The organism is Rhizobium sp. PP-CC-3G-465, assembly GCF_004343445.1.
Taxonomy (GTDB): Bacteria; Pseudomonadota; Alphaproteobacteria; order Rhizobiales; family Rhizobiaceae; genus Ferranicluibacter; species Ferranicluibacter rubi.
Map to the genome: position 1 here is coordinate 1 of NZ_SLYH01000015.1, position 48,559 is coordinate 48,559.

The 48,559-nt window shown below is 53.8% G+C and carries 38 protein-coding genes and 8 pseudogenes; 18 read left to right on the forward strand and 28 right to left on the reverse strand.

Annotation, left to right across the window (positions count from 1 at the left end; all coding sequences use genetic code 11):
• Nucleotides 1–136 precede the first annotated feature (136 nt).
• The 3 genes and pseudogenes from tnpA to C8J33_RS23850 form a co-directional block, all read left to right on the forward strand.
• Entirely contained in the window at nucleotides 137–508 is a 372-nt protein-coding gene (gene tnpA / locus C8J33_RS23840) for an IS66-like element accessory protein TnpA (protein ID WP_132665589.1), read from the forward strand.
• Nucleotides 505–858, forward strand: coding sequence for an IS66 family insertion sequence element accessory protein TnpB (gene tnpB / locus C8J33_RS23845; protein ID WP_422039006.1), 354 nt, complete (start codon nucleotides 505–507; stop codon nucleotides 856–858). Before tnpA ends, tnpB begins: the two co-directional genes overlap by 4 nt.
• A 45-nt stretch (nucleotides 859–903) precedes the next feature.
• A pseudogene (locus C8J33_RS23850) lies at nucleotides 904–1,554 on the forward strand (IS66 family transposase zinc-finger binding domain-containing protein); the annotation flags it as partial.
• On the opposite strand, the pseudogene C8J33_RS23855 reads toward C8J33_RS23850, so the two are convergent.
• From C8J33_RS23855 to C8J33_RS23930, 16 genes and pseudogenes are all read right to left on the reverse strand, one after another.
• A pseudogene (locus tag C8J33_RS23855) lies at nucleotides 1,552–1,689 on the reverse strand (transposase); the annotation flags it as partial. The pseudogenes C8J33_RS23850 and C8J33_RS23855 overlap by 3 nt on opposite strands.
• Before the next feature lie 201 nt (nucleotides 1,690–1,890).
• Nucleotides 1,891–2,214, reverse strand: coding sequence for an immunity 53 family protein (locus tag C8J33_RS23860; protein WP_132665590.1), 324 nt, complete (start codon nucleotides 2,212–2,214; stop codon nucleotides 1,891–1,893).
• Complete coding sequence (locus C8J33_RS23865) at nucleotides 2,211–8,414, reverse strand: RHS repeat-associated core domain-containing protein (protein WP_132665591.1); 6,204 nt, start codon at nucleotides 8,412–8,414, stop codon at nucleotides 2,211–2,213. The genes C8J33_RS23860 and C8J33_RS23865 overlap by 4 nt, the downstream gene beginning before the upstream one ends.
• Nucleotides 8,415–8,635: 221 nt before the next feature.
• A complete protein-coding gene (locus C8J33_RS23870) occupies nucleotides 8,636–9,301 on the reverse strand; it encodes a prepilin-type N-terminal cleavage/methylation domain-containing protein (RefSeq protein WP_132665592.1) in 666 nt (221 codons plus the stop codon).
• Nucleotides 9,291–9,686 (reverse strand): type II secretion system protein, encoded by a 396-nt coding sequence (locus C8J33_RS27965; protein WP_132665593.1) that lies wholly within the window; start codon nucleotides 9,684–9,686, stop codon nucleotides 9,291–9,293. Before C8J33_RS27965 ends, C8J33_RS23870 begins: the two co-directional genes overlap by 11 nt.
• Nucleotides 9,658–10,146 carry a prepilin-type N-terminal cleavage/methylation domain-containing protein gene (locus C8J33_RS23880; protein WP_132665594.1) on the reverse strand — a complete coding sequence of 163 codons (489 nt, stop codon included), beginning with the start codon at nucleotides 10,144–10,146 and terminating at the stop codon, nucleotides 9,658–9,660. Before C8J33_RS23880 ends, C8J33_RS27965 begins: the two co-directional genes overlap by 29 nt.
• Complete coding sequence (locus C8J33_RS23885) at nucleotides 10,143–11,342, reverse strand: type II secretion system F family protein (RefSeq protein WP_132665595.1); 1,200 nt, start codon at nucleotides 11,340–11,342, stop codon at nucleotides 10,143–10,145. Before C8J33_RS23885 ends, C8J33_RS23880 begins: the two co-directional genes overlap by 4 nt.
• Nucleotides 11,339–12,964, reverse strand: coding sequence for a GspE/PulE family protein (locus tag C8J33_RS23890; RefSeq protein WP_132665596.1), 1,626 nt, complete (start codon nucleotides 12,962–12,964; stop codon nucleotides 11,339–11,341). Before C8J33_RS23890 ends, C8J33_RS23885 begins: the two co-directional genes overlap by 4 nt.
• Entirely contained in the window at nucleotides 12,964–13,866 is a 903-nt protein-coding gene (locus tag C8J33_RS23895) for a hypothetical protein (RefSeq protein ID WP_165929875.1), read from the reverse strand. The genes C8J33_RS23890 and C8J33_RS23895 overlap by 1 nt, the downstream gene beginning before the upstream one ends.
• A complete protein-coding gene (locus C8J33_RS23900; RefSeq protein WP_132665598.1) occupies nucleotides 13,820–14,347 on the reverse strand; it encodes a hypothetical protein in 528 nt (175 codons plus the stop codon). Before C8J33_RS23900 ends, C8J33_RS23895 begins: the two co-directional genes overlap by 47 nt.
• On the reverse strand, nucleotides 14,344–14,919 hold the full coding sequence (gene gspM / locus C8J33_RS23905; protein WP_165929876.1) for a type II secretion system protein GspM: 576 nt from the start codon (nucleotides 14,917–14,919) through the stop codon (nucleotides 14,344–14,346). Before gspM ends, C8J33_RS23900 begins: the two co-directional genes overlap by 4 nt.
• A gap of 14 nt (nucleotides 14,920–14,933) precedes the next feature.
• Nucleotides 14,934–15,986 carry a PilN domain-containing protein gene (locus C8J33_RS23910; protein WP_422039019.1) on the reverse strand — a complete coding sequence of 351 codons (1,053 nt, stop codon included), beginning with the start codon at nucleotides 15,984–15,986 and terminating at the stop codon, nucleotides 14,934–14,936.
• Entirely contained in the window at nucleotides 15,943–16,395 is a 453-nt protein-coding gene (gspG, locus tag C8J33_RS23915; protein ID WP_132665601.1) for a type II secretion system major pseudopilin GspG, read from the reverse strand. The genes C8J33_RS23910 and gspG overlap by 44 nt, the downstream gene beginning before the upstream one ends.
• 1 nt (nucleotide 16,396) lies before the next feature.
• Complete coding sequence (locus tag C8J33_RS23920; protein WP_132665602.1) at nucleotides 16,397–16,882, reverse strand: prepilin peptidase; 486 nt, start codon at nucleotides 16,880–16,882, stop codon at nucleotides 16,397–16,399.
• Nucleotides 16,883–16,885: 3 nt separating this feature from the next.
• Nucleotides 16,886–19,003, reverse strand: coding sequence for a type II secretion system secretin GspD (gspD, locus tag C8J33_RS23925; protein WP_165929877.1), 2,118 nt, complete (start codon nucleotides 19,001–19,003; stop codon nucleotides 16,886–16,888).
• A 438-nt stretch (nucleotides 19,004–19,441) separates the two neighbouring features.
• Nucleotides 19,442–20,016: pseudogene (locus C8J33_RS23930) on the reverse strand (recombinase family protein).
• Between the two features lie 240 nt (nucleotides 20,017–20,256).
• On the opposite strand from C8J33_RS23930, the gene C8J33_RS23935 reads away from it, so the two are divergent.
• The 3 genes from C8J33_RS23935 to C8J33_RS23945 all read left to right on the forward strand — a co-directional run bounded on the left by C8J33_RS23935 (nucleotide 20,257) and on the right by C8J33_RS23945 (nucleotide 22,368).
• Nucleotides 20,257–21,243, forward strand: coding sequence for a transglutaminase-like domain-containing protein (locus C8J33_RS23935; RefSeq protein WP_245507272.1), 987 nt, complete (start codon nucleotides 20,257–20,259; stop codon nucleotides 21,241–21,243).
• Between the two features lie 27 nt (nucleotides 21,244–21,270).
• Nucleotides 21,271–21,795 (forward strand): hypothetical protein, encoded by a 525-nt coding sequence (locus C8J33_RS23940; RefSeq protein WP_132665603.1) that lies wholly within the window; start codon nucleotides 21,271–21,273, stop codon nucleotides 21,793–21,795.
• Between the two features lie 276 nt (nucleotides 21,796–22,071).
• Nucleotides 22,072–22,368, forward strand: coding sequence for a hypothetical protein (locus C8J33_RS23945; RefSeq protein WP_132665604.1), 297 nt, complete (start codon nucleotides 22,072–22,074; stop codon nucleotides 22,366–22,368).
• A gap of 356 nt (nucleotides 22,369–22,724) precedes the next feature.
• Here the strand turns inward: C8J33_RS23945 and istB are convergent, their stop codons facing one another.
• Nucleotides 22,725–23,606: an IS21-like element ISRel3 family helper ATPase IstB gene (istB, locus tag C8J33_RS23950; RefSeq protein ID WP_132665605.1), complete on the reverse strand. Its 882-nt coding sequence runs from the start codon at nucleotides 23,604–23,606 to the stop codon at nucleotides 22,725–22,727.
• A gap of 153 nt (nucleotides 23,607–23,759) precedes the next feature.
• On the opposite strand from istB, the pseudogene C8J33_RS23960 reads away from it, so the two are divergent.
• From C8J33_RS23960 to C8J33_RS23975, 4 genes and pseudogenes are all read left to right on the forward strand, one after another.
• A pseudogene (locus tag C8J33_RS23960) lies at nucleotides 23,760–23,942 on the forward strand (transposase); the annotation flags it as partial.
• 200 nt (nucleotides 23,943–24,142) lie between these two features.
• Nucleotides 24,143–24,502, forward strand: coding sequence for an Imm8 family immunity protein (locus C8J33_RS23965; RefSeq protein ID WP_132665606.1), 360 nt, complete (start codon nucleotides 24,143–24,145; stop codon nucleotides 24,500–24,502).
• Between the two features lie 142 nt (nucleotides 24,503–24,644).
• On the forward strand, nucleotides 24,645–25,061 hold the full coding sequence (locus tag C8J33_RS23970) for a hypothetical protein (RefSeq protein WP_132665607.1): 417 nt from the start codon (nucleotides 24,645–24,647) through the stop codon (nucleotides 25,059–25,061).
• Between the two features lie 94 nt (nucleotides 25,062–25,155).
• Nucleotides 25,156–25,605, forward strand: coding sequence for a hypothetical protein (locus C8J33_RS23975; protein WP_132665608.1), 450 nt, complete (start codon nucleotides 25,156–25,158; stop codon nucleotides 25,603–25,605).
• 99 nt (nucleotides 25,606–25,704) lie between these two features.
• On the opposite strand, the gene C8J33_RS27175 is transcribed toward C8J33_RS23975, so the two are convergent.
• Nucleotides 25,705–25,860, reverse strand: coding sequence for a hypothetical protein (locus tag C8J33_RS27175; RefSeq protein WP_165929878.1), 156 nt, complete (start codon nucleotides 25,858–25,860; stop codon nucleotides 25,705–25,707).
• A gap of 8 nt (nucleotides 25,861–25,868) precedes the next feature.
• Nucleotides 25,869–28,604, reverse strand: coding sequence for an HD domain-containing protein (locus C8J33_RS23980; RefSeq protein WP_132665609.1), 2,736 nt, complete (start codon nucleotides 28,602–28,604; stop codon nucleotides 25,869–25,871).
• A 386-nt stretch (nucleotides 28,605–28,990) separates the two neighbouring features.
• Between C8J33_RS23980 and C8J33_RS23985 the strand changes: the two genes are divergently transcribed.
• Nucleotides 28,991–30,124, forward strand: a complete 1,134-nt coding sequence (locus C8J33_RS23985) for a site-specific integrase (RefSeq protein WP_132665610.1) — start codon at nucleotides 28,991–28,993, stop codon at nucleotides 30,122–30,124.
• 74 nt (nucleotides 30,125–30,198) lie between these two features.
• Here C8J33_RS23985 and C8J33_RS23990 read toward each other — a convergent pair whose 3' ends face one another.
• The gene (locus C8J33_RS23990; RefSeq protein WP_165929879.1) at nucleotides 30,199–31,650 is read right to left on the reverse strand and encodes a RelA/SpoT domain-containing protein; all 1,452 of its coding nucleotides are present in this window, start codon (nucleotides 31,648–31,650) and stop codon (nucleotides 30,199–30,201) included.
• Nucleotides 31,651–32,483: 833 nt separating this feature from the next.
• Here C8J33_RS23990 and C8J33_RS23995 point away from each other — a divergent pair.
• Together C8J33_RS23995 and C8J33_RS24000 are read left to right on the forward strand one after the other, a co-directional pair.
• Nucleotides 32,484–33,474 (forward strand): annotated as a pseudogene (locus C8J33_RS23995) (site-specific integrase).
• A gap of 833 nt (nucleotides 33,475–34,307) precedes the next feature.
• Nucleotides 34,308–35,768: a caspase family protein gene (locus tag C8J33_RS24000; RefSeq protein ID WP_132665612.1), complete on the forward strand. Its 1,461-nt coding sequence runs from the start codon at nucleotides 34,308–34,310 to the stop codon at nucleotides 35,766–35,768.
• A gap of 42 nt (nucleotides 35,769–35,810) precedes the next feature.
• Here C8J33_RS24000 and C8J33_RS24005 read toward each other — a convergent pair whose 3' ends face one another.
• From C8J33_RS24005 to repA, 5 genes are all read right to left on the reverse strand, one after another.
• Nucleotides 35,811–37,946, reverse strand: coding sequence for a caspase family protein (locus C8J33_RS24005; RefSeq protein ID WP_132665613.1), 2,136 nt, complete (start codon nucleotides 37,944–37,946; stop codon nucleotides 35,811–35,813).
• Nucleotides 37,947–37,972: 26 nt separating this feature from the next.
• Entirely contained in the window at nucleotides 37,973–39,196 is a 1,224-nt protein-coding gene (locus C8J33_RS24010; RefSeq protein ID WP_132665614.1) for a hypothetical protein, read from the reverse strand.
• A 337-nt stretch (nucleotides 39,197–39,533) separates the two neighbouring features.
• The gene (repC, locus tag C8J33_RS24015; RefSeq protein WP_132665615.1) at nucleotides 39,534–40,748 is read right to left on the reverse strand and encodes a plasmid replication protein RepC; all 1,215 of its coding nucleotides are present in this window, start codon (nucleotides 40,746–40,748) and stop codon (nucleotides 39,534–39,536) included.
• 154 nt (nucleotides 40,749–40,902) lie between these two features.
• Nucleotides 40,903–41,889 (reverse strand): plasmid partitioning protein RepB, encoded by a 987-nt coding sequence (gene repB, locus C8J33_RS24020; RefSeq protein WP_132665616.1) that lies wholly within the window; start codon nucleotides 41,887–41,889, stop codon nucleotides 40,903–40,905.
• 74 nt (nucleotides 41,890–41,963) lie between these two features.
• Nucleotides 41,964–43,151, reverse strand: coding sequence for a plasmid partitioning protein RepA (repA, locus tag C8J33_RS24025; RefSeq protein WP_132665617.1), 1,188 nt, complete (start codon nucleotides 43,149–43,151; stop codon nucleotides 41,964–41,966).
• Nucleotides 43,152–43,517: 366 nt separating this feature from the next.
• Here repA and traI point away from each other — a divergent pair, with 366 nt between their 5' ends.
• The 5 genes and pseudogenes from traI to C8J33_RS24050 form a co-directional block, all read left to right on the forward strand.
• The gene (gene traI / locus C8J33_RS24030) at nucleotides 43,518–44,153 is read left to right on the forward strand and encodes an acyl-homoserine-lactone synthase TraI (RefSeq protein WP_132665618.1); all 636 of its coding nucleotides are present in this window, start codon (nucleotides 43,518–43,520) and stop codon (nucleotides 44,151–44,153) included.
• Nucleotides 44,150–45,120, forward strand: a pseudogene (gene trbB / locus C8J33_RS24035) (P-type conjugative transfer ATPase TrbB). Before traI ends, trbB begins: the two are co-directional and overlap by 4 nt.
• Nucleotides 45,110–45,512: pseudogene (trbC, locus tag C8J33_RS24040) on the forward strand (conjugal transfer pilin TrbC). Before trbB ends, trbC begins: the two co-directional pseudogenes overlap by 11 nt.
• The gene (locus C8J33_RS24045) at nucleotides 45,505–45,804 is read left to right on the forward strand and encodes a conjugal transfer protein TrbD (RefSeq protein ID WP_132665619.1); all 300 of its coding nucleotides are present in this window, start codon (nucleotides 45,505–45,507) and stop codon (nucleotides 45,802–45,804) included. Before trbC ends, C8J33_RS24045 begins: the two are co-directional and overlap by 8 nt.
• Before the next feature lies 1 nt (nucleotide 45,805).
• Nucleotides 45,806–46,272, forward strand: a pseudogene (locus tag C8J33_RS24050) (conjugal transfer protein TrbE); the annotation flags it as partial.
• An 82-nt stretch (nucleotides 46,273–46,354) separates the two neighbouring features.
• Here the strand turns inward: C8J33_RS24050 and C8J33_RS27180 are convergent.
• The 3 genes from C8J33_RS27180 to C8J33_RS24065 form a co-directional block, all read right to left on the reverse strand.
• Nucleotides 46,355–47,047, reverse strand: a complete 693-nt coding sequence (locus C8J33_RS27180; RefSeq protein WP_165929874.1) for a hypothetical protein — start codon at nucleotides 47,045–47,047, stop codon at nucleotides 46,355–46,357.
• Nucleotides 47,048–47,453: 406 nt separating this feature from the next.
• A complete protein-coding gene (locus C8J33_RS24060) occupies nucleotides 47,454–47,801 on the reverse strand; it encodes a hypothetical protein (protein ID WP_132665621.1) in 348 nt (115 codons plus the stop codon).
• Nucleotides 47,798–48,559: type IV secretory system conjugative DNA transfer family protein (locus C8J33_RS24065; RefSeq protein WP_132665622.1), on the reverse strand; the 762-nt coding region annotated here is incomplete at its 5' end. The genes C8J33_RS24060 and C8J33_RS24065, both read right to left, overlap by 4 nt.

The window sequence follows — 48,559 nt, forward strand, 5'->3', positions numbered from 1 at the left end:
CGTCACCCAGCTCTATGCTGTCACCCGCGCCGTCCGCCAGTAGTCAGGAACACAAACTGGCCTCTGCCACAACGTGGCGTGTTCGTCGCGCTCACGCACTGACTGTCCTTATTGACGTCAATATGGACAGTGCGGAATGGAACGACTTGAGATTGTCGATAGCGGGCGACGTCGTCGCTTCAGCAAAGAGATGAAGCTGCAGATTGTCGCCGAGAGCTATTTGGAACCTGGCTTGTGTGCGACGACGGCGCGGCGACATGGCATATCGCGCTCGCAGTTATATGAATGGCGCCGGCTCGCACGAGCGTGGCAACTGGATGTTGCGTCGCCTGTGAGCGGCTTTGTCCCCGCGCTGCTTGTCCCAGAGGTAGAGCCAGCAGCAGGGTCATTGCCGACCGTCGGCCGGACGGATGTTGTCAGCGCGAACGGTCGTCGCGTGATCGTGGACCGCGATGTCGACGTTGAGGCGCTGCTTCGGATCCTGCGCGGACTGGAGGCGCTGCGGTGAACCTTTTTCCGGTGGGAACAGGCGTCAAGGTCTGGCTTTCGACTGGGTTCACGGACATGCGCTGTGGCTTTCCGTCGCTGGCGCTTCGGGTTCAGGAGGTTCTGAAGCACGATCCGTTGTCAGGGCATCTCTTCGTCTTCAGGGGGCGCAGATCGGATATTCTGAAGATCATCTGGCATGATGGTCTGGGTGCCTGTCTTTTTACCCGGCGGTTGGAGAAGGGCCGGTTTATCTGGCCGAATATGGAGGGCGGGGCGGTAGCGATCTCACCGGCGCAATTATCTTATTTGTTGTCCGGGATCGACTGGCGCAATCCGCAGGAAACCTGGCGACCGACACGGGTCGGATAGCATTATTACATTGAAAATATTGAGTTAATCTGATCGAATGGCTTCATGACTTCGAAGCCTTTGGATCTTCCTGCGGACCTTGCGAGCGCCTATCTGGCGCTGCTTTCCGAGCGTGAAATATTGCAGGCTGAACATGATGGCGTTGTTGCCGAGCGCGATACTGTCGTCGCCGAGCGGGACATTGCGGTGGCGCAAGCCGCCAATGCCCAGGCGATGCTGTCCGACAGCGAGGCGTTGATCGCCAAACTGGAGCTGACGATCGAAAAGCTGAGGCGGGAGCTTCGCGGAAAGCGTCCCGAGCGCACCGCGCGATTGCTTGACCAGATGGAATTGCAGCTCGAGGAGCTGGTGATGGCCGCGACAGAGGACGAGGTTGCAGCGCAGGCTGCTGCCGCCAAGACCGCGAGCGTACGTTCGTTCACACGCAAGCGGCCGGTGCGAAAGCCGTGGCCGGAGGATGTAGAACGCAAGCGTGTGGTCATCGATCCTCCCAGCACCTGTGCATGCTGTGGCGGATCCCGGCTTTCCAAGCTGGGCGAGGATATGACCGAAACGCTGGAGGAGATCCCGCGCCGGTTTATTGTGATCGAAACCGTACGGGAAAAATTTACCTGCCGAGACTGCGAGGCGATCAGCCAGCCGCCGGCGCCGTTCCCCGCGCGACCGAACGGTCGTCGCACGCCACGCCGCGTGGCCATATTTGGATCGCCTTTTGTAAAAGGACGCCGCGCTCATTCCATGCTCCCGGCAAAGCTCGGGGACAGGGACACCCCCTTCTGCCTGGCGAAGGATGGCAAGGATTTGTGGTTCGCTAAATCTGTTCGTCTTCATCAAAATCTCCTCGTTTATAAAGCCCGAGAAAATTCTACTTTTGAACCCCGTCGATTGCCGGGGGGATTACCACATCATACGGACACAATTTAGCATGAAGGGGAAACGCTATAAGAACAGTTTCCCTCGCGTTATACTCGCATTCAATTTGAGTTCGCGTAGAAATTGCCGCAATGATTTAATTGTGTCTGCTTATGATAATTATTTTCCACGGACTGTTTCGTCCACACCGGCATCGCTCTCGGTCCAAGCTAAAAACGCTCGGAGCATTTCTTCTAAGTTCATAGGACCCCCGAAGGCTTCGAAGCAATTCCCCGATTTACGCGCTGTTAACCAGTCGCGTTCGGACCTGTTAAGTTCGATTTCTGAAAACTGTCTATCGCAGAGCTCTGTGCCTTCTAGGTCGATTTTCAAAGACCAGCCGGGATTGTCCAGAGTATCAATAATAATTCCATGATCCTCGTGCCAGTCGCCAAAGCTGTGACGCTGAAACCAGGCACAAAGCCGTGTGATACTATCCATCATTTACCTCGCCGCTCTATAATTTCTCTTGCTATCCGGACGTCCTGCATCGTTGCAGCCCTTACAATTCCGGAACCGAGACTCGATTGACCAGTTGCTCTGTTTTGGTTCATTTTCTGGAATTTCACATGCGGCGTTCCAATGCTTTGCTTTATAGATTTTTCGAAATGGGCTTTGCCGGCAAGGTCGATTTGCATTCTACCGCTAGGGGTAGCAACCGAAACTCGGTTTTTCCCAATTTCGTTGACGAGCTTCGCTGCAGCTTGCTCTACTGTTAGCACGCGCGACAGCTCTGCCTCAAGGGTGACCACAACCCCTTGTTCGGCAGTTAATTTCCCAAGTAGAACACTTCTCGCACCACTGATAATGCCGCTTGGTGAGAGAAAATCCAGCGGACTGAGGACATTAGAGTCGGCCATCCCTGAGATTGCAATTTTTCTTTTTTCGCGAGCTTGGAGTTCGATGTCGGGAGACACTCCGTCAAAAAGGTTCCCTTCGGCACCTTCTCCAGATCCACGCATTTGTATTGCAAGTTGTGATGCTTCACGATCGCGTTGCCGCGCGGCTTGTTGCTCTTCATATGCTCTCATTGCTCCCGCTTGACCTGTTGCACCTGATACGTGCCCATTCGTGTCACTACGGTTGACCGGGTCGTTTCCAGCATAAGCATACCTATTTGTACCGACGCCTTCTTGTGTTGGGTCCCAATCGTCTGGTGAGATGAACCGTCCAAACTTCGGGTCCATGTACCTTGCGTTCAGGAAAGAAAGGCCTGTCTCAGCGTCATAGCGCTCGCCGATGTAGCCCTTCTGCGTCTTGACTGCCTTGTTGTAAGGCTCACCGAAGGCAGCGTACCCATTGTTTTCGTCGATGGCACCAGAGCTGTTGGTGACAGCGCGCACCGAAGATAGATGATCGCGGTGAAGGAAGAAGTTGGAGGTGCCAACGACCTTCACATCCATGTGCGGATAGCGCGTGAAGCGCGTCCCGTCATATTCAACATTCGCGTCGATGTAGTAGGTGGCGCTGGCGGCAGATACCTTCTTGGCGCGGGCGCCGTCCGGTCCGTAGCTGATCGTGACGGTATTTTGGCCTATTGCTGCTACTTGCGAAACACGATTGGCGCGGTCGAAGGTGAAGGTGCGCTGCCCGTCGGTGATGAGGTTCCCGTTGGAATCATACGTCAAAGCGACCCCGTTTAGGGAGATGGGAGCATGCGGGCGCGCCGCGTAGGCCGACGGGTAGACGAAGGGACCCGGTAACTTCGTGCGTGTCACAAGGTTGTCATTGTCGGTATAGCTGAACGTTTCCGAGTAGGCGCTGGCCTGATTGCCAGCGTTGACCGCAGTCTTCAGGCGACCAAAACCGTCGTATGTGTAGACGTAGTCGCTGGCGGTCCCATTAGCATCGACCGTCAAGATCTGGCCTGTAACGCTGTTCGTGTAGTTGGACTGAAAAACCGTCACTATCGGTTGCCCGTTGCCGAAATCCTTTTGTGTAAGAATACTTCTCAGCCAGCGGCGTTCGGGGCTGTAAGTGAACGTGGTTTGAACGCCATTGGCGTAAAGGATAGACGCTGTCTGTCCATCTGCCTCATAGGATGTCGACGTGATATAGCCAGGGATAGAGACCAGCTGGTTCTTGCGGTTATAGACCCACTGGCTGGAAGACGAGCCAATGTTCAAACCAAAAGCGCTTGGACCATACTGCTTCCACAATGGAACGCCGCCTTTGTCAAAGCCGGTCGTCTCCGTGTGAACGAGCTGCGTCGGGAGCGCACTGTCCGTCACCGTGGACTGCTTGAGCTGCTGCAGCCCGTCTGCGGTGTAGCGGAATTCATGCTTGAGAAGCGTGTTGGACGTCGTCGTCAATTGCCCCTTGTTGAAGAAGCCTGCAACAACCTCGTCATAGACATTTTGCGAGATGAGCGTTCCACTGGCGCCCGCGTTTGCATCTGCCTCCGATGCATAGGCCACCGTGCGCAGCGGACGACCATTCAGGTCATAGGTCATTGTCGTAACAAATCCGCGAGCATCCGTTTGACGAACGAGCCGGTTTGCATTGTCATAGCCGTAGCGCCAGTATCCGAGATCGGGGTCATTTGCAGTGAGACGGTTGCCAAGCCAGTCATATGTATACGTCCAGACCGATCCGCCTGAATCCGTAGTGAATACCATACGATGCGACCCATCAAATTTAGCACCCACCAGCCAGCGGGATTGCGTCGACTGGCCGTCGATGGGTTTGGTTCTTTGCAGTTTCCCGATAATGTCTCCGTCCGCATTCGTGTACGCGTAAACGGTACCACCCTCCTCATCAGTCGTGAGGACATAAGAAAGAGGAGGGTTGCTCGAAACAGCGAGCGTGTCCACCTGCAAGCCGTAGACAATTGCCTTAGAAGTGTTGTCTGGATTGGTGACACTAACCGGTCGATTGGCCCAGTCATACGCAGTCAGCGTCCGGTAGATCGCAGATGAACCGCTGAAGTACGGATGGCTGATCGATACAGCATTCCCCCTGACGTCATAGTTCGTATCGATGTTTGACGTCGGAGACGTTGAATCACCGACTGTCGTTGCGCGCCAGACGCGGCCCTGCCCGTCAAAATACTGGTCTTGTTGCGCATCAACGCTCGAGTTCGGTCGGCTGGTCAGCGTTGAGATATTCTGAGCACCGGCATTCCCGAAAGCGTTATAGACTGTTTTCGTATAAGCGCCTGTGGTTGCGTTCTGCACCGAAATTGGCCGGCAAAATACGTCATAGCCATAATTGGTCACGACACCGTTCGCATCGACTTTGGTCGCTGGTCCCTCACAGGCTGTATTCGGCGCGCTTGTTTCAACAAGACCATTGGGATGTATCGTCTGCGTCACATAGACCCGCTGGGTCCCGTCATAGGCATACGACGTCGCTTCACCAGCGCCGTTGGCGGAAACTGTCAGGTTACCATAGGCGTCGTAGGCAAACGTTGATTGCTGATAGACCCCTTGCCCTGTGTAGTCCTGCTGCCCGGTCAGCAAGCCCTTTGTCGGGGCAGTTCCCTGCTCCTGATTGTCGTAGATGTAGTTCACGGCCTTCAGATGTTCACCCGTCGGCGCGTTGACTTGTGAGACACGAAGCCACCAGGGCCGGGAGACGATGTAGGCGCCCTTGTTGTAGACGTAATTCCAGTTCGAAACCTTTTCGTCACCCGGCACGTCGATCCGACCCTCTTCGCGCTCCTCGATCTTGTTCCCGTAGCTATCGAAGCTGCGAGTGGTCCGGACGGCCTTTGCAACACCCAGAGCCCTGAATTCCGTCTCAGTCCCCGTATTCAACGCCGTGTAGGGAACGCTGGATGCATTAAGCGCATAGGTATCGGACACGACGCGTCCTATACCACCGTCGGAATCCAGATATTCAGTTCTCGATGGAAGTCCAACAGATGCCACCGTTTGAACATACGTCGTTTTGACCACAGGCGCGTTTGCCTCATTGGCCAACTTCGGAAGCTTCTTCTCCATCTTGCCAAAACCTAAAAACCGCCTCTTGTCTATATCGTACAGGCCGTCTGCATAGGTATAGTTCGTCGTAGCCGTCTGGCCCCGCCCATCAATCATTGACAGGGCGTTCACGGTCGGAATGCTGTAAGGAAGATATGTGTTTTTGTAAGCGGTCGATGGCGTGTAGCTCGCCGTCACCTGACCGCCCAGTGGTGTTGTTACCGTGTTCAAGAGGTTGGAAATGCCACCCGTTGCTGAACCATACCGGATACGATAGCGGCCCGTTTCATAGGCGTCGATGTAGGCGGTCTTAAATGCACTGTTCTCGGAGGTTTCGTCCTTCGGATCATAATCGGTGCCCGCTGGTAGAGGCGGCGCAATAAGGAGATCAGACTGTCCGTCACCGTTGAAATCCCCTGCTGTAACAAAGCTACTCGAGATGGCCAAATTTTCAGAACGGAGATCCTGGGCATCTGAAGGACCAGATGCGATCGTATACATTGTCCAAGCGCGATTGCTGAACGGGCTTCTTCCTGGTGTTGCAAAAGTAACTTCGGATTTTCCGTCACCGTCGGTATCTGTGACGACAGCAGAACTTCCCGCTCGGCCGCTATTTGCTTGCGAGGTCCAATCTTCAAGACGGTCGCCGGTAAACAAATAAACGTGCAGGGTTGTCCCAAACTCACCGAGGCCTGTCGAGTTGCTACTCGATAACACAAGGTCATCTACCCCATCGCCATTCATATCCGCTATTGAACAATTATCCGCGCATGCGAAATCCCCGAGCTTGTCTGTGCGGCTGCTGCCATTCACGTAGTAGCGATAATTGGCCGGCCCATAGGCGGGTTCCCCCGCTTTGCTTACCGGAGGCTCAATCACACGCTGTTGACGACTATCTCCAAAGAAGTGCGCAGTCTGGTTTCCACCGCTTGCGAGCGTATCGCGACCGTCACCCTCCCAGTCAATGGCGTAAACATCAGGGTGCTCTTTGTTGCAGAGTGCCCGCGCAAATGCATCGGCGACGTAACGAGTATCCGAGGTTGCAGACAAACAATCTTTCAATGATTCGACTATCGTGTCGCCACTTCGCGAGAACGTAGCTTGCCAGCGAACCTTCTCCGCTTCACCATCCTGAACCAATGAAATGAGTTGTGTCTTTGTCCTGTCTGTCGCGAACTTGCCGACTGCCAAGCCTGAGATAACCCTCGAGTAATCGGCGCTCGCGCCCTCGTACAAAAATCGAGGGCATGGAAATGCAATATCTAAAGACTGAAAGTCTTTTGTGCGCTGCGGTGCGTAGTAGAGAAAATAATCACAAGATATAGCCCCATATCCCGCCCATTTTGCCTTTAGAATATCCGTAGTCCCGTCGGAATCGACATCAACTGCAGCGTATGATGTGCGCAAAAAGTTCTTTTTTACTCGATAGCCGCCGACACTGCTGTAGTCGAAGGACTTGGAAACCTTCTGAATTGGTATGCCGTTCAGTGCGTCAATGATCTGGCTTCCGGCGAGGCCCGTCGAGTTATTATAGGCAAAGGAAGTCACCGGAAGCGCGCTTCCCGACGTGATGGTGTTGGTCGCGTCCAGCGCTAGGTCGCGCCCGTACTCTTGAACGGAGACCAAGCGTGAAGCGTTGTTGAAGGGCGCTTGGTTGTAAGCAAGCTTGTATCCGCTTGTAGTGACGCCATCCGTCTGAATGAGAACGGTCTTTAACCGCTTTTTGGTGTAGGTCAGGGAATGACCGTTGGCAGCAATAATGAAATCCGGCCGGTCTTCCCATTGAAACACGATCGTGCGCCTTGCCGTTCCATCTCCCTGGTTATGGTAGGTGACGGAAGACGGATAGCAAACAGGCATGTCCGGGCAGGTGTAGTTGAATTTGACCTTGTTACCGTTGGTATCTGCCATCTCTGTTGCCAGCCACCTATAGCGAAGGCTGACATCATCTTTGCGTGTGTCGTTCGTCGCAGCCAGTCCGGCGATGGCTCCGGCAGAACGGAACGTCGTCTTCGTACCGTCGCGCGCCGTCACCTCCCAGGTGTTGCTCGCGCTAACGAACCGGATTTTGAGATAGTTTTCAACTTCTGAGACCCAGCTGTCTGGCGCATTGTTCTGGCCGTTGCCGGTGTCTTGCGCGATGCAGGACGCCCCGGAGCCAGCGCATCTTGCCAGTGGATCTCCATTGAGAAGAAACACGTCCGAAGGGATGTACTGAGGAATACCGAGCATCGCGCCGGCACGCTCAATCACCGGAACCCCGGAAAGACCCCAACCAAAACCGAGCCAGCCTTGATAGTTGCCGCCTGTTTTTGTCTTACGGCTAGAATTGTAATTAAGCTCGAGCTTCGGCTGAAGCCCGCGGAATGCGGGGACGTCGATAGGGTAGGTGTAGGAGAAAGATCCGTTGTTTGTGACGTCTCCAAGTGTCGGCTGAGCGCCCCAAGCCATAGTCTGCTGTTCCTGCGCTGTGTTGTTATCCACAACGACATCGCTGGCTGCAGCGGAAGCTGATGGTTGAACACTGTCTTCGGCCGGCTGCTGAACGCTTGCGTCAGGGGAAGCTTCAGAAGAGGAAGGTGCTGCATTCTCTGGCTTGCTGCTAGGCTGCGTGGCAACAATAGGCCCGTTGTCTCCGACTTGAACATCTTCAGCTGCAGCCGTGCTCGATGCCGCCAGAAGTCCTGCCAAACTGCAGACCATGACACTTGTGAACTTCATGAATCACCTCCACTCGAAGTTGTGTAAGGAATATTTGAGATTCTTTGAACACACAATCGTGAAATGGAAATAGGAACATAAATTTTCCGGATGACGCTTCTTCGACGGGGTCTAGCGTGGTTTTGCAGATGGTCAGACTTCTAGGCCCTAAGCGTCATGACGAACACATCTAGTAAAGCCTATGATTTTGATTGCCTCAATCTGTGCACAAGGAAAGCTCTTTATAATTCGGCCCCCTCACTCAGCACAATTGTACGCTCGGAAAAAGTGGCGCGTTTGTTTTGATTGCTCTCGATAGAAATATTTATAGCGATGGGAAGTTTATTTACTGAAAGCCATTGATCCGTCCATACGGGATCTTTGCCAGTTGCTTGCAGCAGGTATCTAAAAGAAATTTTCTTTATGTTATCTTTTAGGTTCTCCGAGACAGGAGGAATCGGTGCATCACTAGGCGCGCGGTGATTCCATATTTTCCGCACGAGAGAAGATTGGATAGATGTTGTTTCGATAGAATACTCAGCCTCAACGAGTTTTTTTGTCGTGAAGCCCGTCTTCAATACTGCTATGAATTGAATTTTCTGCTGAGATCCAATAAGTGGCCTTGAGCTTTCTCCACCGAGATGCAGCAATGGAAGTTTCAGGGCTTTTTGAATCTCTGAGGCTACGAAATCCGTGATTGCATCTAGTTCGGCTTGTTCGTCAATTTGCGTCTCCAGCATTTTCAAGAACCTGAATTGACGTATGCTCGCAACCATCATTGTGGACATAAGCGAGACTACGACCAGCGCTATCAGAACCTCCACAAGAGAGAACCCGGACACCGAGACAGCTTTTATGCCTTGGCCATGTGCTTCATCGGAAGCAATACCGTTTCGATTAGCGAGCAACCGGAGCTCCTGGGTTCACTCTAAGTGTCTCGTAGACGCCGACCCGTCGACCTGATCGAGCATTGACCTCTAAACGCAGTCTTACGACGTCAAGGCTGCGACGGGATGTGCCTGCATTCACACCATCTACGACCAGCGTCCAATGATAGTCATTTTCAACCCCCTCAGACTTGCCTCTTTTCATACTGTGAACGTCGACAGTGGCAAAAATCGCTTCCGCCAGCACAGCCGCTTTTCTGGCATCGGTTGCCGCCGAAAAGGCGCGAGCTGAATATGATATGGACTGGTTTGCGGCGATAAGTGCTCCCGATAAGATTATAAATGCGACGAGAACCTCTAGAAGTGTGAAGCCCTGCTCACCTAGTTCGCTTGGTCTCGCTTTCATAGATTTCTGTGATCCCAGTCAACCAGTTCACCCGAACCACTGTTTTATCTGATCTGTCTGTGGCGCCTAGTACAATCTCTGCACCTGAAGAAGTCCCGTCCGGAAGGAATTCAATCTTCCTCATGCCATCCGGCTTAGACGGGATACGCCCGATAGTCACCGACAGCTCCCACTCGGTCGGAATTTGAACAGCATCATTGTCCGAAAGGCTGAACAGCTTCCGATTAGGTATATCAATTTCGACCGTCTGATTTTGTGCCGTGTTCATCGCGCGATAGCGGGCGCTCGTCGTCAGCCCATATATTTCCTTTGCAACGTCGACAGGTTGTCGACGATCCCTGCCGCTTTTTAATGCTAATGTGGACGTTCCGACGATCAGGCTGATGATCGTTAGAACGACAAGCACCTCAATCAAGGAGAAACCACCAATGCCAGTCCGTCGGGGCGTATCTTCCGTCATTGCATTGCCAAGTCGTTGATACTCAATAGAGCGTCCATCAGCGAAAGCACCAGCCCACCGATTGCTACCCCCATTACCACGGTAACTGCAGGGGTTAGGAGCAACAGAATCCGTTGAATTTTCTTGCTGCTATCAGCATCAAGCAAAAACGCTGCACGCTTTAGAGCCTCAGGAAGGCGGTTCGCCTCGTCACCCACCACGACAAGAGACATGGTTGTTGCATCAAACAGGTCCGCCTTTCGCGCTGCATTTCGGAAGGGTTCTCCGGCCCCAACAGCTTCTTGGATCGTGAACAAACGGCTGTGGTATGCCGAAATTGGGCAGGCCTTCGCAGCGAGTCCGAGAGAGCGCTTCATTCCAACGCCATTTTGCAGCAGCATCCCGAGAACGTGAAGGTAGCGAGCACATCCGCGCTTTCTAACCACAAGTCCGACAACCGGTGTCTGCAGTAGAATCGCCGATAGCTTTATCCGAAAAGCGGCTGTTGTCCCCAGCCACGCAAGCAAGGAAATAAACATGGCTACTATCCCAAACAATAGCCATCCGTGAGTTATCAGAAATACCCGCAGTGACGCGAGAACCGCGATTGATAGAGGGCGTTTGTTCTCCATTCCTTCGAAAATAGGATCAATCGCTGGTACAAGTGCAAACGTCACAATTCCTATTGCCGCGGTAATCATGACAGCTAAGAATGCAGGATAAACGAGAGCTTCAAGCGCTTCTGATGATCGCTTTTTTTCATCCTCATACATTTTCGAGAGCAACGAAACGACATCACCCAACTGACCGCTGTGCTCACCGCTGACGATCAAAGCGATCGATGTCTCGTCCCCACCTGAAAGCGGTCTCACAGCTTCTGAAAAGGATTTTCCGCTCGCTATGGCATCAGACACGGCTCTAACTTCGAGGCCCTTGTTGGTCGCATTTAATGCCTTCAAAGCCGCATCAATTGTAAATCCGGCTTCTAAGAGAAGTGATAGCTCAGAAAGCAGCGTGCGAAAGTTTGCTTTCCTTTTTTTCGTTCCTCTAAATTGTTTGAAGAACTTAGTACGTTGCTCTGTGATTTCACTGATTTCTAAAAGATGGCATCCGCTTTTAACGACCAGTCGAGCTGCGGACTCACGACTTAGCGCCTGAACTTCCCCTTTAATTTTGCGGCCCTCTGCTGTTTGCGCGACGTAGCGATAGACCGTCATGTTTCAACGCCTGCACCAAGTACACGGGAGACTTCACTGCGTGTCGTCACCTTGGTCTTGACAAGTCTCTCCGCGCACTCAGCGAGATCCTGCATTCCTAGACTAGCAGCGTATTCATGAAGTTCATGTTCCGAAGCACGATTTTCCAAAAGAGCAGCAAGCCCGGGACCACTTTCAAGGACTTCGTAAATCACCGTGCGTCCCGCATAGCCTGTTCCTTTGCAGTCTAGACAAGCGTAAGCATCCTGACCATCGCAACACGGACACACCAAGCGGACCAAGCGTTGTGCTATCGCGCCGCGAAGTGTTGAGGCGATGAGGTATTCCTCGATCCCCATGTCTTTCAAACGCGTTATCGCTCCAACGGCGGAATTTGTGTGAAGGGTTGTCAAGACAAGATGACCTGTCAACGCGGCCTGGATAGCAATCTGGGCTGTTTCTCTATCGCGAATTTCGCCAACAAGGATTATATCAGGATCCTGACGGAGGACAGATCGTAGTGCCTTGGGAAAATCGAGCGCAATGCCGGGGTTGACCTGTAGTTGGGTTACACCCTCGATCTGGTATTCAACGGGATCCTCAATTGTGAATATTTTGACTTGCTCACGATTGAGCATGCTGACCAGCGAATAGAGCGTTGTTGTCTTGCCGCTACCTGTCGGCCCCGTAACGACAAAAATTCCATGTGACGCAGAAGCCAACCTTACGATGAGGCGACAGGCGTCCGGGTCAAACCCTAACGCCTGGAGATCCGCCGATACACTTAAGTTCCGGAGAAGGCGAAGGACGATCGTTTCTCCGTGCATACTCGGCACGATCGACACGCGAAAGTCGATCTCCGCGCCCCGCATTGATAACCGCATCCTTCCGTCCTGGGGCATTCTACGCTCCACAATATTCAAGGACGAAAGAATCTTAATCCGCGTCACGATCCCCGCGAGCATAGCCTTTGGGACAGTATCACTGCGCGAGAGGACGCCGTCGCGACGGTAGCGGATTTGGATGCGGTCTGCGAACGGCTCTATGTGGACGTCTGTAGCGCCTACGTCGAAGGCGTTTTGCGCCATCCTCGACACGAAATTGATGATAGGCGCTTCTAGCGCTATGTCTTTTAGTCGGGATACATCCTGCTCGAGAAACAACGCGTCTTCGGTTGGTTCATCTACCACATTTGCTGATTGCCCAGCTGCGCGTTCTAGCAGTGAAACAAGAGCTCGACGTGTGGTAATCTGAAACTCAACCTCCGCATCGAAATAATAGCGTAGCAAACTCATTAATGATTGTCGCGTCGGGTCAGAAACCGCGACCTTCACCTTCTCATCATCTATATGAACAGGGTAGACGCCGCTGGTTATGGCAAATTCCATATCAAATATGGATGCATCATCAATTTCTATTTCTCTAGGGAGGACTGCCCTCTTCAGGGCGTAGAACTTGCAGAGGTGTTCTACTAAGATGTCTTCTGTCAATAAGCCGAGTTCGGTTACAATTACGTCAAGAGGAAGAGAGCTTGTCCTTGCGGCTGTACGAAGCCGCTGTGATGACTCCGACGAGAGGTACGAGTTCATCTCGAGGTAGGTTATGAAGCCGTCGCGGATCTTTTCATCTCCATCAAGGTCCATCAGAGAATTCCTATTAACTGCTGAACCGGAACCTCACATGGTGCGCTGTCGAAAGGCTGGGCCTGCAATCCTAATCGAGTAGCCGTAGAGAATTCTTGCTCCACAATCCTCGAAGGCCTACTTACACCTTCTGGACGTTCGAGCATGGCACGAAATAAAAAGCCCTGCTCTCGGTTTTTTTCGAGTTCTACCAATTCAATCTCGACATAACTTGATACGCCTCCCCTGCGATATGTATCCCCTGAGTTTAATGCCGACACTAATTTTCTCTTGAGTAAAAAAGAAGCTTTGTCGGGATCGACGCCATCGGTTCGATTATAAACCGTAAAAACTCGACCTAAATCGAGCGAGTTGTACAGTGAGTCCGAAATAATATCTTCTATTTCGGATAAGTGTTCAAAAGCTGCATGCTTCGGATGAAAATCCATGCTCTGGTTCTGCCCAGAACCTCGCTGTCTGGAAATCGCAATACGCTGCGATAGCTGAGCTGCCTCCGGCTGAGAGATGCCAAGTGCCTGAAAACCAACCGCTAAAAGATCTTCGCCAGCACTATTCAGTCCAATGAGGCCATTTTGGTCCTGAAGCACAACAAAATAGGTTGATCCATCTCGCTCGCATTTTTGTACGGTTGACGTAATATCTCCGGCTTGAAACGAAAATCCAATGAGGCTCGAAACGCTCGGAGCCAATAGCTCAAAAGCCGTGCGCCTTACAATGTAGCTGGTTGAAAGAACGTTGGCCCGGCTTACGATAGCAAGAGGCGTTATCACCGCAGCGAGGAGCAGGATAAAAACGAGTACGGCTACAAGCCCAAAGCCAGCATTCTTCTGATCACCTTGGTCTACCACGAGCTGCTCATTTAGGCTCGGGGTAGAGCGATAGAACGAAATTCTCCCCATCATTCGTGTCCTTCGCCAGTCGAACCGTCTCACGTCGAATTTCAGTCACGCGCCATCCAGAAAAGACGTCACCCTCGTTCACCCACTCTCTCACCGTACCATCTTCAGAAGATATCAACGCAGCCAATGTGTGCGCCCCATGCTCTGTGCCGAGCAGCTTCAGTCGGGGCGAAACTGCAACTTTTGCATCGGGCACATCCTCAAATGAAGGGATCGCCGGTGCGGAAGTAGGCGGTTCCATCTGCGCTGGCGGAGCTACTGGGGGAGCGGGTCTGCGAGTAGAGCTGAAAAGGGGGCGAGCCATGATTTGTTCATTAGCAGCTTGGGGATCCAACTTACTGACAGGTATGATTGAATCACCAATCGGGGGGAACATGAAATTTGAAGCTATAGCAGCTGTAGGCGCTTCCCAGTAAACTACGGCCACGAGCGCAAGAGCACTGGAGGCGATAAAAACCACTGGTAGAATCAGCGTCGCTTTCATTGAGAAACTTTACCATCGTTCGGAGGGCTATAGGCGCCAACGAAGCTAACGGTTGCAGTGAGTTCGATGGCGGCGTCGGAACCGTCTAGCAACTGTTGCTGATTTGAGTGAACGGATAACTCCTTCACAACCAGCCGAGGACGATTGCCTTCGATTGCGGCGACTGTCGCGTAGATAGCGTCAACGTTACCTGTAAAATTCAAAGTCAGACCTACTACGCTTACCCCCTCCTCCGGAGTTTCAACTAAATTACTCGTTGAATTTACCTGCCCTCCGTTCGTCACAACGACGTCTTGGATCCATGACTGTAAACCCGCCATGGCAACTGCTTCATTATCACCTTGAATATAAGCCGGATTTATTTCGTTGGGCGGAAGAAGTTGTTTTTGAAATCGGGTGCCTGCTGAAGCTATAGCCTGTAGTCGCCCCAGAGCTTCGCGCTTATCAGAAAGGTTTTCGAGCTTGAATAAGAAGCTGTAAGCCTGGGTTATGATCATGCATGCTGCGATGATTGCTAACACGCAGGGAAACAGGATTGCAGTAATCCGCTGTTGACGGGATGAGAGACCCATTAGCATGCTCGTGATCATGACCGTTGCAACTCGCAGGACAGGACAAAGCGATCGGAGTCAAATCCCGGAATTTTAACAACTGGAGCCGTGAAGCGCACATTCTTTATAATTTGACTGCTCTCCACCAGGCCAATCAGCTCAGCGGGGTTTTTTGCAAAACCAGTGACAGAGATCTCGTCACCTCGAAAAGTAAGCTCTGTTAAGAAAGCCGTGTCGGGTAAAGTACGCGTCAGCTCTGCCCAAACGGACGTAACGCTGCTCGACCCGTTTTGCCAAGCCTGCAAGGCCTTGAGCTTCGATAGCTTCGACTTCTGAAGATCGTATTCCAAGCGCGCGGATTTAGCAGCAGGTGTCACCCGCTCAAGCTCCAGGTCCAAATATGCCGTCGCTTTGGATAACTTGGCATCCGCTATGACATAGCTGATACACAAAGCGAGAGCCAACAGGGACATGAACGCTGGCACTAGCGCCGGCTTGCGCTTTTTCGTGGGGAACTCCAAAGCTTTGGGCGAAACCGTGAATTTGAACCGCTCCGCGTTTAGCAACACTTGATCAATTGAGATGGAGGCGGTGCGAAAACTATGCGCGATGTCGTCTGCCACTGATCTTTTGACTATAATATAGCTACTTGAATCCACTTGTAGTCGGGGAACCACAAGGATAACGCTATTCATAGTGAACGGCGTTTGGCTGATGAGGTCTAGCTCCGCCTTCCGACAAATATGAGAGTGTGGAAGAGGTCGATCTGAAATTTTTCTAATCAGGAACAAGTCATCCGCTAGATAAACAAGTATTTGAAGGTTCTGCTGATTGCCGCTGTTACCTAGAAAGCTGAGGACCGTATTGAGTTCCGACAAGGCGGAAAAATTAAAACCGTCCGTTGAAAATCCTCTTTTTGAAATCGCAATGCTGATTTCAGGGCTTTTTGTACTGTTCACAGGCCACAAAGTTCGAACATGGTCTATCCACCAAAATGCAAAATCTCGGCTGGCTAAGTAGAGGTCATGGAAAGGTATGCGCGAGCTACGGGATATCACGATCTTCACCATCTCCGCCTTGCGCACCATCTCGACCAAGTGAAGTTATCCTGAAGCTCGCCTGCGCAGTTGGAGCTTGGTATCCATACGCACGGCCCCATGGATCCTCAAGACTGCCCTCCCCTTTGAGGTAGGGGCCATTCCAAACATTTTGATCGTTCGGCTTTACGACAAGCGCGGCTAATCCGTCTTCTTGACTAGGATATTGTCCGATATCCAAGTAATACAACTCAAGTGCTGTTTCAACGTTCTTGATTTGTGTTCGCGCCGTGTCCTGGCGAGCACTGCCTAAGTAACCTAGAACACGAGGCCCAACAAGCGAGGTTACCAGGGCTATGATCGCAAGCACGACAAGGAGCTCAACCAGAGAAAAACCAGCATTGTCCTGCGTGACGTTCCGTTTAGCGATGTATGCTTGAAATCTTTTGTAGACCGTCATCTCAAAATCCCAGGGATATCGTGTTTTGGTTGGAAAGCACGGTAATGAACAGGCCGAGGGCAAGGAATGGTCCAAAAGGTATCCTGGTGTCTCGTATGCCGGTCTCGCAAGCAGATCTGTACGTAAGGGCGACGTAGCCTAAAGCAGTCAGACTGGATGTGGCCAGGAAAAGAGGATAATTTTCCAAATCGATCCAACAGGCAGCCGCAGCTGCGAACTTAACGTCTCCTAATCCAAGTCCGATCTGCCCCCTGACTGCTGAATGCAGGGTTCGCACACCATAGAAACATCCAGAAAAAAGTATCACACCGACCACCGTTTCTATCGGGACTAGCTGGCCTTGAAGTGCTTGGAAGAAAACTCCTGATATGGCCAACGACCAGTTGCAGATATCCGGTATGATGAATTTGCGGAGATCGATACCTGCGATCAGAATTAGCTGAAGCGCCAAAACTCCGGTTGCCGCGTATTCGACATTCAAGGTCACGTCTCAGTTTGCCAAACGTACGAGATCACGCCGGATCCGATTGCCAGCGGTATCACTTCGACCAAAATCAAACTGCTGGCGAAATTCGTCTGTGACCTGACGAGCTTCCTCCGGGTCCCGAACGATCCGAGGGCGGATGAAGATGATCAGCTCCGTCCTGTTGATCCCATCGGTCTTCGATTTGAAAGCATTTCCCAGTAGAGGAATATCTCCTAGAACAGGGACCTTTCTCTGATTCACTGTCTGCTTTTCTTGGATCAATCCGCCTAGCGCCAGGCTCTCCCCATCGTGAACCACAACTTGTGTTGAGATTTTCCGTTGCTGAATTGTGGGAGAGTCAATGCCGGAGCTGGTCGTGGCGACGACGTTGCTAACTTCCTGCTGGATGTTGAGCATGACACGCCCGGAACTGTTGATGCGAGGGGTCACATTCAAGATGATCCCCGTATCTTTCATTTCGACAGTGTTGATGACTACCGAATCGGAAGACGCCGTATTGCTGCTCGTTTGGGAGACGATTGGAACCTGATCACCGACCTGAAGCCGCGCCTGCTGATTATTGATCACCATCAAATTTGGTGAGGAGATAACTTTCACTTTGGTCACACTCGACAACATCGACAGAGCGGTTTTTGCATCAGTCGCCACATGCGTCCAATTGAATCCCGGAAACGTTGCTGTCACAGCACCCGATGCCAAATCAGACAGGCCTAGCGAGTTATTGCCGTTCTCCAGGTACCAACGAAGCCCAAACTTGAGCTCGTCGTTCAATGTGACTTCTGCGATCACGGCTTCGAGGAAGACCTGCGTCGGAAGAACGTCAAGCTGGTGGAGAATTCGTTCAATCCTCTCATACTCCCGAGCCGTCGTGGAAATCAGTAAGGCATTGTTTTCGACGTCGGCAACGACAGAAGGTGTGCCTCGCCTACTAGATTCGGGCTCGGTCTGTTGAGGCTCTACCGCTGCCGACGCATCCATGCCCTGCGATGCTAAAGTCTCAGCAACGAGATCTGGCGCCACGGGCGATGGTTGAACGGAGCGTTCTGGTGCCTGACCTGATGCAAGAACATTCTGAAGGATTTTGGCTAGTTCGCCAGCAGGTCTATTCTGGATTTCGTAAACGAATAACCGCTCCTCGTTCGTCTGGGCGATACGATCAAGCTTCGCAATCCACGCGGACACCTTCGGCAGGTAGGCGGGCCGAGACGTTATGGCAAGAACAGCGTTAAGGCGCGCGTTTGGTATGAACCTGACTGTCTTTGCGTTCGGCCCGCCGTCAACACCGAAGACTGTGTTGAGCTCTTTAACAACGGCTTGGGGCTGTGAAGTTTTTAAGGGGTAAAGTGCGGTCGACATGCCCTTCATCCAGTCCACATCGAATACCGATATCGAGTCACGGATTGCGGCAAGGTCGCCGTTGTTTCCCGCCACGACAATGTAGCTGCGCGCAGGATCTGCTCGAAGCACAGAACCTTTCTTGCCGACCTGATCCAAGATATCTCGCATTTCGTTTGCGTCGATGTATTTCAATTGCATGACTTGAACCTTCATGCCCGGCTCACGTCCGGAAAATCGGCTGCTGCTAACGACTGCATTGGATCCAGCGGCTTGGGCGAGAGGCACGATTTCATACCGGTCGCCTTTTTTGACGAGAGCTGCATCGTTGGCTGCAAGGGATGACTCAAGGATGTCAAGCAGGCTCGCTTTCGACATAGCTGTATTAGTCTGTAGGGTGATGTTTCCTGTCACTGCAGCGTTAACGGTGTAGTTGTACCCCATGATGTCACCGAGAATTTTCTTAGCGGCTAATGAGATCGGCGCGTCAACGAGATTAATCGTGAACCCCTCTGAGCCGTCTGACGTTGCACCGCTCGTTACGGATGACTTTGACTGTCCAACGAAATCGCCAGAGCCGGTTTGGGCGAAACCTGTTGGCGCAGGCGCTGCCGTCGCGGATCCTTGCCCAGCAATGGTTGTGGTCGTCGGATAACCGCGGAGGCTGTGAGCCTTTGGCTTTCCAACGCCGTCCAGCAATGATGCCCATTGTTCGTCGCCAGACGTCGAGGCGCACCCTGAAAGCAAGCCAAACGCGAGACCGAAAATAGCCGAATTTTTAAGCACCCTCGCCCCTCAACTTGAGCTAGAACTACTCTACAGGTAACGCGGCTCAGCGGAACGGCAGAAGATCAAGTTGGTGTAATTACCCCCAAGAATCTCACTTTGGCGTGGAGTGGGAGGAGCATCTGCTTTCAGATGCAGCCAGTAGCAAAGCGCTGATAAAGTCGTGGGCTGTTTCGGGGTGGAGTATAACGATCTTGCCAGCTGATCGGCGAATGACGCCTTGACATTCTCGATGTCGTGGCGGACATCTCGATATAATCATCCTCTGCCGAGGCTTTAAGCGACTGAGCAAATATCAAGCCAACTGGCTAGGAAAAGCTCATCAGAGACATGGTGATACCGTTGTACCTGGCTCTCGCTCAGATGCCCTATAGCGGCACGGGTGCTTATGCTTATCTGCTATCGTTGCGTTTCGCTTGACGTTTGCTTGCTAGCAGATCATTTGCGCCTCTCGCGGCCCCCCCCCGCAGCATCGACATAGGCGTAGAGCGTCGACAACGAAACGCCGAGTTCAGCCGCGACATCACGTGCTACATTATCACGATCTGCCATCATAGCCATGGCCGCCTTCAGCTTCTTCATTGTCACGATGCGAGGTCGACCACCAGCCCGGCCCCGAGCACGCGCGGCTGCCAGTCCTGCCACAGTGCTTTCGTGGATAAGATCGCGCTCGAACTCTGCCAGGGTAGCAAAGATGCCGAAAACGAGGCGGCCGGTTGTTGTCGTGGTGTCGACGTCGCCGGTCATCACCTTCAAGCCAATCCCTTTCTTCTGAAGGTCGCTGACTAGCCCGACGACGTGGCAAGCGAGCGGCCGATGCGATCGAGCTTCCACACGACAAGAGCGTCCCCAGCCTGTGCGATCTCAAGCGCTTTTGCTAAGCCCGGACGTTCAGTTGCACGGCCCGAGCACACGTCCTCGAAAATCTTCTCACACCCGGCGCGCCCAAGGCCGTCGCGTTGGAGATCGAGATTCTGATCGCTGGTTGGAACCCGCATATAACCAATCAGCACCGGCGATCCCTCTTTTGGCAATAACTTAGAGGCATCTGGGTTTACTGGCCATAGGTTTCTGGAAGCGTTGTTGTGAAAAATAGTGGCAATTCAAAGCTTGTTGGAACCGACTTTACAAGAACCCAATAAACCGGGGTTTGTTGGACAGAACTTTAGCGGGACCATTGAGTTTCCGACCGCACTTCATGTCATCATAAAAACATAAGGATGAAGGTCAGGCAGCATTGACAGCAACCCTCTGTGATCTTTACCGATGGTTGCATATTCTCAGGATTCTTTATGAAGCCCTTCGCCAACCTGATCTCTGCAATTGTTCTTCTGGTCTCGACCTCGATAGCGGCCTTGGCCGAAACGCCAGTGGTGCAATTGCAGGCGGATACCGAAACCCTGTTTGCTTCCGGCCGTGATCTTGCTGACGTCAAGTTGTCTGTCGACCACATGGTCGCTCCATCGACAAACGTTCAGGCCGCGAAAATCATGATCGACGGCATGGCCGCCGATGTGAAGGCCATGGCGGGGGAGAATGCAAAGAGCGCGGAAAAGCTGACGGCCCTGAAGCGGTATCTCTACGAGAGCGGCGCCTGGAATGAAAACAGACCCTTCCAGTACGATCTCGATGATCCGCTCGGTGAGAAACCTGCGAACCGTCTGCTGCAACGCTACCTGACGACCCGGCGCGGCAATTGCATCACCATGCCGATGCTGATGATGTTCGTCGGCCAGCGCCTCGGTCTGAACATGACGCTCGCCGAAGCGCCGTTGCACGTCTTCGTAAAATATACGGACGGTGATGGTGCCATCTGGAATCTGGAGGCGACCAGCGGCGGCGGCTTTACCCGCGATGCCTGGTACAGGCAAAAATTGCCGATGTCGGACGAGGCGGTGGCGAACGGCGTCTATCTCCGGCCGCTATCGCATGAGGAAGCAACGGCGCTGATCGCTTCGTTCTTGGTGGAACATCAGATTGAAGCCGGCGCGTTCGAAAATGCGATCGCCGTCTCCGACGTGCTGCTGCGGCACTATCCCAACTTCGCCTATGGACTGGTGAAGAAGGGCAGCGCCTACAGCGGCCTGCTGCGGCGAGAAGTGGCAGGGAAATCTACGCGGATGAAAGACATTCCTGCCGATCTGAAGGTGAAAGCCGATCAGTGGTATGGGCAGAATATGCAGGCTTTCGCCAAGGCGGAAGCCATGGGATGGCGACCGCAGGACGGCCAGGCGCAGTGACGATTTGATTTGCGTGGGGACTTGTTCATGAAGTGCTTTTCCGGCTTGTTTCTGACCCGCATTCTCAGTCTGCTGCTCGTTTGCGGCATGCTGTCCGTGTCGCTTGCTCCTGCCGCACATGCGCGGTTCATCTCGCCCGATACCTGGGACCCGACGATCGAGGGTGTCGGCACGAACCGCTATGCCTATTCCGGAAATGATCCAGTCAATAAGAGCGATTCTAACGGCCACATATTTGGAGACTGGTTTTCGGATTCGGCCACAAGAGACAGAGATAATGCCTCCGCCGCTCAGGAGATGAGGAATGACGCAAATCAGCTCCGCGAGAATGGTGCCCCCGAGCCTCTTAGCGATTTTGCCGATAGAAAAGCCGAAGACTATGAAAGCCGCATAGGCAAAACGACACGAGAGCTTATCGGGGAAGACCTCAAAGAGGCCTTCAAGAATGGTGCTGCGAGCGGCACTATAGGCGCTATGACGGGTGTTCCCGGCAGTAAGAAAGGCTGGGAAAAAATGTTCTCAGCACGAAAGCAGAAATTCCTGGTAAGTTAGCTAACAGAAATATTTTTGATCCTAAAAACTGGACTGGATGCGAGAAATGCGCGCTCGATATACAGAAATCTATCGGTGGAACAATTCATAGAATTGCTCCAATGGAGGGACGCTTTTTGGGTCAGTATAAGGGCGCTAATCCGGGTTGGTACCATCATGAAGTAGTAGTCAAAGATGGGCGTGTTTATGACGCTTTTGGCCCACGTAACGGTATGCCTATACAGGATTATAAATCTCAATTTCGATACCATGACGCTATAGACTTTGGCTTCTGAAATGAAGAAAAACAATATTGAAAATTTCCGCAGAGTTCTGTCCCGTCGTGGCATGTATGTCGCGGACGACAACTTAGACCAAGTTTTTGGGCTTGTTGGTGGATTTGATGCGGCAAGTGACCCCTCCATTTTAGACGGATTTCGAGAGTGGCTCTTAGAAGAATATCCGCAATGTGATGGGCCGTTCGGTTGGACAACTTTAGTAATCCAAATCCTGCCCATTGAACTGAAGGGGCAAGATGCAGTTGATGCATTTGTAGATATATTAACACAATTCCTTGATACAAGGCATAACTGATAGCCCCATCTTGTAGATGTTCTTTAATTACGTGTTAATTCTACCTCTCTCGTTCATCCATGCCGGACCGGTCTTTTCCTGCTTGATCCCGCCCTCTTCCGAGCAACCTGTCGCGCTGCTCGGGTGTGAATCCTGACTATTCGGCTGACTTCTGCTCCTGCTCGCTCTGACCGACTTCGGCTTCTCGCTCATCAGGCCGATCGCTCTTTCGAGCCTCTGCCAAAGCCCGTCGAGTTGTGTCCGCAGCAACGCGATCCACCCCGCGAAGCGATCCAGATTGCGGGCGACGATGGAGCGTTAAAGCTGGTGTCAATGCCGCGTGAATTTTCCCCAGAAGCCGAAGTAAAATTCCCCATTTACGCCGACGTGGATGCCAGGGAGAATTGGGGATTTTTCGGCGGGCGCCCGCGTGGCTTTTGAGGTGGAGCGAATGCGGGCGGAGCAATGAGGGCTTTGGAGCGAACATGTTCCGGCATCAGTTCGGCATGCTGGCGCAATCGGTAACTCGACCCCTCGATTTGCACGACGACGGCGTGATGCAGCAGTCTGTCGAGAAGCGCGGTGGCGACAACTGGATCGCCGAAGACATCGCCCCATTCAGCGAAGCCGCGGTTTGATGTCAGGATCATCGCACCTCGTTCATATCGGGCGTTGACGAGTTGGAAGAACAGATTGCCGCCGCCCTGGACGACCGGTAAATATCCGATCTCGTCAACGATGAGCAGGCTTGGCCTGCAGAAGAAGCGAATGCGCTCCTGAAGCCGACCCTCACGTTCGGAACGGGCCAGCGCACCGATGAGGTCGGCAAGGTTCGTGAAGTAGACGCTCTTTCCAGCTTTGACGGCTTCGACGCCGAGCGCCGTGGCAAGATGACTCTTGCCGGTTCCAGGTGGGCCGAGGAAATGCACGGCCTCGTGTCGATCGACGAAGCCAAGCTGGGCCAGGGTGAAGATGCGATCTCGGTCGAGGGAAGGTTGGAAGGTGAAGTCGAAACCGGCAAGGGTTTTGATCGTCGCCAACCTCCCCATTCTTAAGGCGGTCTTGATGCGGCTGTTCTCGCGCAGGGGCAGTTCCTCGGACAGCAGGATATCGATAGCCTCGAGGGCAGATAGCTCACCGTGCTCGAGGCGGCGAACGACATGGTCGAGTGCTTCCAGTGCGCGCGGCATCTTCAGACCGACGAGATCATGGCGAATACGGTCGATCATGGATGGAATGGGGTCGAGGGTGGCGCTCATGGGCGGCTCTCCCGTGCCAGGACTTTGCCGACGGCGTCATAGAAGGCGAGCGACCGCTGCAGCACGGTGTCGCCGGCAGGCTTGACAACAAGGGATTCGTCTCCTGTCCTTGGCCTGTGTTGCGGCGTCATCGATCGTTGATGATACGTACAGTCACGGCACCGTCGAAAGAAGGTCGAGATGCTCTTTGCACCCCTCAAGCGCATCCTACGGATGGCACGTTTGAGACTTCGAGGACCGCGCGGTGCCCGAGACGAATTCCTCCTTGCAGCAACCGCAAAAAACCTCAGGAGGCTGGCCAAACTCAGGCCACGACACGGCGTCATTGCCGCTTGAGAGCGGCATAAATTGATATCTCGCGCTTCGGCGCGAGGCGGACCTGCAAACCCGCTCTCACAAAGGCAGAAAAGGGCGGATGAGCATACATTCCAGCGAGTTTTTCAACGAAATCTGCCGGTTGCGAACATAAGATTTACAGCTAGTTTGAGCTGACCTATTAATCGTCGCCTGGCTATTCGTCCGTCTGTCGGTGCAACATGACTCTGAGATACAAAGGCTTCTATTTTCACAACCACGACAACTGGCAACCCGAAGATCTCACAGATTTCGGTTGTTGGGCGGACTTCTACATTGGCAACGATCGTGGAAGTGATGCGTTTACGGTGTTGATTTGTACGCCGTCATGGTTCTTTCGTGAGCGGGGCGCTGCGGTCACAAGCGGTCGCAACGTAATTTTTATGCCAAGCTTTGATCTAACTGCCCTGGACAACTTCCTTAAAGCAGAATGCGATGGCGAAATTGGCATGAACCATGACACTACCATGCTCAAGATTGATGGCATTGGTGACTGGGAGTTTCGCTATAGGAGCTACTTGGATACGGGTTCCGCGCCATAAGCGGACAGAGGCCATGCCTGCCAATTGCATCCACCGGTCAAACTAACAGCTCAACCTATCATCCATTGCAGGCGCCATAAGCAATGTCCGCTTCGCACCCAATAGCAGTCGCTGAGGCGGAAGATAAATAAGGTGTGGTTTGATGCCAGGACTGAAAGCAGCCTCTTTTCCGATCCAACTTCGTGATCTCTTCAAACTACTCGATCGGCATTCAGATGAAGAAATTAAAGATGCGATAGTCTCCGAGAATTTTTCGTCCCGACTAAATTTACCGACTAAAATTGGGCGTTTAATTGCAATTTATCCCAACATTTGGACTGATATCGGGTGGTATATCTCGATCAGAAAAAGCTTGCACGTTGATAATTTTCCTTGTGTACATATCGCTTATGCAACCAGCGCGAAAGCGAACCGGTCGATTGTCGAAGAGCATGGGGTATTTTCGATCCTGACGGGCAACAAGCGATCCGAAAAACTTGTTATTGCCTTTTGCCCTTGGTGCGCGATAGGCTTGAACACAGACGCATCGCAGCGGCTTAAGCACCCGAAAAGCGAATAAACCAAAGGGCACGTTGCCGGTTTGCACCCAATTACTGATATCGCGATATATCGGCTCGGCAAGAAAGCTCTAACATCGGACAAAGCATACGACCATGTCGAAACCAACCTTCATGCGCTTGAACGAAACATGGAACGCGGAGCCAAATGCTCCTCACGAAGTGGTGGCAGTCAGCGGTACTACAGTGCGCCTGGAGTTTTTCCTCAATCCATGGATATACGAAGCGAATGAAGGAGAGAGGCGCGTCCTTACATTTGAAGAATGCTCAATGTGGCGTCTGGGAGCCACGAACGATGAGGGCTGGTATGCTGGACAGTGCCGCTACGGCAAAACCGCCCCGGGGTGGGGCGAATTTTACGAGCTGCTTGGTGATGACGACCAACTACTCGGACCTATTGATTGGCAAAAAGTCACGCGGTTGACACCGGAGAAGCGACACTTTCTCTTCTATCTTCGCGACAACACGTTCGAGTGCCTGGCTTCCGATTGGCGGCTTGAGAGCAGTATTCTATTGAGTAATGCCTTGCTGCCTCCTGCTTTGTGACGAGCCGAGCGATGACTGCATTGGGCCGAAAGGCGTCTTCGGCGGGAAAGCGCCTTCATTCCTGTCATCGGCATGCTAGTATTCTATTCCCGAAAGCGGTCATTCGCTGCGCACCGCGTTGTTGTCCATAAAGGGCGGGAAGCGGAACTTCGCTACAACAGCAAACGATCCCAGACCCGAGGCACAAAGCTGACTTTCTTGACAGGAACAGCCATCCAAACGTCGATCAACCTGATTGAGTGTGCCCTTCAGCATGCGCGCATCTATCGCTCAATATTAAGTGTGAGGTAAAGTACTTTTTGCACTTTGCCGTCCTCATCTACTATCGATCTGGTGATCTCCTCCCATCGAGACTTACAGCCTTCTGACTGGATATATCTCTCAAAGTACCCAATAAGACAGTTTTGGCTGGCCAAATCAGGGTCGGAATAATTTGCATTCCAATAATCATCCCCAGACAAAATTGTGAACTGATTCAAATAGAGAATTTCGTTACTAAAATTTCTTTTATAGAGCGAGGGTCCCAACCAAGCATGCTCTTCAATTCTTTTTCGATTTTCAAGATAGCCGCCACGCATATCAAATAGAACCGGTCGTTTATTAACGAAGTGTAATAAATCAAAGTTCTTTACCAGATGAATTTCACCATCCAACATGAACTGATTCTCTTTCCAAATCGGATATGCATCAAATCCCCACCTAACAACATGCTGTATGGTGTTTTGGATGTCTCTTAGGTGAATATCCATTTCAGCCAGCAACCCAACTTGTTCGGGCAACCAAGCCTCTGCCGACTCGGGCGAAATTGCGCGAATCCAGTTGTCGGCACGGGTACCACGTGCCGCACCAGACGGCGGCACGCTCACTGCTCCGATGATGTTGCTGTTTCGCCCATCATCGAGAGAAATAAGCCCCGAGATACCCACCATTCCGTGAGAGTAGTAGTCTCCTTGACGGTAACCCACGTCCAATGCTGCCAAACCGACCTGCACATCGTTGTCATATATGTTTCGGATGCGTGTTAGATCGCGTTCTAGATCAATGTGCTCGCTAATCTTTTCTCCGTGTTCGTGAGCATTCAGTGCAGAAATCCATTCAAGCACAATCGCACTATCATCTGACTGATCTGGCATGCTTGGAAGCAATAATTCCGGATTGCCTTCTTTGAGGTAGTACACCGGGACATCGACAAGGGCCGCTGTGGCGCTCAAGAAATCTGGAAACGGAACAGTAAGACGACCCTTGGATCGATTTTTAAACAGCAGAACTTCACCTGACTGGTTGATTGATACATCGTTAAGCTCGACAGCAACGCGGGTGGAAAGATCGGTGCTTACATTGGGAGGCAGCGATGACGAAAGAAGCGGGCGCAATGTCATACCATTCTTAAACTCCAATGTCCTAAAACTAGTGATGTCCGACGAGAACCTCCGTGATGATACTGTTACAGATTTGGCAATCATGAAGATGGAAAAAAAACCAATTCCAAATCTACCTGAAGATTGAAAGTTTGAGGAAAGCAACCCAGGCCATTCAGATTGCACCAGTTGTGATTTCCAGAAACTTGAACCGAAGTCTAGCAGATGTCCAGTCAATGTAGACTCGGACATACCCACGCCGTTATCTTTAACTACCAAGACCCAATTATTTTTTACTTCTTCAAGCGAGACTTTAATCGCTCCATTCTTGAATGTTGGCTCAATGGCCTGACGCGCAAAGATTGCATCTCTCGCGTTCTGAATAAGCTCTCTTAGAACAACGCCAAATTCTGTCTGTTCGTTATATAGTTGAGCCCCCCCCAGCTGGGTTACAACGGACTCAACGTTTCCAATTCTTACTTTCGCCTCCGTTGGGTGCCAACCCTTCGTTTTGACGACTGCGGTCAAACTCTCGGTGTCTTGGGCTCCGTAGACAGAATTGTGTTTAAATACGGGAGCGTTTGGGCGATCATATTCAGCTAGGGCGTTATTACACTGGCGGATTTCTTTCGATAGAACATCAACGGCTTCTTTCGCCACCCACCAAGCAGATGCCTCTGAGGGATTGAACGGCCTGGTAGAATTGATCGATAGTGTTTGCCCTGAGCGATCTGCCTGATATTCGCACAACCTGCTCAGGTAGTTCTGCGCAAGCCAGTGATCTTGAGAGACGCGGTTGCGAGCTAGAACTGACAGTAGGAAATCTGGAGCTCTCCTACCATCGATATGACCGGCATCAGCACAACGCAGTATACATGCCAGTTTTAGAGGATGAACGACCCAAGATGACGGAAGTTCGCCGGTCGGATTTACCTGTTCCTTGAAATCGTTGGTCACATCGTCAATGTCCCAATGATGAGATCCAGCGATTGCTCCGATCATCTCCCCATAGTGATTCCTTAAATGTGAATCATCAATTAGGTACTCGCCGTTGCGCTCGTCCCTACGCCATTCTCTCACCGCCAAATCTTGACATTCAGATGCGTGAAGATAACGTACAGTTGCGAAATCCGCGTTGTTTCGCGCAGCTTCATCATTCCCGCGTCGATTGGATTTGTGATAAAAACTATAGTTATCTTTCCAGACAGTGGTCTCGCGAAGTTTATCAGCACCACCCTCATACGCTGTGAAACTAAGTGCGGTGTCGTGCAACAAAATGGCAGCACCGAGAATGAAGCCTTCGAGTGGATTGAATGGGTAGTTTGGTCCACAGATCGTACTCCCCACCTCCCATAACGCATCCAGATGGGAAACCTCATGTGCAGTTAGGTCAGGAAAATCTGTGCGTACCATTGACGAAAGCTGATCGGCTTTCGATCTCATGCGGGTTAGAGAAGATACAAGCCGCTGAATGTCGTCTTTGTAATCCGACTGATCAACGAATGCACTGCTCCACAGGCTGGAGTTTTTGACTGATGGTGGAAACATCTCTTTCGCTCCCTTGGCTATGGCAAGAGGTAACAGCGGATCGAAGACTAGGCAAATGCCTGCTTGTAAATGTTTCCAGCGCCTTCCCGACATTCGAAAGTGGTCGCGTTTAGACGGTTCTATTGCTTCGCCTAGGATCAGTTGTTTGGCGCCTACACTCCCGAGAAAATCTTGTAGGTTTTCAAAGGGCTAAGAGTCTGCTTTGGCGGTGAATAAATGTCTGCTTTCTGGAAGCTGCGCTGCAGCGAGCCCGTTACCAACAGATGGCCGCTTCGGGCAGGGAGTGACATTGCTCAGGTTGAAGCCGGATGTCTGCTTCACCAGCTTCGTCACCACAAGCAGCCTGACAGGTTGCGGCCCCATATCAGACAGCGCGCCGCCGAAGGCAAACGTCCGCTTTCCGCACCAAGCAGACGGTGGGTCGCGAACCTTCTTGGACTATGCGGAGCATTATCGGACATTATTGTCATTATATAGAAATGGCCCAAATCATCGAGCAAAACAGCGAAAATCGCGTCGAGGAGACCTCAGCCCCGTCTCTCAGCACGGCGGCTGAGCATGATATTTCCGCGAAGCAGGTGTCGGGGGGAAGCCCCCTCCCCTTTCTTGCAGTTCAGGACCAGACGCCCGCCCATCTTGCCAGCCTTGCTGATCGCGCCCGGGGCTACGTCGAGGCCGCCAGTTCCGCAAACACGCGCAAAGCCTATGCCTCGGACTGGAAGCACTTTTGTGCGTGGTGGCGCCGATCCGGCCTCACTCCCCTCCCTCCGCATCCGCAAACCGTTGGGCTCTATATTACCGCCTGCGCTTCCGGCACGGCCGCGAGAGGAGCCAAGGCCAATTCCGTTTCCACAATCGAGCGCCGCCTTTCCTCCCTATCATGGAATTATGCGCAGCGCGGGCTCGCCCTCGATCGTAGGGACCGGCACATCGCAACCGTTATGGCCGGCATTCGCAACAGCCATGCCAGGCCGCCGGTGCAGAAGGAGGCGGTCATGGCTGAGGATATCATCGCCATGGTCGAAACGCTCGACCGCGGTTCGCTGCGCGGCCTGCGCGACCGTGCCATGTTGCTCATCGGTTTTGCCGGTGGTCTTCGCCGTTCCGAGATCGTTGGCCTTGATCTAAAGCCGGACCAGACCGAAGATGGGCACGGCTGGATCGAAATCCTCGACAAGGGAATGCTCGTCACCCTGCGCGGTAAAACTGGATGGCGGGAAGTCGAAATTGGCCGCGGTTCTTCAGACGCCACCTGCCCGATCGCGGCAGTCGAAACCTGGGTCAAGTTCGCCAAGCTTGCGCACGGTCCCCTCTTCCGTCGCGTGACGGGACAAGGCAGAGCAGTTGGGCCAGAACGGCTGAATGACAAGGAAGTCGCTCGGCTGGTGAAGCGTGCCGCTATGGCGGCCGGCGTTCGCGGTGACCTCAGCGAGATCGAGCGTGCGTTTAAGTTCTCCGGTCATTCCCTTCGTGCTGGCCTTGCTTCTTCTGCCGAAGTCGATGAGCGGCATGTCCAAAAGCAACTGGGGCATGCGTCCGCAGAGATGACCCGCAAATATCAGCGCCGACGCGATAGATTTAAGGTCAACCTGACTAAATCCGCAGGTCTCTAGATCAAAAGGTGCAATCGTCCGAACATAGGGGTTCCAATCGCAGCTTGATGTTCGATCATCCTAAAGCATCAAACTCACTCGAATTGAAGCAGGCGGACGAAGGCACGGCGTTCATGCAAAGAGAAGAATGTCGAAATGGCTTCATGACCCGCCTTCCCACGTGACGATGCCAAAGCATCTCGACATATGTCAAGGCCTTCTCTCACCTGCGCTTCTGTCTCCCCGCACGAAATGAGAACGGCCCCCAAGGTATCCATCAGTTGGTCTCTTTTCGGCGACGCTTCGATTTTGCTCCGCCAGTCCGCGACGAGCGCGAGCGCTTCCTGTCCGCATTGAACGGTTTCTTCGGTGTCCTTCTCTCCTGCACCTACCGGTTCATCAAAAGCCCTATGGTAAAACGCCTCGGACAGATAATATGCGTGGTTCAATTTTGCCGCAAGAAGGGGGTCAGATGCCGCCGGCTCTGACTCCGCAATCTTAACAATTGCCTTGGACCGATCTATGCATTCTTCATATTCACTTAAGGACATAAGAGCGTTGCATAGAAAAACTTGGGCATTTCTGTAGGATTTATCGGTGACTGGTATCGTGTCAATCCAATCGTCAATGAGACCTAGGGCAAAGTCGTTTCGATCTCTCGACGGTCGAGATAACGCATAGAGACAGGCCAAGCGGCAGAATTCGTGGCTGGTTCCATTTTTCTCGACGTACTCGGTCAATAAATGGTCAAACTCCATGATCGTGTCGCTATTGACTGGTGCCGTGACGATTTCTTTTTCGATGTCCTTCCATCGATCCAGAATTGTTTCAAGTTCTGAGTTGATACCGGGACCGAAGGAACTAAGCAAACTTCTCTGTGCTGCATCGCGGCGCTTCTTGTCGAGCGTCCAAGCCTGCTCGATAAGATCTTTGACGATCTCGCTTTGATCATCAACGATTTTCAGAATATGGCCAAGCTTGTCGATATGCATCTGCAGCCGCGCGTCAATATCGCCTGGCGGCTTGTATGTAAGATCGTGGGTCTTTAATCCCCAGCTTTTGGCAAACACTGTCTTGACCTGCATTTCGGCTTTGCAGGAGATAAATTTTCCTTTTCCATGAAGTTCGAAGTGGTACGCCCGGTAGTCCGATCGATCGATTTCTCGGCAGCTTTTTACCGAAAATATTGTTTTGTATTTGTCGCTATTATCAAGAATGTATTTTTGGACAATCTCAACGTCGGATGGGTAAGGACATGAGATCGTTAGCCCAGCGATGTCATGAACATCCGAAACTTTGGCCTTAAGATTTGTCTTCCTCCATTTTCGCAGTTTCAAAGCTATTTTTTTACGGCTTTTAAGAGGCTCGTGCGGAGAGGAGGCTCGCGAAATCACATCGTGAATTCGGTTCGACAGCTCAGGCTGTTCGGCAAATTCACGAAGCTTGTTCAGGATCGCGTCCTGATATTCCTGATATCTCTTCGCTTTGTCATGACTATCAAGATAGTTATTAACCTCGCCAAGCTCCGCATGATAAATGCGCGCCATGTGTCCCCTCATCCGCTTTTGCAGTTTATGGAATTCTGAGTGCTTCTTGCAACGACCTCTGTCGAAGTCAGCCTAGTCCTGTGGAACCTATAGATGCATGGGATCTTATCTGTTTTCAATGAAAAATTGCGGCTTCACTCGATGCGAGAAGTTTGACTTTGACTTGCCGGATGATCGCAGATAATTGGTTCGCAAAAGTTCTGGGTCCTTGAATGTGCCCGGACAACGTATTAATTCTGGAGCAAGCTCTGATGTGATATGTTCCCTCAGTGCCCTCGAATCAAAGGAGTTCCACAGAATGAAAATGACAAACTATCCCGTAGGTTGGATCCACACTGAGGTTCGCGGATATCCAGTTGGCTGGTAATGCACTGAATGACTTTCGAATGCTAAGCGCGCTACTGTAGCGCGCTTTTTTTATGTGTATGGGCGCGGGGCGAAGATTGGTGCCATCACGGCATTTATCGATCTGCTAAATTGGCACTGTGGAGTCTGGCTCAGCGCCCTATCCGGAAAGTATCCACAAGTCCCTGCTCATTAATTGCATGCTTCGCAGATGGAGCAACTATCGATAACAATCATTTATCGATGGTTGTTGATCTGCGCCCGCAAATCGGAAAGAATCGGGGCAAATCACGGCCCTGGAGGCCGCCGAAAACCGTAATTTTTGGACGCCTGCGGCCAAAGCCAAGACTTCACTGACCGCCGTCGAGCGTCGCGCCGAGGAACTGGACACCATCGCCGCCGTGCTGCCGATCGAGCGCCGCGACGACCTTGCCGAGCTGCTCACAGACCACGACGTCGAGACGCTGCGTCATCTCGTCAACCAGGGCATGGGCGGCAGCACGCTGCGCGCACTAACCTCGGATCTCGCCTATCTGGAGGCCTGGGGATTGGCCGTCACAGGCAAATCGCTGCCTTGGCCGGCGCCCGAGGCCCTGCTGTTGAAATTCGTCGCCCATCACCTCTGGGATCCGCAACGGCGGGAGATCGATTCCGATCACGGGATGCCGGCCGACGTCGACGAAAACCTTCGGATCCAAGGGTTTCTCAGATCCGTCGGCCCGCATGCGCCAGCGACAGTGCGCCGGCGTCTGACCAACTGGTCGACGCTGACGAAATGGCGTGGCCTCGACGGCGCCTTCGCCTCCCCTGCCCTCAAGTCAGCCATTCGCCTAGCGATCCGAGCCGCGCCTAGACAACGTCTTCGCAAGAGCGCCAAGGCGGTCACCGGTGACGTGCTGGCAAAACTGCTGGCGACCTGCGCGAGCGACAGCCTGCGCGATCTGCGCGACCGCGCGATCCTGATGGTCGCGTTTGCCTCCGGTGGCCGCCGGCGCAGCGAGATCGCCGGGCTGAGCCGCGAACAGCTGACGGTCGAGCCGCCGATCGAGATGCCTGATGGCCCTCCCCTCTCTCGCCATCCATCTCGGCCGCACCAAGACCACCTCCGGCGAGCAGGATGACGTCGCCTATCTGACCGGCCGGCCGGTGGAAGCGTTGAATGCCTGGATGGCGGCTGCGAAGATCGAGAGCGGGAGCGTGTTTCGGGCGATCGGGCGATGGAAGACGGTGTCGCGGCGGGCGATAGATCCGCAGTCGGTCAATGCGATCCTGAAGCAGCGGGCCGGGATGGCTGGGTTGGAGAGCGGGGAGTTTTCGGCGCACGGGTTGCGCTCTGGCTACCTGACGGAAGCAGCCAATCGGGGTATCCCGCTCGTCGAGGCTATGGACCAATCCCGCCACCGATCGGTGCAACAGGCGTCGAGCTACTACAACAACGCTACTGCGCGCAGCGGAAGGGCGGCGAAGCTCCTCAGTTAATGGCCGTGATTCCGAGGCGTGCCCGTATCTCGCTCGCCAATCAAACGCCCTGATTGCTATGCGGAGCTAATAATTAGAAGCGCTGCTGCGATAGAACCGATCAATACTACCCACGCTGGGCTAGGTATTTCCGTAGTCGTAAAGCGCACCATTTTGTACGAGACAGAGGGAACAAACAAAGTAAAAAGCACGCTCGGTATGAAAAAGGCGAAGAAGGCAAGTAAGCCAACTCTCCGTTTTTTTGAAGCCATCCAAGCTTGGACGAAGCGAACCCTGAAAAACTGAATAGATTGGGTTATAAGTGACGCGACCGCCAACTGAGCAGCAACGAGAAACGAGAGATTCAAAGCGAATGAGAGATGGAGGTCTCGGACGAGATCCCCAGAGGTCACAAGATTTTGCGCACCTGTGCTCCAGAGAGCCGCAGTCGTAGCAACAACTGTCCCAAGGACATGCCAGCACAGACCGATAGCCCTCCACGCTCGACCAAAACGAGCTTGCGCTCTACGGCTGGAAGAGTTGAATTTACGACGTGCAAGGTCGAGACATATTATACCGACAGCGCTTAGCGACAGATAGCCGTAGTAAATCCACAGCGAAGGGTGTGACAAATTTTGGTGGTACGAGCAGCCGAGGAAAATCAGCGATACAAGAATTACAATGCCCGCTGGAAGGGCGTACGAACCCGATGCAATTTTTGATAACATTTCAATTCTTTGTAAGGTCTAAAAACCGTAGTCTTACCCTACTTTCTCCGACCGCAGCCATTTTATCGCAAGACAACGTTACCGCACATAATCTACGGAACCCTGCTCATCCCGAAGGAGAACGTAATGACGCGCAAAATGACGGCTTTGCTCATAGGCAACGCTGATTACCCCGATGACAACGATCTGGCTAATCCGGTTCATGATGCGCAGGACATGGCGAATAAACTGATCTCTTATGGTTTTGAAACAATCGTTGCGACTGACTGCACCGCTCGCAACATGGACAAGCGGCTCAAGGAATTCCGAGAAACGCTAAATACCCATGACGTGGGACTCTTCTTTTTTGCAGGACATGGCATCCAGATCGAGGGCATCAATTACCTGCTCGCGCTTGATACAGACATGGAATCCGAGGTTGATGCGCGGCACACATCCCTTTCGCTCGATAAGGTGGTTGACGTCATGGCCAATTCAACGGCTGCGACGAAAATCATAATCTTGGATGCGTGCCGGAAAAATCCCTGGGAACGACGGTGGCATCGAGCGCCCGGCGCAAGAGGACTGGCTTCTGTTTATGCGCCGAAAGGAACGATCATTGGCTTCGCAACGTCTCCTGGTGAGGTCGCCTTCGACGGAAAAGGAAGAAATGGCACCTATACAGCGGCTTTGCTACAGCACATAGACACAGAAGACTGCTCGATCGAAGCTATGTTCAAACGTGTCCGCAACGAAGTTGCCGCTGCTTCGGGTGGAAAGCAGACGTCATGGGAACATACATCGCTCTCAGCCGAATTTTACTTCAATCTCAGTCTGAGTCGCATGATCGACGAATACGATGGCACCGCACTTGCCGATGAGTTGTTCTTGATCGACGCCGCGAAGAAGTCTCATCAGATCATCAAGGGTCTCAAGTCGCACGATTGGTACAGGCAAAACCCTGCGGTCGAGCTCCTGACACCTGAAACGACAACCAAAATGTCGAAGACCAATCTCTTCGTGATTGGTCGCAACTTATATCAGGCGGCGTGTGGATCATCCCATTCGGCTATAGCCTTCATAAATGATTTCGCAAGCGGTACCGCGAGGTATGCAAAGGATAAGCGGAAGGCGATCTTGGACGGTATGCTGTTCGAGATCTTTTTTGACAGCAAGGGAGCTCTACGACCTAAAATCAAAGACCGGTATTTCAATGAGCTGTTCGAGTTGCAACGACATGTCGCTTTAAAGGAGAGCTTTGAGTTCATCGCTGAAGCCTTGACCGCAGCGAGAGCAGAGTTCTATGCCTTGCCTGGAAAAGGGCATGAGCTCGCTGTAACAGCTGCCACCAAAACGTCGGCCGGCAAGACGATAATCGATGCCGTGTATGTTGGCGGCGTCAATGTCCTGAGGCCAGAGGATGATGCATGGGAGAGCAGTAGCGGCGAGCCTCATTATCTCCCGATGGACCGAAGTGAATTCCTCGATTTCGTTTCGACGGAGCTTATTGTTCCAGCACACCTCCTTAAAATCACCTTCACCCCTGCTATTAAAGACACGGATCAAGCGTTGCGATTTCCGATGGGGTGGACCGTCGGAAAAGGCTAAGATTAAGGATTGCTTCAATCCGGTCAGTCGCTAATCACCCATCTACTCGGCAGCCATTTGCTGGATCCTCTGACGAGGCTTTCTGCGTCCCAAAATTTCGCCGGGATTGAGCGAATTGTCGGCCAGAACGAATCCTGCAAAAAGGCTTCCGGAGACCAGAGACTGCGCCGATCGCTCGATAAGCTCGCAGCTGTCAGCTAGCGCCTGCTGCTCGGCGGAAGACAAAATGTAGTTCTCGAGCAAGCTCCGCCATAGCGGAAGCTGCCCTATGGCAAACTGCATACTCGCCGCTAGCAACGGCATTCCGCGGTCGGCAAGCCGGGAAAAGTATTCGCGTGCCTCAGTCAATTCTGGCGTTCTTGACAGTTCTAGGGTTGAGAACTTTTCCGGTCCGTAGCGCCCGTGTATGGCATTCCTTCGGCGGATTAGCGTTTCCGCCCAGAGTACGTTTCCGTCAGGTAGCCACCCGAAACGATCTGCAAGGTTCCTCGGCCAGTCGTGGAGGTCGATCAGATAATTACTCCGCAGTAAGGTCGATGCAGCGACAGCGGCTGCTACGGGTGAACGGCGCTTGTCAAACAACGTCATTTCCAGAACTTTACGCCTTGATGCAATACGGCCCGCACTCCCTAGGTCAGATAGAAGCTCTGCGTCCTGAACTTCCCGCAGTGGTAACCATGGGCTATCTCGGTCACGTGCTTTACCTAACCAGGCAAACATGGATTCAACGATCCACGCTCCACCCCCATCCCGGCAGAGTTCGACGTCCAGACGAACCGGGATATCGACATCGAGATCGCGAGGGACCGCGACCGTAATACGGCTGTCGTCCGAGCCCTTCGCGCTGATCCATACCGCCTTGCCTGCGTCTGGCTTGATCGAAATGTCAATCCAGGCACTTACTCGATCGTGGGTCGCCTTGGTTCTTCCCTCCACTAAGACGAGTGAAGCGTGGTCAATTTCCATCCCCGACTCGACATCCGAGATCGTGATGCCATCAATCCAAGGCAGCGTCACATCCTCGTGCTGGAAGATTTCATGCATCATTGCATAATTTGCGAGATCGTTTGTGCCGGCCGGGCCGTCGCGCAAGGCCGCGATTACATCGACGGTTGTATGACTAAAACCCTCGGCAAGACGTTTACGTCTGGAGGCTACAAGGCTGTTGAATGAACGCGTTTTTTCCGGATCGTCGCGGGAAGGCTGGGGACTTCCTGGGAGTGCTTTTTCAGCAACCAGCATTTCCCCGTCATAGGGGTCGCCAGCGGGCGAAACAGGCTGAAGCTTGCTCGCTGTTTGCTCGGCAAGCAGCTCTCGTACGCGCTGTTTCACGTGGCTCTCAAGCTTGCCGAACCTAAGCAAAAGTGGATCTGTTTGTGCGTCATACGGCAAAAACGTTGGCGGTTGGCCTTCTAACGCTTCTAGCAGCGCCTGTCCAAACAAGGTCTGCCGAGCCCCACGAACCTGATAGGATTGGAAGAGCTGTCGGGTAGATAGCAGGCTTAGCATCGCTTCCGGCGACTTTGACTGGTCAGCATCTGGATCAAGGATGGGTTGACCTACGATCCGAAGGCGTTTGGCAATTTCCGGTGCGTCTCGGCACGCGTCGATAAGAAACAAGCCTCGGTCAACGCCGAGAGTCTTCACCGCACGGACCAAGCCGTCATGGGAAATCGCAAGATTATTTCTATTTGTATTGTCTGGGTTCAGTATGTCACCGACCAGAAGAGCCGGCGCCCCGAGGTGCTCCACCCCATGACCGGAAAAGAAGAAGACGGCGACATTTTCGCCTTTTTTGCGGCCACCGCGGTGGATGTCGGTGCCCCATCCCAGGATTGCGTTCCGTACCTCCTCGAAGCCCCCCCCGCTAAAGTGGCCTTCCGTGAGCACGTCGACCTCCTCTTGCTCCGTTTGCGACGGTGAGAGGCAAATCCTGCAGGTTTTAATTTTGCACCCGGCGATCGAACCCATCGCGTTCAGCGCCGCAAAGATCTTCGCAGCGGTCAGTGCGGAGGCTTCCAGCTGGCCTAGGCCACCATTATCCGGCGCGAGCTCACTGACGCTGCCATTTGCAAGATGTGGATAATGACTGACCCCTACGATCATCACGTGGGCGCCATTTCCGGCGGCCTCGCCATCGGTCCAACTTCCACGACTCTCGGCGTCTTTATAAAGCATGAAGATCTCTATTCGTGTTCTTCGCTTCACAGCGAATTGGAAATCATCTTGAAGAAGCTCGGTCGCGCAAGGAAGCCCGTGTGAGCAAAAGCTAGACCGTAGCCGGTGTCATAAGCCCTGTCCGTCACACCGTTGAATACAGCGTCCATTCTGAAGCCGACTAAGTCGTTGGTGTCGTAAAAATTCGTCCACGCAGAGACATTTGAGGGGCGCTGCAATTTGTCCGGGGCTTCCACATCCGGCTGATTATGGTGAAGGCGCAGCTCTGCAAAGAAAGAAACTTGTGAACCGCACGAAATCCAGTGATCGACGACGAGGTCTTTCAAAGCCGGGTCATTCACACAAAAATATGTCACTGCATCGTAAAAAAGTTGCCCACCCATTGAGTGGGTCACGACGACAATCTTCTCCCCCGTCTGCTTCTTCCTATTGTGAGCGATCCGAAGTGCGCGGAGAACGCTCCGAGGTATTTCGCCCGGAGCTTCCGCCGAGCCTCTTTCGTTGAGATAGGTTAGAACATCGCCAATGAAGTAGGCCACGAATTCATTTAGCGTCGGCCTCAATTCTGCGAACACTGTTGAAACGGCATCCAGTGGCCAATTCGCAGCCCGGCGCATCGTCTCGCCCGCCCTGCTTAACCAATCCGCCATACCGCCCATGCCGATGATCTCCGACGCGTGTAACCGTTGCTCGATCGCCGTCATGAGCGCGCGAAGGCGATTCGCGTCAGTGTTGTTTCGAGTAACAATCTCATCCCAATCGTCGGCTACGGCCGCTGCAGCGTCAGCAAGCGAGCCGAATTCTGGGAAATCCACAATAAGATCGCTGCCGCTCTTTCTTGGATAAATTACAAGAAAGAGGTCTGCGAGAAAATCGGCTCGATTGCCCCTGGGGATAGAGACAAGTGGAGGAAAAGTACCGTTGCCTGTCGTCTGATTTCCACCGAGCACAGGTCCCAATAGTGCATCCGGCCTCCTGGTATCGAGAGGGGATGAAGTCCCTGCGCTGCGAAGAGACCCAAGGCCGGCGTAAGGGATGTCAGCTCCCATTCCGAGGAGAGCAGTCTCTGGTCTAGAATTAAGATTCCAACGAAACTTAGCGGCCTTGTCACCCCAAAAAACAGGCTCATAGCCGACTTTTGCTCCGTTGACCTCCAGCTTAGGCTGCAGCCAGCGACTGAACGGCTTTTCAAGTTCCAGACCCTGGCGGGCATCACGGACCTTGACGCCATGAATGTAAACGATCGTCATTTACCAAGCCCCCGTCGGCCGATTGCCGATTGCCGATTGTTGCAGGAAGGAATGCAACCTTCAAGTGGCACTCGAATGCCTGCACCGGGCTCTCGCAAACTCACAGTAATCTAATTGAGGCTTTCCGGGGTGGCTCATGTAATTGCCCACATTGCTGACATGGCGAACTCGCTTGCTGTTATACCCACAGAACCGGTTCGCGAAGTGCACGGAACGTCTCATCTCTATGTTTCTCTTTAACAAATCTGTGCTTTGTACGGCTGGCAACCGATCACCGGATCTTATTTGGGAAGTACCGCCGTGGCAGCCGCTGAGTTTTGATAATTGTGTTCGTAGCTCATGCAGACTTGCGGCTATCTACCTCCTGCGTCCGAAGCAATGCCATCAGCATCGGCCCAAGCGAGAATTCACCTCTCTTAGTCCGCCTTGTCAGGTCACGCAGGTACCCCCCTGGTGACTTGATGTGCCCGGCCCGCTCTAGCACGCAGGCCATTGCGACCGCGGCGTTCTCGGGTCCCATCGCCTCGCAGGCCTCTTGGTAGGCCGACGGGCTGACCCCCAGTGTGGTTCGCACCACCACTGCGGCGGTCATCAGCTCTCGCCAATGAGAGATTGCGCCACCTGTTGCGTAATCCGATATCTGTGGGCAAGCCCGCAGCACCATACCCAACGGAAAAGCCTTTATCGGTTCGGCAGCCGATCTCCGTTTTGGCACCATTCTCTCGCCATGCTCATTTCCGGAGCGAGGTTCAAGTTCATCTAAGTTTTCGGTATTTGAACTCTGTATGTGATGACGATTTCCGCTGGCACTGGTGTCGGATTCTGTAGAAATAAGCTGGTTTTCCAGCATGTTGATAGCTTCATCGCTTAGCAACGTTAGTTCGTCGAGGCAAGCTTCGAGGGCCGCTGCTGTCTTTGCCGCCTTGAGACGAACAATCGCGGACACGAGTGCGTCTTCGACAGCTTGCCAATTTCCTGCCGCGCCTTCTTCCACGGCAGCGCTGATGAGCTTACGGATATCTCGGCGGGTTATCGTGATGCGCTCTTTCATGACGCGCAGCCGCCTGCTCTCCTCGGCGACCTGGTGAGCCATGATTGCGAGTTCTTCTGCGCGGGCAAGGAGCGGCGCGAGGCTGAAACCGTAGGCGGTTTCGATCGCACCGTCGTTTCCTTTCCGAGCGTAACGTTTGCCGTTCGGACTGTCATTCCTCTGGATAAGCCCAGCCTCGACAAGGATAGCAAGGTTTTCGCGTAGCGTCGTTCCTGCGATCCCGTTCGCTCGGATCGCCAGTTGCGCGTTTGATGGAAAGACGACGAGATTACTCTCTTCGCTCAGCTCTTGTTCTGGGTAGAATGTCAGCAAGGCATTTAAAACAGCAAGAGCACGGTCACGCAGACCGAGTATCGTTCTTGCCTCGCATGCGCTGCGATAAACTTTCCACTTGTCGACGGACTTACCCCCCTTGATGTTTGCCGTCGAAAGCTGAGCCTTCACCAAGGCAAGCGTCATCGGCCGCCGCCCGAATGGCGTCGTAACATTTCCTATTTGCATTTTCCTCTCACCTTTCTAAGGGCAAAGGAAATCCGCTCACCAAACTGGCGCCAAAGACTCTTGACTGCGATTCATGGAAATGCGATTCTCAGGCTGCTTAGACATGAGGAAGGCTTCCACGACGGCGACGTTTGGGGGCCTTTTTCTTTTGCCGCTATTTTCCTTCTGTTTCAGTTGATTTTAGAAACTCCTGATGAAAACGACCGAGGTTTTCGGCGATGAACCGACCAAACCTTGCCGCGTCGTTCGCCTTCAGTGCGATAGAGTAGCTTTTCCCACTTCCCTTAAACTCTGCCCGTACACTGGAATCATCTGCGCGCCATTCGCTCGCATTGCTTGGCCGCTTCGAAGGCTTCGTTGCCTTCTTGATGCCTCTAGCTAGAAACTCGAAACGAGCGTCTGATTCGAGAGAAAGGAATGCTTGATCGTTGACTAGGATCCGCGCCAGTTCAAGCGTTGTCGGTCTTTCGATTTGCTGCGCCAACTCAGTCCACCGATCACGGCCGACGGACTTTGCCGCGCCAATCGCATTCGCGATTTCAGCTGGTACGCGACCTGATACCGACAGCATCCGGGTCAACATCGGCGCATCCACGGAGAGGGCGGCCTGGATCGTCGCCCGTTCGTAGGCAAGTTCGACCAATCGCTGCGCGAACATTGCGCGTTCGATAAAAGACAGGTTTTCTCGCGCCGAATTTTCCTGACCTTGGGCGATCACGTGATCTGCGTCTGAGATTGCCTTTACGACAGCGCGGACCGGGCGTCCGAGATCTTTGGCCGCGCGCGCGCGACGATGCCCGAAGACGATTTGGTAGCGACCTTCAGCCCTCGGGTGAGGGCGGACCTGTATCGGCGTGTCTTGTCCCCGCTCTCGGATCGCTTCGAGGAGCTCGGCGTAAGCGACATCATCGATTCCCATCCGGTCTGAGACGAAAGAGGATTCCAACGCCTCGGGATCGAGCTCGATGATAGTCTCGCCTGGAACCTGTTGCGCAGCCTGTTCAACCTTGTCTCGAAGCTCGCTCAAGGAGCTGATCATCGACCTCGAAGCACCGTGGGTGGCGTATCCAGGCGTTGCCTTACGCTCTATACCCGCGTTCGCGGGAGACGTTATGTTCGCAAAAATGTCCTTACGAGCCATGGACCCACACTCCGGGTTTGGTCATCTTCCTGATATATCTGCGGAAAGTCGCAGTTTGTACGGCTGACAACGGGTTATGCATTGCGACGCCCCCATGCCTTCTGAAGTTGCTCGATAACTTCGTTGTTGACGGCGTCCATCGACTCACGGGCTCGGTCATATGTCGCGGCCGTGAACTGAGCGCGCTCGACCTCATAAAGGCTCTGCTTAGTCAGACCTGCGTCGGACACGGCAGTGGATTTGACCATATGATTTTTCATCATGTGCTCAGCGAACATCGACTGCATGAAACCGACCATTTGTTGCTGTGGTATATCGGTTGGCTCGTACCGCGTGACCAGATAGCGGAACCAGTCCAGGGATACGTCGACGCCGACGCCTTCGACACTTTTTAGGATCTCGCCCAGCATGAGCAGGAATTGGGACATCGACATAATGTCGAGCATCTGCGGGTGCACCGTGATGAGGACCGATGTTGCTGCCGTCAGCGCCGTGAGCGTCAGATAACCAAGCTGGGGAGGGCAGTCGACAACAACAATATCGTAGCAATCGTCGACTTCTGCCAACGCGTCGCCGATACGGGTGTAGAACATCTTGCCGGCAGTCGAATCTTTTCGCTGCATCGCAATTGGTGTGTCGTACTCATACTCTTGCAGTTCGAGGTTGGCTGGCACTACATCGAGGTTTGTGAAATTGGTAGGCTGGATGACGTCCTTGATGGACTTGCGTCCGTCGTCGTAGCGCAGCGCTTCGTAGAAGGACTTTTTTTCGTCCAACTCTGGCTGAATGCCATAAAGCGCAGTCAACGACGCCTGAGGGTCGAGATCGACAGCTAGAACCCGGTAGCCCTTTAGCGCCAGAAACTGTGCGAGGTGAGCCGAGGTCGTGGTCTTACCCGAGCCGCCTTTGAAGTTGACGACTGCAATAACCTGCAGTTTCTCATCAGCCTGCCGGTGCGGAACCCGATCAAGAAGTTGGCGAAGCTCGTTCACCTGCTCTGCGGTGTAGTAGCGTCGGCCGGTCGAGGTGGTGCTTGGCTCGACACCCTTTCCCTGGAGGTGCAGTTTCTTGAGATAGCTCTGTGAAACGCCGACAAAGTCCGCGACTTCCGCTAATGAGAATTGGCGAAGCGACTTCTGTGCGTTGGGCGGGAATTTCTCGCGCCGCAGCATGTCGAGTTTCGAGGATATATCTCCGCCCTGCGCGAGGATAATATCTGCAAAACTCGACACTTTCTCCGAAGCGGCCATTTTCACGTTCATTCAGCTATTCGCCTCTAGTCACGATAATTCTAAGGAAATGATCCAATTATCGTGACAATTGCCCGATTCCCAACTCTGGGCAAGGGATTTAAGGTTAACAAGGAGTTAACGGATATTTCCCGATTCCATCGCCCAAGGCAAATCTGCGATCATTTACCGTGAGTTAGACAGATTTTCTCCCGTTCGCCTAGTCATCGCAAAATGCAGATTTGCACATGAATCTCCTCCGCCTAGCTCACCACACGCTCACTTTCTAAGAGCCGAACCAGCGACTCGCTAGAATCACCTGAGGTGCAAGTCTGCACATAGGCACACGCTCAACGAGATGATTTTTGTCCGCATGACCTTGTTCAAGCGGAGATCATCATGCGGATATTGAGCGTCGCGCCCGACCAATACGAGCGCCATCGCAACGACCTGAGAGAGATGCACCGTCTTCGCGCGACGGTATTTGGCGGACGTCTCGCCTGGGACGTCTCTATCACCGAGGGAGAAAAGCGCGACCAGTACGATGATTACAGGCCGACTAATCTTCTGGCAATTACCGACGGTGGAAAGGTCGCAGGTTGGGTTCGTCTCCTTCCAGCTTCCGGTCCCACAATGCTGGAGCAGACCTTCCCCCAGCTTCTCGACGCAGGTTCACTTCGCCCTTATTCTGGGATGGTCGAGAGTTCACGCTTCTGCGTCGATACCTCACCTGCCTCGCAAAGGGGGGCAAGCCAACTGCATCTTGCGACGCTTACCTTGTTCGCCGGTATCATCGAATGGTCTATGGCGAGCGGCTACAGCGAGATCGTCACGGCCACCGATCTCCGCTTCGAGCGCATCCTGAAGCGAGCGGGATGGCCGATGCAGCGTCTCGGCGAACCGGCCAAGATCGGTAACACCATCGCTATCGCCGGGAGCCTTCCGGCCGACCGTGGCAGCTTTGAGCAGGTATGCCCACAGGGTTATCATTCGACCCCGCAGATCGATGGGTCATTGCTCAGGAGCGCTGCGTGACCCAGCTCCGCTCCCATCCCCGCCTGGTCCGCAAACTACAGGACGCACTTGGCGACAAACTCTGCATCGCGCGTGATGACGCCACCGTCGTCGAGATCATGCTCAATCCGGACGGACGCTTCTTCATCGAACGGCTGGGGCACGGCGTGGCACCGGCCGGCGCAATGAGCACTGCCGCCGCCGAAGTTGTCATCGGCAGTGTTGCGCATGCCCTCCAGTCGGAGGCCGACGACGATCGGCCTATCATCTCTGGCGAACTTCCGATTGGCGGACACCGCTTCGAGGGGCTGTTGCCGCCGGTGGTCTCCGGACCGGCATTCACGATCCGCCGTCGCGCCTCGCGTCTGATCCCGCTCACCGAGTATGAAAAATCGAAGGTCATGACCAAAGCTCAGGCATCTGCGATTCAAAGTGCGATCGACGCTCGGATGAACATCGTCATCTCCGGGGGCACCGGGTCCGGAAAAACGACGCTTGCCAACGCCATCATCGCGGAGATCGTGGCGGCTGCCCCAGACGACCGAATGGTTATCCTCGAAGACACCGCCGAAATCCAGTGCGCGGCGGAAAACGCAGTTTCGCTTCACACCAGCGATACCATTGACATGGCTCGTCTGCTGAAAAGCACGATGCGCCTGCGTCCTGATCGCATCATCGTCGGCGAGGTTCGCGACGGTGCGGCACTGAAGCTGCTCAATGCCTGGAATACCGGCCACCCCGGCGGCGTCACCACGATCCATTCCAATACGGCGATGTCAGCCTTACGCCGACTGAGCAACTGACGGCGGAAGCCAGCCAGCAGCCAATGCAGGAGGTGATCGGCGAAGCCGTCGATCTCGTCGTCTCAATTGAACGAACGGGGAAGGGGAGGCGGGTCCGCGAGGTCATTCACATCGAGGGATATCGCAACGGCCATTACCAGACCGAACATTATGCCCAGATCGATGAGGACAGTCATGTCGCATAAAATTTCCATTCTTCTTACCGGCGCGACGCTTGTCGCCATTTCTATTGGTTTTACCGATTCCGCATTCGCTTCCGGGCGGAGGTGGTCTTCCCTGGGAAACGCCGCTGCAACAGATCCAGCAATCGATCATCGTACCTGTCGCCGGGTTTATCGCGCTAGCCGCCGTCGCCATTGCCGGCGCCATGCTGATCTTCGGAGGCGAGTTGAATGATTTCGCGAGACGGCTTTGCTACGTCGCGCTGGTTGGGGGCGTCCTCCTCGGAGCCACCCAGATCGTCGCTCTCTTCGGTGCGACCGTAGCCTCGATAGGCGAGGGTCACGCAAAGGCCGAGCAAGAAACTCCTGAACCGAAGGCGACGCCGGCCACAGCGGGGGAGGGGGGTCATGGCTGAGGCCGGCTCTTCCCTGGCGCGCTCACGTGTGCATAGGGCGCTGTCGCGTCCGAACCTGTTGATGGGCGCCGACCGCGAGCTCGTGCTGCTGACGGCGCTGGCCGCCATCATCCTGATCTTCGTCGTCCTGACCTGGTACGCGGCACTGTTCGGCATCGCGTTCTGGCTCGTCGCGGTCGCGGCACTCCGCATGATGGCCAAATCTGATCCACTGATGCGCCGGGTCTATCTCCGCCACATCTCTTACAAGATGTCGTATCGCGCGACGTCGTCGCCGTGGCGCAAGTTCTGAGATGGTAGCGCTCAATTCATTCCGCCATCCCGGACCGTCATTCGCCGATCTCGTGCCCTACGCCGGCCTCGTGGAGAATGGGGTCATCCTGCTGAACGACGGCTCGCTGATGGCGGGCTGGTATTTTGCGGGGCCGGATAGCGACAGCTCGACCGACGCCGAGCGCAACGAGGTGTCGCGACAGATCAATGCAATCTTTTCGCGGCTGGCTCGGGATGGATGATTCAGGTCGAGGCTATCAGAGTGCCACCTGGCGATTATCCGACTGAGGCTGGATCCCACTTTCCCGATCCGGTAACGCGCGCCATCGATGATGAACGTCGAGCGCACTTTCAGAAGGAGAGGGGCGTTTCGAGAGCCGGGACGCTTTGATCCTTATCGGGCGGCCGCCGGAGCCGCGTGATACGGTCTGACACGGTATTCTATCCCGACGCGGCAAGCCGCTCAGCCACCTATGCGGACATAGCAGCATCAAGGTCCCGTTCCGGACATGATCCAGATATTCGAATACTTGAACGAAACCGGGGGCCCGCCAGGCCGGTCTGGGTTATCAGCGCTCACAATCCGGTCGTTGACGAAGCTCTACGAGTTCCCTCAGCATCCTGCGCAACTGAGGCCAGGGCTCATGCTTATGTCTGAGCTGAGGGTCGTGCAGCACAAGCAGGCAGTGGAATTTGGCAGCGACCTCCATAAGGGAGGACGGTGGCATTAGCAGCACCACGTTGGCGGAAATACCCGCAGAGCGGTCGAGATCCCTTTCCCGCCTGACGGCAGCGCTGTACCCGATGCGAGCGTCGGCCTTTTTCCAGGCTCGTCGCCTTTGCCGGAGCTTTGACCGTGCGGCGTCGACCCGCCTGGCGCCGATCCTTGAGGACAGGTGTCGAATCTCTGCGTATGTCGTCGCAACGTAGGGCGGCTCACCTTCAAGCACGTCGATCGCGACAGATGGATAGCCATCGAGGTCCCGCAATAGCCTGTCGCTCAGCTTTCGCACTCTGCGACTCTGACGCAAATGCTGCTGATGGAGGCTCAACCAATGCAACCAGATTTCGCGTACCGGAGCAGGCCCTCTCTCGGTCCGAGGCGGCATGTCGGTGAAGCGCTGGTGCAAAACCCGCGCTGTGTTTGAAAGAAGGTTTCGCCGCGTGATGATGGTCGGCGCGTCGTCAGCCTTACCGCTTGTCGTGCCGCTGTTTTCGATCGAAATTTCGGGCAGAGTTCTGCTATTCTCAGAATCAGCCATGATCCGAGCTCCTGATAGCTTGGGTTGTGGTCAGGCCAGGCCGGGTGTTACGAGCACCCAGCCTGGCTGCATTATCGGACCGACTTTGAATCAAAACTAGATTATGTCAAGGCTATAATGTGCTGAGTGCTTCACAGGTGCGAATGGCCCGCGCAGCCCTAAAATGGGGTGTACGTGATCTTGCAGCTCGCGCGGACATTACTGCTGCTACGATCACACGGATCGAAGCCGGTAAGCCGGCATACGACGCGACGCTGGACGCAATCCGTGTTGCGTTCGAAGCAGCGGGCCTAGAGTTCATCCCCGAGAACGGGGGAGGGGAAGGCGTTCGTTTTTCAGAGCCGATGCACGGCAGGGGAGGAGAGGACACCGAGTCCACGGTCACCTGAGAGGGCTCTCTTTCTGTTCAATGGACGGTCATCTCCACCAGTCCCAACATCTCCAAGACATCATCGACGAGAAGGTTGAGCGCCTGCCAGTCAGGTAGATCATGCTCGTTCACCCGCTCCTGGATCGCGGTGAGCAGCCAGCCAACGCCGGCAACATCCTCCCTGGATTTGTAATCGTCGAACGCTTCAAAGCAGGCCACGATCCGCGGCCGCGCATCGCCATTGGCGGCCGGAATGGCCGCGACCCGCTCCTGTGCTTTCCGATATGCTCTGGCGATCCGGCGTCGATCCGCCGGGCCGCTCTGCAGCACCATCCCGGCCGCCCAGATCAGCGTTCTCGCGATGTCGTCGAACTCGTTTCTCATGCTGGATCAAACGCGCCTGCGAACTCCGGATCGGAATGATAGACGAGCTTGCGCGCGACGATCGGACGTTGCCCGGCAAGGAACAGAAGCTCGACCTCCTTTGGCAGATTGCGCACCTCGTCAGGTGTCATGAGGGCACGGCCGGTGTGCTGCTGGCTGAGCGAGATGCCAGGATCGCTCGCATCGAGATTGCGGCCCATTGTCTGGAAGACGACCGTCTCCTGTCCAAGGAGATCGGAGATCAACCGGGCACTCTCGTGATCGTTGACGCCGAACACCTGGAGGACGCCGGCATTCGACAGGAACGTGCCGGCGCGCTTCTCGTATGTGGCGCGCAGCTGGTGGATATCCTGCAGGATCGGCCAGAGCTGGACGCCGTAGCCCGCCATCAATCCCATGGCCTGACTAACGGGCGCGAGATACCCAAGGCTTGCGAACTCGTCGAGAAGATAGAGCACGGGGACATCCGGCTTTTGCCGATCGCGCGCCATGTCGGTCAGGCTCTGGGTCACGAGCAGGCGCAGCCAGCGGGAATAGGCCGAAAGCCGATCCGGCGGCAGCACGAGGAACACCGTGGCGTGGCTCACTTTCAGATCGGCAAACCGGACATCGGATCGTGCGAGAACAGCCGTCATGCGCGGACTGTCGAGGAAGTGCGTGTGTCGTTGGGCGGATGACAGAACACCGGCCGCCTCGCGGTCGGATTTGGCAAGATGACGGTTGGCGGCACGCGCAACAAGGTTGCCGGCAGAACTGGC

Bases quoted from the DNA above. Each gene is read 5' to 3' on its own strand.
- C8J33_RS24045 (WP_132665619.1), top strand. From the start codon at position 45,505: ATGGCTGAGGCCGGCTCTTCCCTGGCGCGCTCACGTGTGCATAGGGCG.
- C8J33_RS23880 (WP_132665594.1), bottom strand. From the start codon at position 10,146: ATGACGGAAGATACGCCCCGACGGACTGGCATTGGTGGTTTCTCCTTG.
- C8J33_RS23985 (WP_132665610.1), top strand. From the start codon at position 28,991: ATGGCCCAAATCATCGAGCAAAACAGCGAAAATCGCGTCGAGGAGACC.
- C8J33_RS23890 (WP_132665596.1), bottom strand. From the start codon at position 12,964: ATGGACCTTGATGGAGATGAAAAGATCCGCGACGGCTTCATAACCTAC.
- C8J33_RS23895 (WP_165929875.1), bottom strand. From the start codon at position 13,866: ATGATGGGGAGAATTTCGTTCTATCGCTCTACCCCGAGCCTAAATGAG.
- C8J33_RS23940 (WP_132665603.1), top strand. From the start codon at position 21,271: ATGAAGTGCTTTTCCGGCTTGTTTCTGACCCGCATTCTCAGTCTGCTG.
- C8J33_RS23900 (WP_132665598.1), bottom strand. From the start codon at position 14,347: ATGAAAGCGACGCTGATTCTACCAGTGGTTTTTATCGCCTCCAGTGCT.
- C8J33_RS23885 (WP_132665595.1), bottom strand. From the start codon at position 11,342: ATGACGGTCTATCGCTACGTCGCGCAAACAGCAGAGGGCCGCAAAATT.
- traI (WP_132665618.1), top strand. From the start codon at position 43,518: ATGCGGATATTGAGCGTCGCGCCCGACCAATACGAGCGCCATCGCAAC.
- C8J33_RS27175 (WP_165929878.1), bottom strand. From the start codon at position 25,860: ATGCTGAAGGGCACACTCAATCAGGTTGATCGACGTTTGGATGGCTGT.
- C8J33_RS23970 (WP_132665607.1), top strand. From the start codon at position 24,645: ATGCCAGGACTGAAAGCAGCCTCTTTTCCGATCCAACTTCGTGATCTC.
- C8J33_RS24060 (WP_132665621.1), bottom strand. From the start codon at position 47,801: ATGAGAAACGAGTTCGACGACATCGCGAGAACGCTGATCTGGGCGGCC.
- repB (WP_132665616.1), bottom strand. From the start codon at position 41,889: ATGGCTCGTAAGGACATTTTTGCGAACATAACGTCTCCCGCGAACGCG.
- gspG (WP_132665601.1), bottom strand. From the start codon at position 16,395: ATGACGGTCTACAAAAGATTTCAAGCATACATCGCTAAACGGAACGTC.
- C8J33_RS24005 (WP_132665613.1), bottom strand. From the start codon at position 37,946: ATGCTTTATAAAGACGCCGAGAGTCGTGGAAGTTGGACCGATGGCGAG.
- tnpA (WP_132665589.1), top strand. From the start codon at position 137: ATGGAACGACTTGAGATTGTCGATAGCGGGCGACGTCGTCGCTTCAGC.
- C8J33_RS23865 (WP_132665591.1), bottom strand. From the start codon at position 8,414: ATGAAGTTCACAAGTGTCATGGTCTGCAGTTTGGCAGGACTTCTGGCG.
- C8J33_RS23965 (WP_132665606.1), top strand. From the start codon at position 24,143: ATGACTCTGAGATACAAAGGCTTCTATTTTCACAACCACGACAACTGG.
- C8J33_RS23945 (WP_132665604.1), top strand. From the start codon at position 22,072: ATGAAGAAAAACAATATTGAAAATTTCCGCAGAGTTCTGTCCCGTCGT.
- C8J33_RS23860 (WP_132665590.1), bottom strand. From the start codon at position 2,214: ATGATGGATAGTATCACACGGCTTTGTGCCTGGTTTCAGCGTCACAGC.
- C8J33_RS27965 (WP_132665593.1), bottom strand. From the start codon at position 9,686: ATGAAAGCGAGACCAAGCGAACTAGGTGAGCAGGGCTTCACACTTCTA.
- C8J33_RS23910 (WP_422039019.1), bottom strand. From the start codon at position 15,986: ATGGTGCGCAAGGCGGAGATGGTGAAGATCGTGATATCCCGTAGCTCG.
- C8J33_RS24010 (WP_132665614.1), bottom strand. From the start codon at position 39,196: ATGACGATCGTTTACATTCATGGCGTCAAGGTCCGTGATGCCCGCCAG.
- C8J33_RS23975 (WP_132665608.1), top strand. From the start codon at position 25,156: ATGTCGAAACCAACCTTCATGCGCTTGAACGAAACATGGAACGCGGAG.
- C8J33_RS23980 (WP_132665609.1), bottom strand. From the start codon at position 28,604: ATGTCGGGAAGGCGCTGGAAACATTTACAAGCAGGCATTTGCCTAGTC.
- repC (WP_132665615.1), bottom strand. From the start codon at position 40,748: ATGCAAATAGGAAATGTTACGACGCCATTCGGGCGGCGGCCGATGACG.
- gspM (WP_165929876.1), bottom strand. From the start codon at position 14,919: ATGGGTCTCTCATCCCGTCAACAGCGGATTACTGCAATCCTGTTTCCC.
- C8J33_RS27180 (WP_165929874.1), bottom strand. From the start codon at position 47,047: ATGGCTGATTCTGAGAATAGCAGAACTCTGCCCGAAATTTCGATCGAA.
- C8J33_RS23990 (WP_165929879.1), bottom strand. From the start codon at position 31,650: ATGGCGCGCATTTATCATGCGGAGCTTGGCGAGGTTAATAACTATCTT.
- repA (WP_132665617.1), bottom strand. From the start codon at position 43,151: ATGAACGTGAAAATGGCCGCTTCGGAGAAAGTGTCGAGTTTTGCAGAT.
- C8J33_RS24000 (WP_132665612.1), top strand. From the start codon at position 34,308: ATGACGCGCAAAATGACGGCTTTGCTCATAGGCAACGCTGATTACCCC.
- istB (WP_132665605.1), bottom strand. From the start codon at position 23,606: ATGAGCGCCACCCTCGACCCCATTCCATCCATGATCGACCGTATTCGC.